This is a genomic window from Labilibaculum manganireducens (genome assembly GCF_002843385.1).
Classification (GTDB): Bacteria; Bacteroidota; Bacteroidia; order Bacteroidales; family Marinifilaceae; genus Labilibaculum; species Labilibaculum manganireducens.
The window spans coordinates 1-57,671 of record NZ_MVDE01000028.1; the positions used below are offsets into that span (position 1 = coordinate 1).

A 57,671-nucleotide genomic window follows, 5' to 3' on the forward strand; every position below is an offset into this window, starting at 1 on the left:
AGTCATACTTAATAATTGCTTCGAAAACAAACATTAAGATACTGATTCTTAAGGGATTATCCAAACTTAAACACTGCTTATTCTTCTCATTTTCAACATTATAAGTCAAAACTTAACGAACTATTGTCTTAACCTTACTCGTTTAAAACACTTCACTTTCGTGAGAGAATGACTGTTTGTCTTAAATTACGCTACCACACGATTAAATACCGGGTTTGGTATCAGAAACAAAAACCTTGTTTATTACACTGATAATTCTTTGCTGTATTTGAATATCACTTGCTTCATTTGCTCATATTGCTCTTCCATGCTTGTTAATAATTTGTACTGAGCATGAGTTCTGATCAAATTGTGCTGCGGTGATTTTATTTTATAATAGTTATCTCCATCAATATAATCCATTAAGAATCGAAGAACCTGTTCGAATGTGATATATTTGGCAGAAAAAGCAAGGTATTCCAATTCCGAAGCTGTTAAAAACGAAACTGTTTCTTCCAGATATCCTTTGGTATATGCCTTGAATATATCCATATCCATACTCACCTGATCCAAATTCTCATCATCTTCCAGGCCAGTATTGGTATAGGATCTCATAGCATCACCGTAATCATTCAGCACGGTGCTGTTCAATACGGTATCCAAATCGATCACACACAAATCATTTCCTTCTTTATCAAAAAGTATGTTGTTGATTTTAGTGTCGTTATGAGTTACTCGTGTAGGAATGGTTCCGTTCTCAACCAAAGTCCAGAATTCAAGCATTTCCTTACGGCGATCCTCAACCCAGGCAATCTCTTCAGTCAATCCAGCCTTACGGCCTGCAGGATCTTTACTCAATACTTCATCCCATTGCTTAAAACGGAATCTGATGTTATGAAAGCCTGGAAGAATATCCACTAATGGTTCTTTCATATCCGATAACATCGATTGAAACTTACCGATTCCCTTTCCTCCTGCATAAGCCAATTCCGGACTGTCCGCAGCTTCATAGGTCAGGTTGTCTTTAATAAAAAGACACATTGTCCAAAAGTCGCCCTCTTCATCTTTGTAAAACAAATCACCATTCTTTGCAGGTGTAATTGTCATTGCTTCGCGCATGATATCACCGCCTGCCGCAGCTATTTTCTGCTTAAGGTGAGTTGTCACTTTTAAGATATTCCCCATCATTCCGGGAACATCCTTAAAGATGTTCTTATTCTTGCGTTGAAATAAATAGTTTGGATCTTCTTCAGCAAGGGTCGTTACAATAAATGTATCGTTAATAAACCCTTCCCCAAGAGGTTTAATATCTGCTATTTTCCCTTCGACAGAGAATTTCGAAGCTATTTCTTTTAAATTATTTGTCATATTTCATCTTTGAATGAGGGCACGGCAAATGATTACTCATGCCCAAATTGGATTCATTATTTTGTTCTTATTTTATGTCCTTTTAAACCGTAATAAAGAATATAAAGAAAACAAGGAACACAAACCCAGTAGGCATTTTGTGCTCCGGCAAAATCCTTCATAAAACCGTAGATTGTTGGAATTAAAGCGCCGCCAACAATTGCGATAACCATTAAGGATGAACCTGCTTTAGTGAATTTTCCCAAATCAGTCATTGCAAGCGGCCACAAAGCAGGCCACATTAAAGAACATCCCAAGGCCATAAATGAGATAAAGTAAATCGATAAATCCTGAGGTGAAAGCACAACCATTAAGGATCCAAACAAGGCTGTTACCGCGCAAATTCGAAGAGCTGTAGCCTGATTAAGATATTTAGGAATTAAAGCGGCTCCGCAGATGTATCCAATAACCATACCTATCGGCGCAATCCATGCATAATATTCCGCATTGGCTAAGCCCAGAGCAGTTGCATAATCAACCAAGGTTCCTAACGAAACGGTTTCAACTCCAACATATAGGAAAAGGGCAAGCACGCCTAACAAAAGATGCGGAAACTGCCAAACTGATGTTTTATTTGCTGCATAAGGACAATCGTCTGCTGAATCTTCATCTTCTCCTACTGCTTTTACTTCAGGCAGTTTAGCCAATAGTGCCAATACTCCCAGAAGAACAAAAACACCAATAATAATGTAAAAAGGGATGTTTATGTCGGTTAGTGATACACTGTCCACTTCTTTTCCAATAATCAAAGCCAAAAATAACGGCGCAATCGGCCAGGCCAGTTTATTGGCAATCCCCATGTAACTCATCCGCTTTGCGGCACTTTCGATAGGTCCCAATATGGTAATGTACGGATTCACAGAAGCCTGCAGGAAAGTATTTCCCATACCGCTAATGAAGGAAGCCAGCAAAAACAGAGGCAGACTTTCCATTCTTGCAGAAGGAATAAATAAATAAAAACCAACTGCAAACATGATAAAAGATAATGCCATTGTTTTTTTGTAGCCAATTTTACCAATCACCAATGATGCTGGATATCCAAAAATCAGAAAGGCTGAGAAAGTAGCTGCAATCACTAAGTATGATTCGGCAGAAGAAATATCCAAAGCTTTATTTAAAAGCGGAATAATATAACTGTTTATCCCCAGTGCAAATCCAATTGCAAAAAACATGACTCCAACTATAATAAGAGGAACTACGTACCTATTTACCTTAGTATCCACTACTTGTGCGCTTACCATAATTTAAAATTTATAAGATTACTATTTCTGTATTATATTCTAATGTCTAAAATAATCGCTTCCTCAAATTGTGTTTTTCATCAACTGCTTTACACAATCCACTAAATTACCGGCATATTTCTCAGTAGTTGCTTCGGCGTAAATTCGAATAATGGGCTCCGTATTTGATTTTCTGAGGTGTACCCATCCTTCAGGAAAACTAATCTTCAACCCGTCAATGGTATTGCAGGGATAATCGATAAATTTCCTGCGAACCTGATCCAGGATTGCATCCAAATTGGAAACACCCTCCAACTCTATTTTCTCTTTTATAATTTTATAGTCGGGATAACTTGCCCGCAGTTCTGAGCAGGTTAATTTTGATTTAGCCAGATAGGTAAGAAATAATGCCACTCCAACAAGGGCATCTCTTCCATTGTGCAGTTCAGGATAAATCACACCTCCGTTGCCCTCACCACCTATTACTGCCGAATGATTCTTCATTTCGCGCACCACATTCACCTCACCTACTGCTGATTCATAGAACTCAACGCCATGCTTTTTGGCAATTTCGCGAAGTGCCATGGTTGATGATAAATTGGCAACTAAACTGCCTTTTGTATTCTGAAGTACATAATCAGCCACAGACACCAAAGTGTATTCTTCTCCAAATGCCTGCCCGTTTTCACAAACCAAAGCCAAACGATCAACATCCGGATCTACAACAATACCAAGGTCTAACTTTTCATTCTTAACACATTCCGATATTTCCACAATATTTTCAGGGAGAGGTTCCGGATTATGGGCAAAATTACCATCCGGACAGCAATTGATTTCCTTCACCTTTTTCACACCTAAAGCTTTCAGTAATTGAGGAATTGCAATTCCCCCCACCGAATTTACAGCATCAACTGCAATGGAAAAATCAGCTTCTTCAATCAGTTTTTTATCCACCAAAGGCAGATTAAGAATATGCTGAATATGAGTTTCCAAGTAATCATCTTTCTTAGAGTACTTTCCTAAATCATCAACATCATTGTAACTGAAATCCTGTGCTTCAACAAGGCGAAGCAAATCCTTTCCATCCTGATCAGAAATAAATTCGCCTTTTGCATTTAATAATTTAAGTGCATTCCAATTTTTAGGATTGTGACTTGCTGTAATAATAATACCTCCGCCGGCTTTTAAATCTGTAACAGCCATTTCTACTGATGGTGTTGTTGCCAATCCAAGATCAACTACTTCGACACCTACTGAAAGCAATGCCCCAACCACTAATTGGTTTACCATCTCCCCGCTGATTCTGGCATCACGGCCAACAATCACTTTTTTAGCTGCACCACTGTTTTGCAGCCACATGCCAAAAGCTCCTGATATGCTGACGATATCCATTGGTGTTAAGCATTGCCCTGGTCTTCCTCCAATAGTACCTCTAATACCTGATATTGATTTTATTAAAGTCATTTTTCTCTCCTATAAAATTATGCCCACAACTTTGAAGGATATATTCCCTTCTCTATCAATTTTCCAATCGCTTTAACCGCTTTTTCTTTATCTTCCCGGTAAGTCACTCCAAACCACTGAGCATCCGACTTCAATACTTTAACCTGTGTTTTTCCATCTTTAATGATATTGGCAACTACAGAAGGAATAAAAAATTCAGATTTCAACTGATCCCCTTCTTCCTTCAGAAAAAGGGTAAACTGAGCTTCCAGATAATCGAATAGTTTAGGAGTAAAACCCCAAAAATTCATCGACACAGTCGTTTGCGGAACCAGCTGAACCCACTCTTCATTCTCCTTGTATGCGATTCCATTTTCCAACTTCTCAATATGAGTCCGTTCAACAACGGTAGTCAGGTGATCATTCTCATTTGTTCCGCAAACTCCTCTTGATACCGAACCGTTTTCTGAAATGGTATTGCCTAACTGATAACCAACCATGCAGTTTTCTTCATCAGTAATAGAGTTGCTTAAATAATCAGCAATCGTTGTAAAAGCCTCAACTCCATAGTAATCGTCTGCATTAATTACTGCAAAAGGTTCATTAATACAGTCTTTAGCCATTAAAATTGCATGACCTGTTCCCCAAGGTTTTTCACGTTCCAAATTATATACTGATCCCTCAGGAACCTTTCCTATTTCCTGATTTACGTAATCAACTTCAATCTTACCAGCTAATTTTGCATTAAAAAGTTCTTTAAACTCTTCCTCAAAACTCTCTCTAATCACAAAAACAATCTTGCCAAAACCGGCCTCAATTGCATCATGTATCGAATAATCAATAATGGTTTCATTCGTTGGTCCAATCGGATCGATCTGCTTCAATCCCCCATACCGACTTCCCATTCCTGCGGCTAATACCAATAACGTAGGTTGCATATCTTATCTAAATATCAATGTTCAAATCAATTTTTACCCTTCAATTTTATCCTTACCAATATTTCTGTAAAGATTTTCTCAAAAAAAAGCAACCACCTGCCGTGCATCACTACTACTACAATGTTCCAATGGTTTTTAGAAAAGGCAGATGGTCACAATTCTTTATAAAAATTGCTCCCTGTCAAGAACACTACTTCTACACAAATCTTCAACGCAAGTTGAAAACAACAGGGAGACAATTTTCTTCTTAACTAATCACTAACTGTTACTTAAATATTTTTTTCATAACGTTTGCCATGGTTCCCATAAGAGCGGCATCATCCAGCAAATCAGAATTTACCAGCTCAGTCTCCGAACTAATTTTATCCATAGCATATTTATTCATCCACATGCTTACCGGACTGATTATATATTTTCCTGCCTGAGCCAATCTTCCTCCAATAATTATCATTTCAGGATTCAGTAAGTGAATCAAAGTCACCAAACCTTTCCCCAGATATTCACACATCTTGTTCAATTGGTCAATCGCAAACTGATCACCAGCTAAAATTGCATCCACAACAGCTCTTAAATCAATCTTTTTCCCCTCATCCTGATATTTGGCTAAAAAGCTTTCCTGACCTTTCTCAATTCCTTCTTTTATCTGCCGCACCAAAATCTTTCCGGATGTTAAAGTTTCCAAACAGCCAATTTTCCCGCAATTACAAAGTGTCCCCTCCGGATCGATTAAAATATGACCAAACTCACCGGCAAATCCATTTTTACCACTATGCAATTCACCATTCAAAATCATTCCTAAACCAATACCATTACTTAAATTCAAGCACAACACATTTTTTTTATCTTTGGCCTTTCCAAAAGCTTTCTCACCTAATGCCATGGTACGGGCATCATTGTCCAATAAAATTGGAAATCCCAGTTTCCGGTTCAGGTAAGCCCTTAAACCTTCTTCCGCAAACGACAAATGCGTATGGGTCAATCCATTTTCAGCATCAACCAAACCAGGAATTGAAATTCCTGCAGCCAACACCTTTTCCCTCCCAATATTTATATTATCAAGAGCAACATTAATTTTTCCGATCAATGCCTGACAATACTCACTGCTGTTTTCCAACTCAAATTCTTTAAACTCCTCGCGGTATATCAACTGATTGTTCAAGTCGAAAACAGCTAAATTGAGTGTATGCAGATTAATATCAACACCAACTACATATTGATATTCAGGATTCATACAATATAAATTTGGACGTCTTCCTCCAATTGATTCTCCAATTCCATTTTCAAGAATCACCCCAAAACCCAAAAGATCTTCAACAAGCGAAGCAACCAAAGGCTGACTCATTTTTGCCGTTTTCACAATTTCTGCAATTGAAGCAACTCCATTATAATACAAATGGGATATTATTCTACGATACTGATCCTGCTTCCTCTTTTTAGCATTAACAGTACCTTCAAGTGTCTTTTCGTATAGAAATTCTAATTCCAATTTAATCTCGTTTTTAATCATTTTTTTGAAAGGATAAATATATATAGTTTTCGCAAAGAATCATCATCTTTTAAAATATTTTTTAAAAGATGATGATTCTTTAAAATGAAGTTATTAATAAAACACTAGTAAATACCAGGCCTTACTAAGACCCAAAGCGGACAAAAAAATAATTAGCCCTTTATTAAAAGAACCGTTATATCCCGGTACTAATTTTACTGTATTCTTAAAAATCCTTAATTCACAATCACTTTTCCCGATTCTCTTTTCGGCTTTACTAAAAAATACTACCTTTAGTGCTCTTGAATAATTAACACTAAAATTTAACGGAGGAATATACTAATGAGCAAAGAAATTTTAAGCCTCGAACCTAAGGCTATTTGGGAAAACTTTTATTCATTAACACAAATACCACGCCCATCGAAGCACGAAAATGCAATTCAGGATTTCATGATGAAATTCGGACAGGATTTGGGACTGGAAACCATTAAAGATGCTGTTGGGAACATCATCATTAAAAAACCGGCGACCCCAGGTTTCGAAAACCGTAAAGGAATTGTACTGCAGGGTCATCTGGATATGGTGCCTCAGAAAAATGCTGACACCGTTCACGATTTTGAAAAAGATCCTATCGAAACACTTATTGACGGCGATTGGGTAACTGCAAAAGGAACAACTCTAGGTGCTGATAACGGAATGGGAGTTGCTGCAGCAATGGCTGTTCTTCAGGCTGCAGATATTGAGCATGGTCCTGTTGAGGCTTTATTTACTGCTGACGAAGAAACAGGAATGACCGGTGCTTTTGGTCTTCAAAACGACGTTTTAGATGGTGATATCCTTCTAAATATGGATTCGGAAGATGAAGGCGAACTGTATGTTGGTTGTGCTGGTGGTATCGATGCCAATATTACTTTCAAATACAAAGAAGACAAACTTGAAAAAGGATATGTTGGCTACAAGCTATACATGAAAGGCTTAAAAGGCGGTCATTCAGGAATGGAAATCATTTTGGGCCGTGGAAACTCAAACAAATTGTTATTCCGCTTCTTAAAAGTGGCAACTAAAAAATACAAACTAAGAATGTCTTCTGTTGACGGTGGATCTTTGCGTAATGCGATTCCCCGTGAGTCGTTTGCAATTGTTGCTGTTCCTGAAAGATATACTGAGAAATTCCTTGCCGGAGTTGCTGAATACGAAGCAATCTACAAAGCGGAACTTTCTGCCGTAGAGCCTGATTTAGCATTTTTTGCTGAGCCAACCGATGCTCCAAAGCACGTGTTCAAAAACAAGAGCCAGAAAAATTTAATCAACGCTATCTACGCTTGTCCTAACGGTGTTATCCGCATGAGCGATGCCATGCCGGGATTGGTTGAAACATCAACTAACCTTGCACGTGTGGTAAGTGAAGATGGTGTTGTTACCATTCAGGCCTTATTGCGTTCATCAGTAAACTCAGCAAAAGACGATTTGGGACAAGCAATTGTTTCCACTTTTGTATTGGCTGGCGGGAAAGTAAAATTGGAAGGTGAATATCCTGGATGGAAACCAAACATGGATTCTCCAATCTTGAAAACCATGCAGGAAGTGTACAATAAAAAATACGGAAAAATTCCTGAAATCAAAGCGATTCACGCTGGTTTGGAATGTGGTTTATTAGGAGCTGTTTATCCTCATTGGGATATGATTTCTTTCGGACCAACGATCCGTTTCCCTCACTCTCCGGATGAGAAAGTTAAAATTGATACCGTTACTAAATTCTGGGATTTCTTGGTGGAAACTTTGAAAAACATTCCAGTTAAATAATATTATCAAATACTGATATCGAAGGAACGTACGATTGTGCGTTCCTTTTTTATGGCATAAGAATTTAACCACAAACTAAACTCGAAGGATACCCACTAAGCCACACAAAGAAAAAAGAGTTGAATCTTTCCTCTTGCTGGGAAAGTTACCGACAGGCGAAAGGGTGTATCACAAAAAACCCCATCGCTTTCTTTTAAACTTTCCGATATCTTCCTAAAATCAGAAAAATCACCAAATAGAAAATTACACCAATCATTATTGCAAACACCAACGAACCCAAGGCAAATTGCAGGTAATTTTCACCCAAATTCCTTACATCCATCAAATCGGGCACTTCCTTCTGGAATTCACCATGCAAAACAAGCGCTCCGGTCTGATAACCCGCAATTACAATTAAAGGAATTAAGGGAGGTATACTACTGATATTCACGGTTATCAAAGCCAGCACTTTGTTTAATTTCAGAAACAAAGCTAAGCTTATTGCAAGTACTGTTTGAAAACCCCAAGCTGGTGAAAATGCAAGAAATACACCTAATGCCAAAGACAAAGCAATAACAGAATTGGAATTGTCGGTACAGGTAACTTCCGTAACAATAACTTTTTTAAGTTTGTCAAGTTTAAATCTTTGCATCACTTCCTAATAATTCATCACCTTCATCAGCAAACAAATCGCACTGATAATTGTTTACTAATCACCGTTCTCTGACAACTGTTTACTGTTCATTGTTTCAATCCATTTCCCTTCAGTTGTCATGAAACGCCTCATTAAATTAGCAGTCATACACGAATGAACCGGCAAAATTCCAATTAAATCTCCAATTACGAATTCATCGAATAACTCGTCGCTGCAGCGGATAATTCCATGTTCCTGAGACAGGCTTGCTAAATACCCTCCGCCTATAATTTCACTCCATCCATTTTTGGTAATGCGAACAATACTGCCAAAAAGTTTCGTTCCCTCGTCATCTGCTTCCAAATATTCTTTGGGAAAATGCACTCCACCACCATGAATTACCAATTCGTTGCGATCAATATTTCTGGCAATAACAGGACAGGCCATCGCCACAGCTATTTGATCCTCATCGCACGATCCCAACACGTATTGCATAATATCGTAAAAGACAAAATTCCCCGGACGAATTTCATCAATCCCATAAAATTCATCGCTAATACTGCAGGCTGGTGTATCCCCTAAGGATACTTCAAGACCAGGAATTTCTTTTCGAAAAACATCCTTTAATTCATTTAAATCCAGTAGTGTTTTACTATGGTTCTTGTGTATTTCCTTTTGATCTGAAGCCTGATAATTATGCCCTGTATGAGCCAAAAAACCCTTGCAGTTTAATTTATCGGATTCATTCATTAAATTTACCAATAAGCGAATAGAACCAGTTGCTTCAGCAGGCATACCTGAGCGCTGAGAACCTGTATCAACTTTAATAAATACACCAACAGCATGTTTTAATTCTGATTGCAAAAACGCAATTGTTTCCTGCGATTCAACAACTAAATTCAGCTGAATTTTTGAAGCTAATTCGTTAATCAAATCAATTTCACGCACATTTACAGCAATAGCAACAGTAATATCTTTCCATCCGTTATTGGCAAAATATTCCGCCATTTGCATGGATGAAACAGCAATTGAATCTACTCCTCTTTCTTTGAACCACTCACCAATCTCAGCCGATTGATGTGTTTTAAAATGAGGACGCAAACGCGTATTGGAACGCTTTGCCTTGGCCTGCATTGTTTCAATATTGGCAATGCATTTTGCTTTGTCAAGCAAAAGAGTAGGACGAATTATTTTGGAATCTAAATTTTGCATCGAAATTAATTTTAAATGGTACTCAATCAAAAAAACAGTGCTATTCTCTTATTTTTGATCGTAAATCCATTAAAATATGATCTCTCACACTTAGTATATTTTCTGAAAAACCAACTTTATAAATGTGCGGACTAATAAACCGCTTGTGTTCATCAGGCAACTGTGCAAATCGCTTCCTTACATATGCATTTATTTCGACCGGAGATTGATTTTCAATTAATATTTCCCCGTTTTCCATCACTTTACTCATAAGCTCTTCGCTCGAAAAGCCCGTTACATAGGTGTGTTTATGGCTGTGAAAAGGGTGAAACAAGCGATTCGTCGATTCTTCATTCTCTAATAAAATACCATCCCGAAAAAACATTCCATCCTCATCAAAGTAACGAATCACCTTTTTCTTTCCTGGCATGGTGATTTTTTCAATATTCTCAGATATTTTCAATCTTGGGATTCCATTGTTCTGAACCAATTTATAAACTCCATCTAAAGCTCCGGCATCTTTTCCTGTAACCAATTCAGTGCCAATTCCATAACCATCAATTTGTGCGCCCTGATCGTTCAAACTTTTAATTACATACTCATTTAGCTGGTTTGATGCGATGATTTTCACATATTCCAAACCAGCCTCATTCAACATTTTTCGGGCCTTTTTACTTAAATAGGCCAAATCGCCGCTATCCAAACGAATGCCGATCATTTTGTATCCTTTTGCTTCTAATTCCTTTGCAACAATTATTGCATTAGGAATACCCGATTTAAGTGTATTGTAAGTATCAACCAGTAAAACAGTACTATCCGGATTGATTTCAGCATAACGCCGAAATGCTTCCACTTCGTAATCAAAACTCTGAATCCAGGCATGAGCCTGTGTTCCCGTAAGCGGAATATCGTAATTAAATGCACTGTAAACATTCGATGTTGCATTTGCTCCTCCTATCACAGCGGCACGGCTGGCATGTATTCCACCCAAGCCCTGAGCCCTTCGCAATCCAAAATCAGCAAAATCCTTATCACCAATTACATCTCTTATCCGACAAGCTTTTGTGGCAATTAACGACTGAAAATTCAAATAATTCAGAAGTAAGGTCTCAATTAACTGAGCTTCGATTATATTTCCTTCGACCCTTACCAAAGGTTCATTTGGGAACACAATTTCCCCTTCTTTCATACTGTAAACAGTGGCAGTAAATTTAAAATCCTTTAAATACTCCAGAAACTCATCTTTCAATCCTGTTTTCTTCAGAAATTCAATATTTTCTTTACTGTAACTAAAGTTTTTTAATATTTGAAGCAGGTCTTGCAATCCTGCAAAAATAAGGTAACCACCTTCGTACGGATTAGTTCTGTAATAGTAGTCAAAAACGGTTTGTTCATTTTCCTTACCACTTAAAAAATATCCCTGAGCCATGGTCAGCTCATAATAATCGGTATACAAGCCTGTATTTTCTGTTAATGTGTCCATTGGATTAACTTAAATAAAAATCTTGCTAAAGATAAGTAATATATGATACTATGCCCAGAAATCTGGAATCGATATGTTTAGATAAAACATGATATCTGCTTTTTGTTTCTTTAAGGATTAATCTTACTTTAGCACCCCTTAAACAATTACTCAACTCTAACAGATAAAATAAAAGAATATGACTGAAGCACTAAGACTGACTCTTCGAGATTCGAAAGCAGCACGATGGGGAGCATTGGGAATAATTTCCATCACAATGTTTGCAGGTTATTTTTTAACCGATGTAATGTCTCCTTTAAAACCAATGCTGGAATCCGAATTTGCATGGTCAAGTACAAACTATGGAATATTCACCAGTGCATATGGCTGGTTAAATGTATTTTTGGGAATGCTTATTTTCGGGGGTATCATCCTTGATAAAATGGGGGTTCGCTTTACCGGAATTATGTCATCCGGGATTATGGTTTTAGGAGCTGGTATTAAGTATTGGGCTATCACTAATCCAACCTTAGTTACTGACACAACTTTTGGTATTCACACTCATGTGTTTATGGCTGCTGTAGGATTTGCCATTTTCGGTGTTGGTGTAGAAATTGCAGGAATTACTGTTTCTAAAATCATTGTAAAATGGTTCAAGGGAAACGAAATGGCTCTGGCTATGGGAATGCAAATGGCTGTTGCCCGATTGGGAACCATGCTGGCAATTGCAGCTCCTGTTCCATTGGCTACGTATTTTTCAAGTGTACACACCCAAGTTGTAAACGGTGAACTAGTTGAAAAAATGGGACCAAGCGTATCTGCACCTATTGCTTTTGCATTTGTATTGCTTGTTATTGGTTTCATCACTTTCTTTATCTATGTATCAATGGATAAAAAACTGGATGCATCACTTGCTGAGTCGAACGGAACTGATAGTGAAGAGCCATTTAAATTCAGCGATATAGGTCGTATTGTGACCAACAAAGGTTTTTGGTTAATTGCTGTATTGTGTGTATTGTTCTACTCTTCGGTTTTTCCATTCATCAAATATGCATCCGATTTAATGGTGAACAAGTATGGTTTAGACCAAAATCTTGCAGGTATTATACCAAGTTTACTGCCATTGGGAACACTATTTCTAACCCCTCTGTTTGGTGGCGTTTACGATAAAAAAGGCAAAGGAGCTACTATGATGATCATTGGAGCCGTCTTAATATTATTAGTACATGCTGTATTCTCATTACCAATATTAAATTACTGGTTTGTTGCAGTTGTTTTGGTAATTATTTTAGGAATTGCATTGTCTTTAGTCCCTTCTGCTATGTGGCCTTCTGTTCCAAAAATCATTCCTGAAAATCAATTGGGAACCGCTTTTTCATTAATCTTTTGGATTCAAAACTGGGGATTAATGGGGATTCCATTGTTAATTGGATATGTATTGGATCAATCGAATCCTGAAGTTGCATTAGCAAAAGCTAACGGCACAGCAGTACCATTATACGATTACACAAACCCAATGCTTATTTTTGCAGGACTAGGTTTTCTGGCAATCATTGTTGGTATGTTATTAAAAATGGAAGATAAGAAAAAAGGTTATGGCTTAGAATTACCAAATATTCAAAAATAGCCTAAATAGTAAATATCATATAAAAAAAGCTGTCCTTCGGGACGGCTTTTTTCATATAAGTCCCAATACAGTTTCTGATTTGTTTTTTTATTCATTTATCTTAATTTAGTAACCTCTTAAACCTGAGTTTAATTTAAAAAATACAACGAAAATGACAGAAACATTAAAAAGAACGTTGCGCGACTCGTCTGCAATGCGTTGGGCAATGTTAATCCTCCTTTCGGGACTAACTTTTAGTACCTACTGGTTTCAGGATTTCTTTTCCGGCTTAAAAGGGCTGATGGAATCGGAAATGGGATTTTCCAGTGAAGAATTTGGTCGGATTCTTGCTCTAACCACCATTGCCAATATGTTTGGTATGATTATCATTGGAGGTATCATGCTCGACAAATGGGGAATACGGGTTGCAGGTATTGTATTCGGTGGTCTTGCAGTTCTGGGAGGATCCATTTCCGCATTAGCTGCTTCCGGTTTTTTTGGAACTGAACACGGCACCATGTTAAACATGATTATTGTAGGCCGGGTTCTATTTGGATCCGGACTTGAAGTTGTTTGTGTTGTAGCAACCAGAACCATTGTAAAATGGTTTAAAGGTTACGATCTTGCCTTGGCGATGGCAATCAATATGGGATTTGGCCGATTGGGCAGTGCGATGGGTACAGCTCTTTCTTTAGATATTGGAGGTGGACATGTTTCTCCTGCTGTTACTTTTGCAGCCTCACTTATTGGCTTAGCCCTTATCATGTTCCTGATTTATACCGTATTTGACATTAAGTTGGATAAACAAGAAAAAGCGAATAGTGATAAAAGTGGCGAAGTTTGTGATCCTGAAGAAGACTTTAAATTCTCTGATTTAGTTGCATTAATCAAGAACAAATCGTTTTTATACATTGCTCTTCTTTGTGTAACCTTTTATGCTGCCATTTTCCCATTTATGCAATATGCTCCTGATTTATTGATAAACAAATTCGGTTTCTCAGAAATATTACCTCAAGCGGGAGAAGTAATTTTATGGGGAAGCAAAGCAATTGGAGCTTCAAGCGTATATCTTATTTTCTTTTTGTTTGCAATTCTTTTTGCTGTTGTACCTAATAACTTTGAAAATAAACAAACCAGATTTTTATTTAAAACGGGAGCGCTGATTGCTTTCTGTGTTTATCTGTTTGTGATGAAAGATATTTTAGCAATTTGGTTAGGAAATGGTGCTAAAACAGCGAGTTTAATCCCTCTTGGTACAATTATATTCACTCCTATTTTTGGTAATTATGTAGATAAAAAAGGAAAAGCAGCATCCTTAATGATTCTTGGATCATTACTTCTGATTTTTGCTCATATCTCTCTATCGATATTAGATAATGTATATATAGCTTATTTTGGATTATTAAGTTTAGGTGTAGCATTCTCTTTAGTACCAGCAGCCATGTGGCCTTCGGTTGCTAAAATTGTTGCAGAAAACAGATTAGGAACTGCTTACGCTACCATGTTTACCCTTCAAAACTGGGGTTTGGCATTATTCTTTTGGGGAATTGGAGCACTGCTTGATTTTGTAAATCAAGGAATACCTGAAGGACAACCTAAAGATTATACAATCCCGATTTTGGTATTGGTAGGCTGTGGTGTAATTTCCATTTTCTTATCATTCTTACTGAAAAAGGCTGACAGAAAACAAAACTATGGTTTGGAATTACCCAGCTAAACTGGTGATTTTATAAAACCACTTATATATTAAAAGCCGTCCTTTGGACGGCTTTTTTAGTATCCTCTCAGGCGACCTATCTAATCGGGACAGGCTAATCCAGTAATCATGATAACGACTTTTTTTTAATGTGATTTTCCGTATGGTTTACACAAGTGACAAATAAGGGCATTAGCGGTTTGAAAACTTAAAATAGGATTCTGTCAGAGCTGTAACCTAACCCCTCGTTTGTTTCTATAGCGGACACACACCTTTACACTTTTGTGATTTATTAATGAGTACGCAACTTTTCCAAGTAAAGAAAGGATGCCCAAATTTGAGCATCCTTTGTTACCCCTTATATTTTGGAGCCTTTAGAATTGTTGTCTAGAATTACCACATTGCATCCAACAATTACCAACTAAAAATGTCCGGGAGTTTCCCCTATAGATATTCCCGAACTTCTGTTAGACAATTATTGGTATCATTGCCTAACAATAAAATCTTGACCCGATTACAAACGCGCTAACTGTTTATTACCTGGAAAAATTATATTTAATCAAAAGTTAAATTTATTTTTTTCCCATTTTCTAAAATGTTACGAAACAACAAATACGCAACATGATGGTTTTGCTACCTAATTGAAGTCATAAGGGTAAATAATATGCCGTAACTAATTGAATGTTACGGCATATTAAAGAAAACCAATTAATTATGCTATTAAAACCAAAATCCCGGGACACCACTCCCAATATTTGGGAAATCATTTAACAAATGATTTCGAATATACAATTACAATCTGCAGGCCAAAATACATATAATTCTGTTTTTCAAATAATTACACGCAATGTAAAGATATTTACATCTTTAAAAGTGTACGTATACATCACACACGATGTACGTTTTCGAACAGGCCCAACAACTACTTATTTAAAAGTTTGATTTCCAGAGCTCGTTTTTCCATGAACCCATATTTCACCGCTCTTGAGATACAGGTTATCATCTCCTTTACGGTTACCCGCCCTAAGCGATCCTGAGGATGCTGAAAGATCAAAACTCAATTGCTCAAAATCATTTAACAAGTTCATGCTAACATCTCCCGAGGTGGCTTTAAAATAGGATTCTCCCAACAAAACCAATCCTTGTCCTCTCAAATTACCAGAACTACTGGTTAAATTTAGAATTGTTTTTGAATTAAGAATCCCAACATTTCCCGAAGAAGAAATACTTTTAATTTGCCCTTCCACTTTATCAAACTCCTGATTTCCGGACGAGGTTCGGGAAGAAATATCTCCAATCACATTTACCATTTCTATATCGCCTGAGGTTGCATTACATTTTACATTTCCGGCCACTTTATTATATTCATGATTCCCCGAACTTGATTGCGAGTTTAGGTTCCCTTTGATTTCGTACAAACTAATCTCTCCTGAACTTGTTATCACCTCAAGATCAGAGATTATATTTTTCACATTCACATCGCCCGAAGAAGCGTGTATTTTGGTGTAATCCGAAGAAATATTCTCACAATAAACATCTCCCGAAGAATTTTTCACATCAATCTCCATTTGTGTTGGGACTAAAAATTTTAATGATGCATCAATATTCCCCCAAGATGTTCTTGGTGATTCTACCCATACTCTCAAAGTGCTCCCTTCCAACCTGTGATTGATTTTATAAGAACTCCCATTTCTGGATACTCCTTTAATAGTCCCCTCAAATTTTACATCCTCACGATTTTCACCCAACAAGGTAACATCACAAAATCTTCCTTCTACAACTATTTTTTTCACACCATCATAATTTGCCTTTTCATCGGCAAATACCGTTTGAGAAAAGGAATTAAGAGAAAACAGGAACAAGACCAGAAGTAATAGATTCCTTTTAATTAAATTTTGAGTTTTCATTTTATACGGGTTTTAAAAATTGAATTAGTAAATTAATAATCAAGAGCAGATTCTCAATCTATTCCTCATGTATTATGAGACGCTCAACCTGCGATAAAAGTTACAAAAAGGAAAGAAATTTGATTTGATCACAATTTAGAATCTTTATAAATAATTTATTATCTTTGCGCCATTAAAATCAAATAATATATGGAATCAATAACAGAACAAAAAAATAAACTTTCAACCACCATAGTAATTGAGAACAAAGCAATTGCTCCCGGAGTATTTGTTTTAAAATATAAAAAAGTAAAGAGTTTTACTGCCGGACAGTACATTGGATTAACCACGGATTTAAGTGTAACACCACGATTGTACACCATAGCCAGTGGTGAAAACGACGCTGAAGTTCAGGTGTTATACAATTTGAAGGATGATGGCTGGTTAACCCCCAGACTTAGTGAAATTAAACCTGGATCAGAACTTTATGTGACAAATCCTGACGGAGATTTTATTGATGATGAATCGCCGGCTTGGTGGATTGCATCGGGAACAGGAATTGCACCTTATGCAGCCATGTTTCGCTCAGGTTTACTCAAGAACAAAACCCTTATTCATGGAGGCAGATATGATCATTCTTTCTATTTTGAAAAAGAATTTATTCCTGTTTTAAAAGAGAATTACATTCGTTGCTGCTCACAAGATAAGGGGGAGGGTTTGTATCATGGAAGATTAACACGATATTTGCAGGATGTAAAGGAACTACCGGAAAATTGCCGCTTCTTTTTATGCGGCAGTCCTGAAATGGTAGTTGAAGTTCGCGACCTTTTGATTAAACGTGGAGTTGAATACGAAAGAATTGTAGCTGAAATTTACTTTTAATGCATTTAATTTACATGAAAGCAGACTGAATAAAAATCGTTGCTTTCGTGTAATTATAAAATAGAATAATGGCCAAAGATACCCTTTTAGGAAAAACACTTGAAGAACTGATTCAAATTGTTACTGAATTAAAGCTTCCCAAATTTACAGCTAAGCAAATTGCCGACTGGTTGTATAAAAAAGACATTATCAGTATTGAAGAAATGTCTAACCTTTCGTTGAAGGCAAGAACTGCTTTGCTGGAGAATTACGATCTTGGTATTACTGCATCAACCAAAGTACAGGTTTCGGTTGATGGCACAAAAAAATACCTTTACCCAACTGCTCATGCTCACAAATTTATAGAAACCGCTTACATTCCGGATCAGAAACGAAATACACTTTGCGTTTCTTCTCAGGTTGGCTGTAAAATGGGTTGTTTGTTTTGCATGACCGGCAAACAAGGATTTCAGGGACAATTATCAAGCGGCGAAATTATCAATCAAATAAGGAGTTTGCCCGAAAGAGAAAATTTAAGCAATATTGTTTACATGGGAATGGGAGAACCTTTGGATAATGTTCCTGAACTGATGAAATCCCTGGAGATTCTAACCTCGGATTATGGAATGGCTATGAGCCCAAGAAGGATCACCGTGTCTACAATTGGAATAATTCCTGGGATGATTGAATTTCTTAACCACAGCGAATGTCATTTGGCTGTTAGTCTGCATACTCCTTTCGAAGATGAAAGAAAAAAATTGATGCCGGTTCAAAATGTATATCCAATAAAAGATGTATTGAAAATAATTCGTGATTTTGATTTTGGTCTTCAGCGCAGAATTTCTTTCGAATACATCATGTTTAAAGGAATTAACGATACGCCCCGTCATGTAAAAGAGCTTTGCCGGATTTTGGATGGAATTAAATGCAGAATCAATTTGATTCGTTTTCACCCAATTCCAGATACTCCACTTGACGGATCTGATGATGCAACGATGGAAGATTTTAAAGAGCAGCTAACGAAAAAAGGAATTACAACAACGATCAGAAGATCGAGAGGACTTGATATTTTTGCGGCCTGCGGTTTACTTTCTACAAAAGAACTGGTGAAAAGACAAGAAGAAGATTTCTAAAAAAAAATCCTGCTTAAATAAAGCAGGATTTTTTTTATCTATATTTTTATCTGTCACTTGATGTTCTAACAATCAAATCGGCATGAACAACAACCTCTTTTATCGCTTTGGCATCAGGAGTTTTTTCCATTTGTTCGAACAGTAATCTTGCAGCTTCCCGACCAACCTCTTTTGGATTTTGATCCATCGTAGAAACTGAAGGTTCCATATAACGCGATCTGCGGCTATTTGAGAATCCAACAACAGCAAGATCTTTAGGAATTTTAAGTCCTAATTCCTTAGCTGCTGCAATGGCACCAATTGCCATATCATCATTGATAGCAAAAATAGCATCCGGACGATTGGCCCTTGCCAATAAATCCAATGCCAGGCTTTTCGCATCTTCCACAGTAAAATCACATCGGGAAATTAATGTTTCATCCAGAGGAATATTTTTGTCTTCCAAGGCTTTTTTATAGCCTCTTAGTCTGTTTGTTCCGAATAGCATAAACTCAGGTCCGGTCATGAACGCAACTCTTTTGGCACCACCATTAATCAAGTGAGTTACTGCCGTATGAGCAGCTGCAGCATCATCAGCAACAACTTTAGAAACCTCTAATTCTTTAGATGTTCTATCGAAAAGTACCATTGGCACTCCCATATCCTGTATTTTATGAATATGATCGTATGTAGTTGTTGCACGGGTAAGTGATAGAATAATTCCATCCATTCTCATGTTCAGGAAGCCATTTACATTTTTCTCTTCCTTTTCGATTCTTTCATTTGAAGAACTAACAAACACCTGATAGTTGTGCTCATCAGCAATCTGCTCAATTCCTTTTACAACAGTAGCATAAAAAGAACTAACAATTTGCGGAACAACAACACCAATAGTATTCGACTTTTGTGTTTTTAAAGCAACAGCTAACGGATTTGGCTGGTACTTTAATTCCTTTGCCAATTTCTGAACTGCTTCTCTGGTTGTTAAGCTAATTTCGGGATTGTTTTTAAGAGCACGGGAGACAGTAGAAACTGAAATACTTAGTTTTTCAGCTATGTCTTTAATGGTTACAGGTCTGTTTGCCATAGTAATAATTTTAGAATCTTACATTCGATTGTCTGAAATTGTAATAAAAATACTGATTTATATCACTTTTCCCGACAAGAAACAAAGATAATATAATTTAGACAGCTTCCATCCTGTGAAATCTACTTTTTAGTGGTTGATTACACCCATTTTCAACATCACGGGTCAGCTTAAGCCATTCTTAACATTTAATTAATGCATTGGTACTTCAAAAATCAAAAATTCTGAATTAACAATACCCATAATCTCCAATGAATTAACACCATTCACACCTATACCATCCCGCGGCCGAAGAATTTCTCCATCAACTGTCAGCTCTCCGTTAAGAACAAAAACATAAACTCCGTTTGCGTTACCGTTTATTGTATATTCGAGTGTATTTCCACTAGTTACTTTTGCCCGGAATACATATGCATTCTGATTAATTTTTAAAGCATTATGTTGTGATGATTTTGGAGCAACAAGCAGTTGCAATTCACCATTCTCATTTACATCCGGAAATGATCGTTGATCGTAACCTGGTTCCAGCCCTTCTTTTTCAGGAATGATCCAAACCTGAAGAAAATGTACATCTTCCGTTTCTGAGGCATTGTATTCAGAATGCATAATACCTTTTCCTGCTGTCATTACCTGAACATCATTCACTTTAATTAATTCGGAATGTCCTGCACTGTCTTTATGCTTTAATGCCCCTTTTAATGGAATTGAAATGATTTCCATATTTTGATGCGAGTGAGTTCCAAAACCCATTCCTGCTTTAACAACATCATCATTAATCACTCTTAACGCTCCAAAATGGATTCGTTCCGGACAGTAGTAATCAGCAAAACTAAAACTGTGCTTGCTATCCAACCAATCCAATTGACTACTTCCTCTTGTTCCTGCTTCGTGAAATACCTTATCCATATTTACCTCCTGTTATAAATCTTTACTACAAAGTTAATACAGAGGTGCTTGTTGGTAAATGGACAGAATTGCGTTTGGTTTGTACTATTTGTTGAAGCGAAAGCTAATATCAGCCTGCGTGAAGGATTGGAGTGTATACCCCACAGCGAAGAATGAGCGAGGAGTAGTAACGGAAAGCCTGACCCGGAGGGACACGCCCAAAACATGAAAAAAGGGCGAAAAATGAATTCCGCCCTGACTTTTATAACAAACAGTTCGTTAAGGTTTTGTAAATATTTGATTTTTAGTGTGTTTTACGAACAAAGCATTACCGGTTAAAATATTAAAAATAAGCATCTTGTAAATCAACCTAGTTACTAAAATCTAACGGACTATTAATTACAATACTTTCGATTTTATCACCATGAGTTTTTCGCGGGTCATTTCGTGCATGGAATACGGAATGCCTCCCATGCCGATTCCTGATGCATCGCGCCCGCCAAAAGGCATCCAATCGACACGAAAAGCGGTGTGATCGTTTACCATTACGGCCGATGCATTCAATTGATTGACGGCATCAAGAGCCACATCTAAATTAGAGGTAAAAATGGCTGACTGAAAGGCCAAAGGCAATGAATTTGCTCGATTAACGGCATCCTGCAACTTGGAATAAGCATAGACACAAACCACCGGACCAAACACCTCGTGCTGAGAAACTTTCGATTCAGAATCAGGATTCAGAAGAACTGTTGGCTGATAACAGGTATCAGAAATCCGTTTCCCGCCACACATTATTTTCGCTCCTTCGTTAACCGCTTCGTTTACCCACTGCTCTACCCGATCTACCTCGTAAGTCTGAATTAACGGTCCTACTTCTGTTTTAGGATCCATAGGATCTCCAACATGCAAAGCATTGGCTTTTGCGACCAGTTGAGCAGTAAATTCTTCGATGATATTTTCGTGGACATATACCCGCTGAACGGATACACATACCTGACCGGCATGATAAAATCCTCCTTTTGCCAATGCGGGAACGGTTTGCGAAAGATCAGCATCTGCCCCGACAATTACAGGCGCAGAACCTCCGTGCTCCAATGCACATCGGGTTCCCGGCGACAGCTTAGACCGCAGATTCCATCCCACCTCGGCCGAACCTATGAATGAAAGATAGTTGATCCGTGAATCTTTCACCATGTTTTCGGCATTTTGGCGGCTGCAAATAACCACCTCTGCCCAATCCTCTGGCAATCCCGCTTCTTTCATAATTTTTACCAACCCGATTGCCGACAGCGGTGTTGATGTTGCCGGCTTGATGATAACGGGTGTGCCAACGGCAAAAGCCGGAATAATTTGATGCACTGCCAAATTTAGCGGATGATTAAAAGCGCTTATGCTGAGAACCACGCCAATTGGTTCGCGCAGGGTAAATGCCCATCGGTTTACGGAGGCGGCTGTGGTTCCCATTGGGATTTGCTCTCCTTTTAACTGACCAATGTGTTCAATGGCCAATTGTACGCCGTTAATTGCACGAAGCACTTCCACTTTACTGTCCTGATAAGGTTTTCCTCCTTCGGAAGCTGTAGTTTTTGTCAATTCTTCGACCCGCGTCTGCATAATGGCTTTTGTTTTTTCCAATATGGCAATGCGTTCGAAGGGTTTCAGCCAGCGGGACCGGTCCTGAAACAAGGCATAGGCTTTGGCCAACTTTTCTTCCACCTGATGCTCATCGAGCAAAGGAATTTCCTGAATTAAACTGCCATCGAACGGGGAATTTACTTTTATTGTGTTCATTGTATCAACTTATTTATTTTGATACTACAAAATACAGGTTTTCGAGTAAAGATCTTCGTTCAAAACCATTTGATTTTAATCAATAATTGAACGGACTATATTTAAAGAGTTGATATCTGCACACTATAATTCATTAATCTTCAATAAACTATATCGAAACAAACAGAAAATCCGGTAAATTGTTCTTTCCTATTCTCCGAAAGAAGCTCCAAACATGTACATTTGCAACTCGAAAAATTTCACCTGTACAAAGCCTCATCATGGAAAACTTAAATAAAAATCTTAAACATTTACGCCTGCGCAAAAGATTGTCTCAAGGCAGATTATCGAACCGAATTGGCATAGGAGCCTCATCAATCAGTGCGTACGAGAAAAAAAGAAGTGTCCCCAAAATTACCACATTGATGAAATATTCGAAATTCTTCAAACGTAATTTAGATGAATTGGTTAACGAGGATATCAGCAAATTGGATCAGGAAAAAACACAGGACACCAAAGGAGACAAACTTCGGGTTTTGCCCATTTTAGTGGATGCACAAAATGAAGAAATGATCAGTCTGGTTCCAGTAAAAGCCGCTGCAGGTTACCTTAACGGATATTCTGATGCTGAATTTATCAGCGAATTGCCCAATTTCAGAATGCCATTTGCCGAGCTATCGGAAAACAAAACCTACCGGGCTTTTCAGATTGAAGGAGACAGCATGCTGCCAATTCCTTCCGGCACATACATAATTTGTGAATACGTTCAGGATTGGGAACTAATAAAAGAGAACAGCTGCTGTATTGTATTGACTAAGGACGATGGAATAGTATATAAACGAGTAAAAAAAGATTTTAAAAACAATCAATTGCTGCTCAATTCTGACAACCCGGAATATTTATCTTTTGAGGTAAGCCTGAATCAAGTATTGGAGGTATGGAAATCCTTGGGATTTGTAAGCTTTACATTGCCTGAACCGGCTGGAAACAATAAAAAATAAAAGACGATAAAAATCTTCAAATTTAAATCCTGACAGCGAATTGCTTCATCCTTTTTTTTCCTACTTTTAGCTCTGTAAAATCATTCTAAATAAATTAGTTTAATCCAACAAAAATAATGAGTCTAAAGGGGATTTCAAGCAATTACAAAGGTGTTTTGTACGCCATGGTTACAGCACTTTTATGGGGGTTTCTCCCAATTTTCTTAAAAGTCAGCCTGAAAGATCTGGATCCCGTTTCTATAGTCTGGTTTCGTTTTACGTTTGCCTTTTCTATTCTGTTTCTCTACTATTTAATAACCGACAAAAAGCAATTAAATATTATAAAACGACCTCCTTTTATCCTGATAATTGCCGCACTTGCTTTGGGTGTAAATTATCTGGGTTTTATGCAGGGAATAAATTATACCAGCCCGAGTAATGCGCAAATTACGATGCAAACAGCTCCTATTTTGTTAGCCATGGTCGGAGTTTTCTTTTTTAAAGAGAAATTAAACAGCAAACAATTACTTGGATTTGGAATTGCAGGATTGGGTTTATTTCTTTTTTACAGAAATCAGCTGCAAGCCTTTATACAAGATACCGAAGCATTCAACACGGGGTTTTTCTGGATCGAATTAGGAGCGGTAATGTGGGTTTTGTATGCTTCACTGCAAAAAAAACTGGTGCAAAAACATCCGGCTCAATTGTTAAACATGGTTCTTTACGGAGTACCGGCTATTCTCTACGCTCCTTTTGTTGATTTTACAGCCTTCTCAAATCTTGATTTTTCCTCGTGGGTGATCGTGATTTTTCTGGGCATGAATACTCTCGTGGCCTATGGTTGTCTGGCATTGGCTTTCAAGTACACCGAAGCCTATAAAGTAAGTATAATTGTTACTGTGAATCCAATTATCACACTAACATCCATGGCCGTTTTATCCTCGATGAATGTAGCGTGGATAAAAACAGACAGTTTAAGTATTTACTCAATGCTTGGTGCGGTATTAGTGATTGGCGGCGCAATTACGGCAGTTCTTTTCTCAAGGAAAAACAAAATTTAACAGATAAGCAAATACATCGTTTTCAACAAAATACCAATTGCTAAAAACGATGTATTCAATCATGTCTTAAATAATATCGCGTTTGGTATTTATACCAAATTAACATCAAAACATGCCTCATAAAATGTTTCTTTTCAGCTATATCTTCGTTAAAAAAGATGCATCGTAACATGGCTATGCTTTACTTTTTTGCCTCGATACAGCTAAAAATTAATTCATTTTATTTAAAGTCTGTTTTGAAATTAAATTGGTATTAAACTCACCCAAATCCGCGAAAGCTTGATATAGATTGTAACAGGATATTATTGGAACGAATCAGGAAAATTACAAACCTGTTTTACTGCTCCATCTTTTTCACGAATCCATGTATCAAATGTTCGTTTACCTTCTTTCAGTACAATAACCCGGCCCCCCTGCTTTAAGTCACCATAGGTATTCTCCGCACCTGAAGCACGACCGTATGCAAGAGCAATATTGTAATATGATGCCACATAATCGTTCACGTGATCGTGCCCAACAAAAGTCCCCATAACATCGCCTTGCTCTACCATTGCACCAAACATGCCACTATTAATTTTCGAGCAGCACTCTACCTCTTTTCTTGTTCCAAATGCTTTACTGTTACACCAGGCATCAGTATACTCCGGCAAGGGGATATGGAAAAATGCTAAAGCAGGAATCGTATCCTTATTTTCATCAATGAACTTCTGGCTTTGCTCTTTGTACCAAACCACCTGTTCGGTTGAAAACCAACCATAACCATCCACTCTTGGTTTTATTGTGCTGTAATCCTGAGAATCTAAAAAATAAAGTATCGCCTTGCTGTCAGAGTTGGTACTGCTTTTTACTTCACACAAAAAATTTGTACCCTTTAAGTTATCTGTAGATTGGTTAATGCAAAAATCAAGACCATTCAGAATAGACGCAACATTATTTCTAGGCATTTTATTCTCTGAATCATGATTTCCAAGTGTTACAGCCCAATGCAGCTTGTGCTTTTTAAAGAATTCAGCAAATATTTCATAACAAGGTTTAGGATTGTCACTATCTGTTACTACATCGCCGGTAAACACAACCAAATCAGGGTTTTCTTCCTGAACCAAAGTGGTGAGCAAATCCATAACGTGCTGCTGATTGTTTTTACCTGCAGTGACATGCGTATCTGTCAATTGCAGGATTTTAAATTCCCCATTCGGGTTAAACTTAAACTCAACAGATTGAGAAAAAGACACTTGAGCGATTAAAAAACAGAATAATATCAGACTTATTTTTTTCATTACTTACTATATTTTTAAACTTAATAAAAGCATTTCCCCACTCCTGATCCTTACAGATGAGAAGCGAGGAAAAATTAATTACAAATGAAACTACCCTATTTCAAATACCAGGGAGTTTCGCGGATATCATCCTTACCTGAAAATTGGCGGGTTACGGCTTCGGTTACATTTGTTTTGTTGTAATCATATTCCGTTTGAGGATACATCCAACGGTTAGGTATTGTTACCCCCGGTGCTGTTTCAAAAGTTGGATAACCTGTTCGGAGCTGCTCAAAAAACGGAGTTTTACCAGCCTGAAAATAAGTTTGAAGATACTTTTGTGTGATAACATACGAGATCTTCATATCTACCGATGGAGCCTGATCCAAATCAACAAAAGAATTTAACAGGTATTGATCACATGCTTCGGCACTTAAATACGAACTATAACCTTTTGTTGATGCCTGACCCGCAAAAAATGAAAAAGATGCTTTAATTCCTTTGTTGTACTCAGCCACAGCATCGCCGCTAATCCAACCTCTTAAAATTGCTTCAGCAATAATAAACTGTTGTTCAGGATATCCTAATAACATCATTGATTCGCATACCGGATCGTCGTAATAACGGGAATTGGGCTTGGAAATATTTCCGGCCACTGCTTTTGCGTTTACAAGACTATATTGTACTGTTGGATTTCCTCCTTCGTAAGATGTAAAATCGTTAACAGCTTTACCTGCCTTAAGAGCATTTGGTGTTTGGGTACAATACACAAACAAACGGGGATCTTCCCGGTCAATTAATTTTTGAACAAAGGTTGAATCCATATACAATCCCGATCCAAAGCTACTTGAATTAAAATTCAGGTATCTGCTTCCCGATTGATCCAAAAAGTTTATCTGTGTGCTTTCACTTACATCATTCATTAAAGCTTTACCGGAATAAATACCTGCAAAACGCGATGCAACAGATTCTCCTCCAATAGTTGATTTGTGAGATAAGGTAAGCAAGACCTTTAAACGAAAGGCATTTACTAGTTTTTGCCATTTTGGCAACGAACCATCATTCAGAATATCTCCGGTAATAATCTCAGTATTTCCTTCCAACAAAGTATCAGCTTCTTTCAAGAGATTTAAAATTCCAACAAAAACATCTTCCTGCGTATCGTATTTTGCAGTATATATTTCGTTGGTCTCCCCTTGCAAAGCCTCAGAAAAAGGGATATCTCCATACTTAATGGTTAAGTTATAGAAATACCATGCCTTAAAAAATTTTGCAAGAGCCAAGTTAGCATCGGAGCTTACACGTACGGATTCCTCTTCCAGTTTCTGTATATTTCTCAAATTATCAAAAGAACCAAAATCTCCTCTTGTCCAGTTGTAAAACTGTTCAGAGCTTTCTCCATCAGTAGCTACAAGCATTCGCGATTCGTATTGAAAATTATCAAATTCGCTAAATACATCCCAACATGCTGTAGTTAGCAAAAGCTGAGGTGAGGTTTGGGTTGGTTTATTTGGATCCTTATTAAGCTCCTCAAAATCAGTACATGAAACAGCTGCTGCAGCTAACAATATACAAGTACATATTCTAACAATCATTTTCATTTTTATTATCTTTTTGGACACTTTGGATGTTTATTAAAAAGTGAATTTTGTTGTTACACCAATGTAACGTGCTGATGGATCCTGCAAATCGTCGTCGTTCCCTGTTTTAAAATCAGGATCTACAAGCGGAATATTTTTCAGAACCGCCACATTATTTGCAAACAGGGTAATGGCAGCCCCATTCAGCAGCCTCACCTTATTGTTATTATCAAAATTATAAGTAAGAGCGACCTTGCGAAGTTTCACATAGGAACGATCAAAAACATTGGCAAATTTCTTGTTTTCATCTTCGGTTACATTTGCACGGTATGGATAATTCTGACTCCAGGTTTGCCAGCTGACTGCAGTCGTGTTTTCTACGATATCTCCATTAGCAAGAACATTAACACCTTTAGGAACATACACTGCTTTTCCGGCTGCATACTCAGCATCTCTGCCGGTTGTAGATTCGGGATGGCGTCCTCCCCACCATAATTTCTGAATGGTTTTGGATGACATCACACCACCAATTACTCCATCGAAATCGACATTAAGAGTGAATTTTTTGTAGTTAAATGTATTCTGAAATCCGAAGCGGGCATTAGGATCTGAATGCCCCAAATATCCTTTTTCACTGTCTTTTATAGTCAATCCGGTGTTGGGATCAATAATCAACCGCCCGTCATCAGTTTTTTGCCATTGTGTTCCCCACATATCATCGGCTCTGTCGCCAACCCGCAGATCGTTATATTTTTCTTCTCCTCCGTAAATTTTTGTGAGCGTCTTTTTATTAAAGCTCCAATTGGTTCTTACATTCCATTTAAAAGCCTTGTTAATTAATTTAGCCGAAAGCGCAAGCTCCAAACCTTTTGTTTCATACTCGTTTCCATTTACATAACGACTGGAAAATCCGGAAGCTTTGGATAAAGGCAGTTGTATAATCTGATTTTCATCAATCACCTTGTAATAAGTTCCTTCAAGACCCAAACGATTTTTGAAAAATGAAGTTGACAAGCCAAACTCTGTTGAAGTTGATTTTTCAGGTTTTATATTTGAATTCACAATTCCTGCCGGATAGCTAATTTTTGGACTCATCCCAAATGTCCCGTTATTGGAATAGGTTGACTCTATCTGATAAGGATCCAAATCACTGGATACCTGTGCCCATGAACCATACACTTTAAGATAATCGACCTGTTTTGGCATAGTAATATAATCGGAAACCATAGTACTCAAAGCAACTGATGGATAAAAATAAGAGTTGTTTTGAGTAGGCATGGTTGACGACTTATCGTTACGACCTGTTAGTGTTAAAAACCATGATTTAAAAACATCCAGAGTTGCCGTAGCATACACACTCGATGTCGCTTTTTCCTCTAAATAGTTAGTAGCCATAACGGGCCCCTGAGAATTCCCCATATTGTAAATTCCCGGTACAATTAATCCATCGGTAGCCGCATATTCCTGCTGATATTTTCTGTAAAAATAAGAAGCTCCTCCATTCACTGTTAAATTAAGATCATCGGAGATATTGGCTGTATAAGTAAGCAATACATCGGTATCGAAATTAGTCTGCTCGCTATTCCAGGTCTTGTAATCACCCTCACGGGAATCGCCGTAATTCATATACGATTTAGGACTTTGCATGTTCTCAAACAAATCCTTCATTCGAACAGCACCCCGCCCTTGTATTGAAAGATTTGGAAGAACATCCCAACGCAGTTTCACCTGACCCGATATCACATTTCTGTCGTGAGCCTGCTTTAATTCGCTGGACGCAAAATAAGGATTGTTGTACCACGCATAATTGTAATTTGCCTGCTGATATCCTTCTTGTCCGGGTATCCAAAAGTGATTTTTTAAAGCCTCACCATCCACATCGTCACTCATCCAGACTAAAACTGTGTACATGTGATTTTTAGGTCCATATCCGTAACGGGGATAATTGGGAGAATAAACCTTAGAGTAAGACAAACCACCTTCGAGGGTAAGATCTTCAGTCAATTTATAACTTCCATTAAAATTTAAACCGCCGCTGTTAACACGGGAACTGGGAACTTGACCTTTCTGATAAGCATACTTACCGGTCATCATAAATTGTCCACGGTCTGTTTTCATACTGATTGACATATCGGTATTCGAAATAATTCCGGTACTCAAAAAGTTCTTTAAATTGTTGTGCTGAATCCATGGAGTTGGGACTCTCTCATAACGTGACCGATCGTCGTATTTGGTATTTTTAACCCCGCCATACCATTCAATTGTTTCTCCGGTTACTTTATCGCGTATCGGACTGTTCCATTGAGCAATCATTTTTCCCGGTTCAAATTTAGGTCCCCAGGTCATGTCTCCATCAGAGATACCACCATCAGCTCCATCCCAAAATTCATATTGTCCGTTAGAGCCACTGCCGTACTCATGCTGCGGATCAGGAAAAGCAGCATATCCTGCTGACACCATCAAGGTTGTTGAAACTGTTGTTTGCAATTCTTTTGATGTCCCTTTTTTAGAAGTCAAAAGTATAGCTCCATTTTTTCCTCTGCTTCCGTAAAGAGCAGAAGCCGAAGTTCCTTTCAATACGTTTATGCTTTCAATATTTTCAGTGGGAATGTCAAAAAAATCTGTCTCAACCGGAATTCCATCCAATACAATCAGAGGTTTTTTACCCCGAAGCTGAAAATCAGGAGATTGAAAAATACCTGTTGGATTGGTTACCGTTAATCCTGCAACCTGCCCGGTTAAAGCACCTCCCAAATTCAAACTTTTCGCCTGAACAATTACATCATCAACAATTTTTTCTGTAGCGTATCCAATTTTTTTCTTTTGCTGTTTAATACCTATTGCTGTAGCTACAACCTCATTCAGTTGCTGCACATCTTCGCCAAGCACTACATTAATCAGCGTACGTCCTTTAACAGGCTCTTCTTTCGAAGCAAATCCCATAAACGAAAATACCAGAACATCATCAGATTTTGCTTCGATACTGTAATTACCATCAAGAGAAGTAACCGTTCCCTTTACTGTCCCTTTCAGCACAACATTAACGCCCGGCAACGAATTGCCTTGCTGATCGTTAACCCGACCCGACAATTTTATCTGAGCATTTACGATCAGTACATTCGTAAAAATCAGAAGTAGTAAAGTAATTTTTTTCATTTCGATTAAATGTCAAATTAGATATTGATTAATACAATTTTATTATAAAGAGCAATCTCTTCATTTTTGCTTTTCTGTTTCTTTAGTTGTTTCTCAAACCATTCGCTATCTTCGCTTATAGCCGCGATGCCAATTTTCAGTATCTGCTTTATTTGCTGACTTGCACCCGACATAGAGCAAGTCTCCTTTTTTAATTCTTTTCTCAGGTAATTTTCAATTCCCTTTATACTTTTATAAATGCGGGGTTTTCTGATCCTCAAAACCACATTTGGGTCTCCCGCTACCGGCTGTTCCTCATACATGTAAACACTCTCGAACAGTGCATAATACTGAGCAATTTCTGTCCCCCAGGTACTTTCCACAGATGCCCTTACCGGCAAGGAAAGTTTTTCCTCATCAGGACTGTAGTAAGTAAATGTTAATTGTTCGTCGGGTGTTGATTCTGAAAAATCATTCCCGTTTTTATTTGATGCCGGCCATACCGTCACATCATCAGAATTTAAACTGGCAACTTCCTGTGCCCGTAATCCTGACAAGACTAACACTAAGGCTAAAATTAAGGTGGTTCTAATTTTCATATCGTCATATGTATTTGTGAATATTCAAGCTTTTTATCTGGCTCAAAGTACAGGAACACATGCTGCCTAATGATAAGCTTAGGGTAAACTTTATTTTAAATATTGAAATGTATCTGTATGAAAAACAACATGGAAACAGAAAATCAGATTCGCAGGAAATAATCAAAATAAAACAAACATAAACTACTCACCAATTGACAATTAAAAGATGATACTGTGTTTTAACGGGAGGGAAACATCCTAACTTTCATCACAAACCCATCAGTCGGCAAAACAACTAAAGGTTAATTTAAAATGAACTGAAATTCTTTTGAAACTTTACTGAAACAATGGCAGGAAAACAAGCAGTCTATTTCGACGGAAATCATTCAGTTATTTGCAGGTAGAGATCAATTCACTCTTAAATGAATAAAACAGATAGTATGCTGTGCATAGTGCTGTGTTCGCAATTGGTGATACAATTGCAGCAGTTTTCTTCTTGAGAAAGAACAAAAAAGCTCTGAGTCAAAGCAATCTGCCAATTAATAATCCGAAATAAGAACTCAGATTAGAGTTAAACTAAGTTAATACGTAGTTTCTCTCGTGTTAATCTGATTTACACTATGTTTATAATGTATTTCATTTCGTATACTATGATTTATTCATCTTATTTTATTAATTTCCTACAATACATCCATAATTAAGACTCATACATTATTAATTTCCAATCTGATTTTATAAATTTATCAATGGTATTTACTATAAAAGATACTGTTATCAATAAATTAGCACCAGAAATACATAAAATAGCCATAAAAACATTTAATTTTTCAAAATAATTAAGAGTATTATCATTCATTATGAAATATTTACTCCGCAATAAGTTGTAAATACCAATAAAATATCAGGTTTAATTCCGGTACTATATTGACATTCTATATTTCTTATTGTAACTTTCGTCTTTTATAAATATAACTGCATCAATATCCTATGGCATTGCCACCAAAAACAGCATAAAACAAGATGACTAAAAAGAAATATGAAATGCCCGTAAACCTTAACGATTATATCGTTAATCGAATGAAAGAGAAATACATTAGCAATACAGAGTTGGCCCGCCAGTTGCAAATGAATCATTCGTCGGTGCTTTTTATGCTCAAAAATCCAGGCATGCAAATACGGCGCTTATGGACTATTTGCGAGGCTCTCGATTTAAATGTATTCCGCTATTTAGCCAACGAAATTGGAATCGAAAATCCTGTTGACTCGGGTAATATATTGCGCGACGCTGAAATTGAGAATTTGAAAAAGGAGATTGAAGATTTAAAAAAAGAGCGTGATTTACTAAAGGAGGTGATTGGATTGCAAGGAAGGTGATTGTTGTTTAAACAGCCCTTTTGGGGCGTAATACCGGTTTTAATTTGCAGTATCCATCTCTAAGCTTTGCTTTTAACGGCTGACAAATTTGATATCGGCATTAGACCGTTTTTTTTCGCCGTCCGTGGTTCACTCATTATTCAAATATGGCTTGACACAAATACCCCAATTCAATTAATCTGTGTATGCGGTTCAATGTGGATGGTTGAAACGTAACCATATTTTTCGAGAATGGCTTCTTCCAGTACTGTTGCAATATCGTGAGCCTGTTTTATTGGCATATCCTGCGGAAGCAATATGTGAAAGGTTAATTCTGTATGATCCCCATAAACATGAAGATGAAAATGATGAGGTTCCAAATTACCCGGACTAACTTCTTCAATGGTCATTTTTAGTTCCTGAATGATTGTATCGGAGGGACTCTCTCCCAATAAGGAGTGAATGGAATCACTAATAATTTCATACGCGGCATGACCAATTAGTATGGCAACTATCATTCCCAAAGCTCCGTCGATCCACCAAAAATAAGGACCTAAAAATATTCCAACCAAAATAACCAAAGAAGATATTGCATCACTTCTATGATGCCATGCATCAGCTTTTAACACTTTGGAATTGGTTTTCTTTGCTCCGAAATAGGCAAATTGAGCCAACAATTCCTTTGTTACAACCGACACAATCATTACAACAACAGCAATGCTTCCGAATTCCGATGACTCCCGGCTTTGCAGGGTATGATAGGATTCAATGATAAAATCGAACGCCACCAGGAGAAGTAAGATTCCAATAATAAAGGCACTTATTAAATCAGCTCGTCCGTGCCCAAAAGGATGATCCTCATCCGCAGGCTTCTTCGAAATTTTAGCACCAACAATTACAATTACAGAACTTAAGCTGTCCGACAAGGTATGCCATGCATCTGCAATAATTGCAATGGAACCTGTCGCCAAACCAGCCCAGTATTTTAATCCAAAAAGCAATATATTCCCAATTATTGAAAGCCAGCCTTCTACCGAGGCCCAATTCGATTTGTCTAATTTAAACTTGGAATTTTTCAATGTAAACGAACTTTAGCAACAAGTTATTAACCTGAGTTTGCTGCAATTATTGTATATAATTAAACTAATTCTTCATTAACCGAAAGAAGTTTTGAAGATGCTAATTTGGTTTTATTTTTCTTATCGATGTAAAAATCAATTCTTCCCAAAGCAATTCCTGCCCATCCAACCTGATTAACAAGAACCTCTTCGCCATCCAAATTCAGAACCCGTTCCGGAGTTTCCAATAAGGTATGTGTATGTCCTCCTACAATTAAATCAACACCTCTGGTACGCTTCGCTAAATCGAGATCACAATCACTCCCAAAATCATTTCTCAATCCTAAATGCGAAAGACAAATAACCAAATCGCATGCATTTTCATCCTTTAAGATACCCACCATTTTCTCAGTAACATCAACAGGATCAACATAGGAAACAGAACCTCTGTTTTTAGGCTCAACATAACCGTCTAAATCTACTCCCAATCCAAAAACACCAATCTTCAAACCTCCTTTATCGAATATTTTATACTCAGGTATCTTTCCTTCCAATTCTGTTTCTGAAAAATCATAATTAGCATTCAGCAGTGGAAAATTAAGGTGTTTCAACTGACCGGCAATTCCTTCAATACCATTGTCAAACTCATGGTTCCCAAGTGTTCCGGCATCATAACGCATTTTCGACATTAATTTAAATTCGGCTTCCCCTTTAAAGAAATTAAAATAAGGTGTGCCTTGAAATACATCTCCTGCATCCAGCAACAAAACCAATTCCTCTTCCTTTCTGATTTTTTGAACCAAAGCGTGAATTCTTGCAAAACCTCCCAAACCACCAAATTCAGGGTCGCCCTTTGGAAAAGGTTCAATACGGCTGTGCAAATCGTTGGTATGAAGAACCGTGATTTTCTGTAATTCTTTTTTAGCAGCAGAAGCACTTTTGGGAAGAATACCTGTTCCCAAAAACAATCCCGCCACACCTATATTTTTCAAAAAATCCCTTCTATTCCACATGGTAAATCCTCCCGTCCAGTTCTGCCGAAATATGTTTTCCATTTTGATAATCCCGGCTAATGTATTTGATCATTTCCGATCTTAATTTAAGGTGCAAATGTCTGAACGTTTCCCTTGTCTCAAATGCAGACAGTCCGCCACCACCATTCACCAAATAATCTATTGATAAAATGTGATATGTTTTTTCCAAATCAACCGGCGCTCCATTAACAAGAACATCAACCGCCTGCTTATCCTTAATTCCCATTTTTACACCGCTAATACCTTCGCCTCCAAACCCGGCAACCTGATTCAAAAGTTTCATTAAATCGTCCCCTTTCATTCCAACAATCACCAATTTATTTTTAAAAGGCAGCATTTCAAAAATTCGCCCCGTTGTTATTTCCCCTTTAGGCATTCCTGTTCGAATTCCCCCCTGATTCATAATCGCCAAATCAACAGAGTGGGATAATTGATTTTCAACACAGAATTCTTTCCCAATGGCAAGCATTGCATCGGCAATATAATCAGACAATTTACTCTCTGGTTTGCCGGCAATCATTTCTTCATCACAAACAGAAATAACTGTATTCATCTCTCCGTCGAGCTGAGATTTATAGCTTTCGATAACATGCACAAAAGCAGTATCCCTCTGCGAATAAGAATCCATCACCGAATCAATCGTGTAATTCTGTTGATGATCAGGCTTATTTATCTTACTGCTTACAGAACAACCCGAAAAAATCAGCAGTAAGAATAGTATCCTAATTGAGTTATTAAAATATAATTTCATATGATTATAATTGTATGTTTTTGCCATATAGCCTGTCCCGAACTTGTTTCGGGAGAACTTACCATGCTGAAATAATCATCTCCCTGTGTGTCAAAATCGCTTTGGCATGGACGTTTCATGTGAAAATAGATAAAAGAGAGATTAAACACACCCTTGTCCTTTTTTAAGGGAATGTAAAATTATAAAAATAGCTTGATTTCTATATTATATAAATCTGAATTAATCAAAAATCCAAGGTTAATTGCTGAGGTTCAGAAAAATTGATTTGATTGGAAACAGTTAAACCCAGCAATCGAATGCTTTCTTTCAGTTCAATTTGGTTTAACAATTCATTTGCCAGATTAAGAATTTGATCCAACCGATTCAATTCCTGCAGAATGGTTTTACTTCTTGTTACCTGTTCAAAGCTGCTGTATTTCACTTTTAAACTTAAAGTCCTTCCTCTAAAACCACTCTTTTTTAATCGGCGCAGTAAATCTTCTGCAGTTGCAATCATGTCTTTTCTGATCAAATCTTTATTCGATAAATCCGTATAAAATGTATGCTCAGTACTCACCGATTTACGAACCCGGTTGGGATTCACCGGACGGTTATCAATCCCTTGTGCTATCTGAAAGTAGTAAACTCCGGCTTTTCCAAACGTACGGGTTAATTCGGCCAGACTTCTCTCCTTTAAATCTTTGCCCCTGAATATACCCAACTGATGCATTTTATCAGCAGTAACCTTTCCAACTCCAAAAAATTTATCAATTGATAATTGCTCAATAAACTGCTCAACATCTTTGGGAGGAATAACAAATAAACCGTCTGGTTTTTGATAATCGGAAGCAATTTTAGCCAAAAACTTATTTACTGATATTCCTGCAGAAGCAGTTAAACCGGTCACCTCCTTAATTCTTTCCTTAATCTCTTTGGCAATCAAACTTGCAGAAGGCAGATTTTTCTTGTTGTGAGTAACATCTAAAAAAGCTTCATCAATAGAAAGAGGCTCTACCAAATCGGTGAATTCATGAAAAATACTCATAATTTGCTTCGAAACTTCTTTGTATCGGTCATGCCTGCCCTTTACAAAAATCAAATTAGGGCATCTCCTTTTCGCGATAGAAGAAGGCATTGCAGAACGCACACCGAATTTTCTCGCTTCGTAACTGGCTGCAGCAACAACTCCCCTGTCTCCGGATCCACCAACCGCAATTGGTTTGTTTCGAAGTTCGGGATTATCCTTCTGCTCTACCGAGGCAAAAAAAGCATCCATATCAACGTGAATTATTTTGCGATATTCCTCTTCCATTTTCAATTCAAATATCCAGAAACAATTTAAAAAATAATCGTTTCAATTTTTGTAATTTTACACGCCCTAAAAAAGCGAATCGATTCATATTCCCTATTCAACACTTTGCGAAAATAGGGAATAAATACAACCAAACCCGTTCCTGTAAGAACCAAAATAAGTAAAGTGAATCAAATTAAAGATCTTACCAGAGGAAAAATTTTTCCTCAAATTATAAAACTGGCTATCCCAATAATTGCCACCTCATTTGTGCAAATGGCATACAACATGACGGATATGGCGTGGTTGGGGCAAGTTGGAAGCGAAACTGTAAGTGCTGTTGGGATAGCTCTTTATCTGGTTTGGTTTGGTTCTTCACTCCTCTTTATCACCAAAATTGGTGCTGAAGTTGGAATTTCACAATCAATTGGAAGTAAAAATCTTGAACGGGCACAATCCTTTGCAAAAAACGCGTTCAGCTTATCTTTTATTATCTCCATTGCATTTGCTTTATCAGTATGGATATTTGCCGACTCTATTGTAGGTCTTTTTAATATTAAAAGTGAATTTGTAAACGGAACGGCCTTAAAATACCTTCGGATAATTGCCGTTGGAATGCCATTTACCTATTCCAACATCACTATGGCGGGTATTTATAATGGTGTTGGCAATACAAAAACCTCATTTTGGATCAATGCCTCCGGCTTGATTATAAATATGATACTCGATCCAATTCTTATTTTTGGTTGGGGAAGTATTCCAGGTATGGGTGCCGAAGGTGCAGGAATCGCGACCGTAATTTCTCAGCTAAGTGTTTTTCTACTATTTATATACTACTTGTATATCAAGGAAAATCCATTACAAATCAAAAACTATTTAGGGAAAATTCAAAAAGAATTCTTCCTCCCAATCCTAAAGATCGGAGGTCCTGTTGCCCTCCAATCAGCTTGTTTTGCCTTTATCGCTATGATTTTAGCAAGGGTGATTAACAATATTTCTCATGGAAATCCCATTCCTTTTTCAGTTCAATCGATAGGATCACAAATAGAAGCACTATCCTGGATGACCGCCTCGGGTTTCTCAACTGCATTGGGCACATTCACAGGTCAGAATTATGGAGCAAATAAATGGAGACGCATTCAAAAAGGTTTCTTCATCACATTAGGAATAGCAGGTTTTATAGGATTCATTAGTACTTTGCTCTTCCTTTTTGCAGGCGATCATATTTTCGGATTGTTTATAAATAACAGTGAAAATAATGTGGTGCATATGGGCATGGTTTACCTATTTATTCTTGGTATCTCACAGATATTTATGTGTGTTGAAATTACAGCAACAGGAGCCTTTAACGGAATTGGACGGGCAGTTCCACCTGCAATAATTGGAATTATTGGGAACCTGATGCGAATTCCCTTTGCCTATATATTGAGCTACACTTTAGTTGATTATCTACCTGAATTTCAGAACTGGATATCTTCTGAGTCTGTTTCGGCGACAGGTGTTTGGTGGGGATTAACCATTAGCAGCATATTAAAAGGAAGTATTTTATTTTTGTGGTTCCTTTTTTTACTGAACAAACATCCCGAAAACAAGTCTCCAATTCCTTTAAAACGCTTATGGATAAGAATAATTCCTAGCAGATTACGCCAGTCCTCTACAATCCTTAATCCAATCGAGAATGAAGAATTTAAAAAGAGAGCTTAAAATAACTGAAGATGGTTCTCATACCCTCTTTGTTCCTGAATTAAATGAGCATTACCATTCTACTCATGGCGCTATTCAGGAAGCGATGCATGTGTATTTAAATGCAGGATTCAATTTTTGCACGCAGGATCCAATTCACATTTTAGAAATTGGTTTTGGTACAGGACTAAACTGCTTCCTCACTCTTATTGAAGCCGAAAAACAAAACAGAACCGTTATTTATCATTCAATAGAATTGTATCCGATAAAAAAAGAACACATTCAAAGCCTGAATTACACCGATCAAATAGAAGGATCAGACAGAGACGTTTTTTTAAAGCTGCATCAGACAGCATGGAATCAGGAAGTTGAAATCACAAAAGCATTTACACTAAACAAACTGCAGGGCGATCTCAGAAAAATCATTTTCCCTGCTGCGTATGATCTTATCTATTTTGATGCCTTTGCTCCTGATATTCAGCCCGATTTATGGACTCAGGATATTTTTGAAAAGCTGCACAATCACCTGAAAGAAGATGCAGTTTTAACAACCTACTCTACAAAAGGAATCATAAAACAAGCTCTGAGAGGTGCAGGATTTGAGGTAAAACGTCTGCCTGGCCCACCCGGTAAACGACAAATGCTGCGGGCAAAGAAGTTATGCATCAACACAAAACCAAATAATTGAATGAAGATCTTTTTTTATTGGAAGTTAAATGCAAAAAAAGGTTAATTACAAGTTGATTTTCGATATTCTGAGAGAAAAGTTTTACCTTAGACGATTCTTATGATCTTGCTGATCATAAATAAAATTGAATTATTATAATTAAATATACAATACCCGAATGAAGTACACAGAAGAACAAGATAAGGTAAGTTATTGCCTTGGATTAAGCATCGCAAGTAATTTAATAACTTCAGGAGTTAAAACAATTAGTGTTGAGCCATTTATGGAAGCTTTGGATGCTGCATTTAATGGAAAAATGCCGGAACTATCTCCGGAAGAGGCCAATGGAATTCTTCAGGAATTTTTTGGTAAACTGCAGGAAGAACAAGCTGGAAAAGCGGTTGAAGCAGGAACAAAATTTTTAGAAGAGAACTCTAAAAAAGAAGGTGTTGTAAGCCTTGAAAGCGGACTTCAATACGAAATTATCACAGAAGGAAAAGGAGACACTCCAAAAGGAACTGACAGTGTTAAATGTCACTACCATGGAACTTTAATTGACGGAACAGTTTTCGATAGCTCTGTAAAAAGAGGTGAACCTGCTGTATTTCCGGTAAATGGAGTTATTAGAGGTTGGGTCGAAGCTCTTCAACTAATGCCTTTAGGTTCAAAATGGAAACTATATGTTCCTTCGGACTTAGCTTATGGTGCACAGGGTGCTGGAAACCTTATCGGCCCACACACAACTTTAATTTTCGAAGTTGAATTACTTGAAATCGTATAATTATATTAATAACCATAACAATCCAAAAAAAATGAAACTAAAAGTATTATCTATTGTACTAGGTCTTGGACTAATAACATTGGCTTCTTGTAATCAAAAAAGAAATAAAAGTGTTGCTCTAAACAACGAACTTGACTCTGTTAGTTATAGTTTAGGTGCTAGTTTTGGTACTAACCTTGAGCGTAACGGACTTACTAATTTGAACGAAGAAGTTCTTTTGGCTGCATTGTATGCTTCTCTTGACAAAGATTCATTGGTAATTGATCCTCAAAAAGGAAATGCAGTTATCAACAACTACATCAAAGGTCTTCAGGAAAAAATTGGTGCTGAAAACTTAGCTAAAGGTCAAAAATTCTTAGAAGAAAACAAATCAAAAGAAGGTGTTGTTGTTACTGCAAGTGGTTTACAATACCGTATTATTAACGAAGGAGACGGTCCTAAACCTCTTGCTACTGATAAAGTTTCAGTTCACTACAAAGGAACGACTATTGACGGTAATGAATTTGACTCTTCTTATAAAAGAAACGAACCAGCTACATTTGCTGCTAACCGTGTAATTAAAGGATGGACTGAAGCATTACAATTAATGCCTGTAGGTTCTAAATGGGAATTATTTATTCCTTCGAACCTTGCTTACGGTCCACGTGCAATGGGAGCTGATATCAAAGCAAACGAAACTTTAATTTTCGAAGTTGAATTGTTGGATATCGTAAAAGACGAAGAAAAAAAATAATTGATTACTCCTTTTAATCAGGACAATTAATTTAGAAACAATCACCCCTTTTGGAGTTTTCCAGAAGGGGTTCTTTTTTCTTTTTTGACAAAGAATCTTTTTTTAGATTTGCATTCTTTTGCAACTGCAATTGCATTGTTGTAAATTTAAAATCTTGTTTTTAGAAGAATGGATTAATTTTATATAAATGCACTTATAACCAGTGTCTTAACAAAGCACATCCTTCTATTTTATAAAAACCGGACTTTTGCAAATGGAAACAATTACTTCTCAATATTCTCGTGCAGGAGAATTAATGAGTCGGAATTCTCCTTTTGATACTAAAATTGAAATAATTTAAAACAAATAAAAATGATGCACGCAGAAATTCATACCGAAAAGGGAATTATGAAAGTGGAATTCTTTGAGAATGATGCTCCGAAAACTGTTGAGAACTTTGTTAATCTATCAGAATCTGGATTTTACGATGGACTGACTTTTCACCGGGTTATTCCAAATTTTGTGATTCAAGGTGGTTGTCCGGATGGCACAGGTGCCGGCGGGCCAGGTTACTCAATCAATTGTGAATTGAATGGTGAAAATCAATATCACGACAGAGGCGTTTTATCGATGGCTCATGCCGGAAGAAATACTGGTGGATCGCAATTTTTCATTTGCCATAGCCGCGAAAACACTTCCCACTTAGATCGCCAGCATACTTGTTTTGGCAAAGTGGTTGAAGGCTTAGAGGTGATTGATGCAATTCGTGCAGGAGACAGCATTGATAAAATTGTAATCGTAAAAGAATAATACAAAATATACAGAACATTATGAATTTTGAAATTAATGGTAAAATGATCGTGAAAGAGGAAACTCAATCAATCAGCGATCGTTTCAAAAAAAGAGAATTTGTTATTGAAGTTGAAAATGAAAGAAATTCTGAGTGGAATGATTTTATTAAATTTCAACTAACACAGGATCGCTGCGATTTATTGGAAACAATTTCTTTGTACGAAGAAATTAAAGTTTCTTTTAATGTTCGTGGCCGTAAATGGGAAAAAGATGGAAAAGTAAACTACTTTTCGAATCTTGAAGCCTGGAGAATTGAAAAAGTACAAGCTGGTTCTCCGGTTCCTGAAATGCCTGAATTTAGAGCAGAGGACGTTCCTCCTGCACCGGAAGAAGATGATCTTCCTTTTTAGAAAATACAAAAACCGCACTAAAAAGTGCGGTTTTTTCAATTAAAAAAATCAAATATTACTGAAGTGCCGATACAATACCGACTGTGTTTGCTCTCCTATTAATGATGCAATAATTTATTAACAATTCTATCGAAAGCCACTAATCCTCCAAAAGAAACAGCAACAATGTAAACCATTACCGGAAGTTTAATTAAACTCTCAAATACCTTAATTAAGGTCTGATTTATTGGTTGTAATAATACAGCATCAATTTGATGTAAAAATGGATTTTCAGCAGAACTAATTAAAGTTCTCACATCAGTCCCCAAAAGAATAAGTACAACAAGTAAAATAAGTCCGCTTATCCAAATCCATTGATTTCTCGAAATCGGTTTCTTCATTTCAATTGGTTTTGCAAGCCAATCCTGCATTACCATATCCATAACCCTATTCGTAAATTGAGCAGAAGGATCCTCCAACTCAACATCCTTCATCAGTTCTTTGATAAAATCATCTTTATAGATATCTTCTTTTTTGCTCATTGTAGTCTAATTTTATATTCTTTCGAATATCTATAATATCGTTTTTAATTCACCATGCAAAGCCAACTCCAGCAGATTATAAAGCTTTTTTCTTGCACGATGCAATTTCACCTTAACATTGGAAGCACTTAAACCGGTAATAGAGCAAACCTCATCTACCGAATTTTCTTCCAGGTAAAACAGAGTAATCAGACACCTTTCATCAGCAGGCAACCTGTTTAATGCTTCGGAAAGATATTTTTTCCTTTCTATATTTCTTACTTCCTGCAAGGCTGATTGAGTCGATTTAACATTTACCGAACTTGTAAAATCATCATCAATAGAACTTACATCTAATTTTTTCTTTCTTAATCGCGATATTGCTGTATTATAAATAATTCGATATATCCAGGTTGAAAATTTTGCATCTCCTTTATAGCTATCCAAGGCCTGATATGCTTTCAAAAACGCATCTTGAGCAATTTCTTCGGCATCTTCACGATTTCCCATCAATTGTAAGGCAACATTAAATGTCATCTTCCTGTATTTATTTACAAGAAAAGCATATGCCCCGGGATCTCCTTCTCTAATTCTGGCTATATAATAGCTATCCTTTTGAAACTTCATATACAGATTGTGCTTTCAATTTAGAAAAACAAGGTCATCAACTAAAAAGACATCGTTTCGCTTCATAATGTTGCGTTGATTCACTTCTTTTTTCCCTTTTTATTGAACCATCTACAACTTAGACGCAAAGAATCTAAAATCGGTTACAGCTTATTCTATAAATTCAATATTTTTTTTTGCAATTCATTAATAGCAAGTTAATACAATGATTTTTAATGAAATAATTGTAAGCGTTAAAAATATCTTAAAAGATTTGTAACCTGTTTGAAAGAGGTGGCGTCATAAAGTTGAATGCAAAAATCAAGCTTTAATTTTCGTTCATAATCAATATAATAATAGTTTAATCTTAAAAACTTTAATCATGGATATAACTGCAGTAATAGCAATCATTTCGTCATTCGGAATCGTTCCTTTGATCATATTTTTAGTTCATCGTCACAAAGAAAGAAAGGCATTAATTGAAAAAGGCATGGATATGAGCCTTTTAGTCGGAGACAAAAAGTGCAGTACTTTAGAAAGTTTAAAATATGGAGTTCTTCTAATTGGTCTCGCAATTGGAATTCTAATAGGAAACATTTTAGATGCTTACACTGGTTTAAATGAAGAAGTATCTTACTTTTCTATGATCTTCTTATTTGGTGGACTTGCTCTGTTAGTATTCTACGGACTAGCGAAAAAACAAGAGGCTGAGAAATAAACCAAGCCTTTTACAAAAAATGCGCTCCAAACCGGAACGCATTTTTTTTTATTTTCTTATTATGAGGTCTTAACATCATTTATTTTCCGATATGAAACAGGATCACCTTTTCAACAGCTTTCTCACAAACCGGGCAAAAATGCTTCATTTTATTCGATTTCATTTTACAATCCTGCATGGGAGAATAAATCCCTTTGTCCATATAACCTCCACCTTCAAACACGCCTAAATTATCAATAAAATCTTTCGTTCTCGGTGTAGGAACCGGAATCGAATCATCGAGCATATTTTTCCATTTCGACTCAAAATTAACCAGAGTGGTAATATTTGGCTCCCAAGGTTCAATTTCCAGATTATAAAAATCTTCGTATGCCACTTCCGAGGAATAATATTCATCTCCCAAACCGGCAAACCCATGACCAAATTCATGACTCGACACCTCGTAGGACAATGCATTATCGGCCGAGCAACTTGAATAATAATTGTAGAATCCACCTCCACCGTACTTATCAGTATTAATCAGCACAAATATCTGATCGTAAGGAACATTTGCAGAAATATCATGTATGGATTTAATATCAAAAGTTGTTAGGTAACGATCGACATCGAAAGTATAAAAAGTAGTATTTACAGCAGTGTTTTTATAGATATTTTCGCCCGGAATATCAGTTCCTGAATCTTCGGAAACGGCTTCTAAAGCATATATATTAAATCGGTCTGCATATCTGTTAAATGGAGGTACATCAAGCAAATAACCTGCTACACGTTTGGCATCCGCCCTAAATTTTTCCATTTCATCAGCAGTATACCCTTCCGCTATAAAAGCAATATCTACACTTTCCGCAGGATCTCCATCTCCCATAATCTTTGTAAATGAAACACTCCCGGGCTTTTCTTTACCAATAAAATAATTAGTCGGGTCAATCTTATATTCCCATATTTTCTCCATACTGCCATCCCAGTTTCTGGATTCCAACACAAATAGTGCTGTTTTTTTAGGATAAGGCATTACGTTTACCTGATAAAATGCTCTTTTTAATTCTTTTGCTTCGGCTGTTGATTGCCATTCCTGAAACAAAGAGTTAAAACCCTTTGAATAAATTAATTCTCCGGACTCCACATCAAAAAGTTTAAAACGGAATGTTCCATATCCAAACTGATCAATTAAATTGATTTTACTTCCTCCCCAATTAGGCTCTTCTTTTAATTCTTTCAGAAAAATAGTTTGAGAATTGGCATCACCACCCATCATATAATCAATCCTCAGAGTCTTACTTTCAAAATATTTATCAAAATTATTTTGTCCGTAACAAACCGAAGAGATTGCAATTAGTACAAATACCAGTAAAGATTTTGTCGTCATAATAGTTGTTTTTGCATTTAGAGCCTAAATTTACAAATTATAATGAATACACTTTTCTTTTCCTGCAAGGAATAGATATCTTAGATTTTTAATTTATAACTTTTTACTTCATGAAAGAACTTTTGGGCGTTCAATTAAAAAATTGGTTGATCAACGAAGGAATAACCGAATATTGGGCAATAATACTACAATCAGTCATCGCAATCATTATTGTTATTTTCATTGCATGGATATGTGATGTTATTGCAAAAAAAGTCTTAATCACAATCATCACCAAATTGGTTCGAAAAACGAAAACAAATTGGGATGATATTCTTTTGGAACGAAAAGTATTCAATAAAATAGCACATTTTGCTCCCGCCGCAATCATATATTTTAGTGCAGGAATGCTTGATCATCAAGGCTTAAATAATTTCATCCAAAATAGTTCATATGTGTATATGGTGATATTGGCAATCATGCTGATTGACACATTTTTGAATGCTGGAAATGATATTTACAATACACTCCCCATTAGTAAAACCAGACCAATTAAAGGTTTCCTGCAGATTGTGAAAATCTTCTTTTACTCAATGGGAATTATTTCCATTGTAGCTCTGTTTATTCATAAAGATCCACTAACAATTCTTGCTGGAATGGGAGCTTTTGCTGCTGTTATTCTATTAATATTTAAAGATACAATACTCGGATTTGTTGCTTCTATTCAACTATCTGCCAACAAGATGGTAAATATAGGTGATTGGATATCAATGCCATCAAAAGGAGCCGACGGAACTGTTATAGATATCAGTTTAAACACTGTTAAAGTTCAAAACTGGGACAAGACCATTAGTACCATTCCAACATACGCTTTGGTTTCTGAATCGTTCAACAATTGGAAAGGAATGGAAGAATCAGGTGGCCGAAGAATAAAACGCCATCTAAATCTGGATGTAAAATCGATTCATTTTTTAAGTGAAGAAGAAATCGAAAAATTTGAAAAAATTCGTTTGCTAAAGGATTATCTGATTGAAAAAAAGAATGAAATCCGGGCAAACAATCCAGAAGGTGAAATTCCTGTGAATCAAAGAAGACTGACCAATGTTGGTACCTTCCGAAAATATATTGAAGCTTATCTTCAGGAACACCCCAAAATTCATAATGATATGACATTCCTTGTGCGCCAGTTACAAGTATCAGAAAAAGGATTACCCTTAGAAATATACGTATTCTCAAACGACCAGGAATGGGCAAATTACGAGGCCATTCAAGCTGATATTTTCGATCATATATTAGCAATTGTTCCGGAATTTAATTTAAGAGTATTCCAAAATCCAACTGGAGATGATTTTCAAAAATTAGCAAATTAAGAATGAAAACAACATTACCAAAATTGAATTTCTTTGAATCATTAGGTTGGTTTGGGAATATTATTTTAAGCATTGGCGTAATACCTCAGGTAGTACAAACCTACAAAACACATGATGTTTCAAGTTTTAACTGGCCTTTTTTACTCATGTGGGCTTTTGGAGTGTTCTTTACTTTTATTTATATTGTAAACGGAGATTTAAAATCCAATAAGCGTCAATACCCACTGTGGCTTAATTATTTAGTAAATATATTTGCTACCTTTTACCTGTGTTACGCTAAACTGATATTCAGTTAATAAAAATTACATCAGACATCAACCTAATCACTTAAAAAAGATGAAAAAACTACTTACTCTTTTTCTTTTACTCTCAAGCTTTTACGGTTTTTCTCAAACAAGAATTGGAGGGGTTGAACTACCAAACGAACTGATTATTAAGGAGCACTCATTGCAATTAAAAGGTGCAGGAACTCGTGTTAAACTTTGGATGGACATGTACGCAATGGGTCTGTATCTTTCAAAAGATATGAATGATGCTGAAAAAATTATCACCGCAGATGAGAGTATGGGAATCCGCTTGGAAATTATATCCGGATTAATTACATCAGAAAAAATGGAAAAAGCCACCAGAGATGGCTTTAAGAATGCTACAAATGGTGAAATGGAAAATATTAAACAGGAAATTGATGATTTTATCTCTGTTTTTCTGGGAGGTATTGAGAAAAAAGACGTTTTTGAATTTATATACTCGCCTGCAGACGGAACTTTAGTATATAAAAACGGTAAATTAAAACAATCTATTAGAGGGTTGTCATTCAAACAAGCCCTATTTGGCATATGGCTTTGTAACAAACCAGCAGATAAAAACCTAAAAGAAAAATTAGTAAACTAGTCAATCCCTTTGCATTACACATATTCAAACTATTTTAGTTAGGTATTACCTATTTCTTTTATGATTGGTGAAATTGCAATAGAACACCTAAATTTCGTTTAAAAAACACCAAATTTAAAATAAATATCTACCTTAGCTACGTATACCTAACTGTAAGTTGACCTTTCAACTTATCAATAAACACAAATCTTTCGGACACCAAAAAATTGTCTCTTAAGAAAATTTTGTGCACCTAAAAATAAGTGCACATTTAATTATTTGAAACAAAAACAATAACAATGAGTACCAAAAGATTTTCGAAAATTGTTGGGTCAGGTAGTTATATCCCGACAGTTCAAATTAAAAATGAGCATTTTTTAAATCATGAATTTTTCGAACCAAACGGACAGAAAATTGAAACATCTCCCGAAATAATAATAGAAAAGTTTAAAGATATTACCGGTATCACGGAGAGAAAATATGCCTCTGATGATCAACAAAACTCTGATCTTGCTTATTTAGCAGCAAAAGATGCTTTAGAATCATCTAAAATAGATAAAGAAAGTTTAGACTATATAATCGTTGCCCACAATTTTGGAGATGTTAAACCAAACTCTACGCTGACAAATCAGTTGCCTTGTTTAGCTGCAAAAGTGAAAAATCTTCTTCAAATTGAGAATCCTAAAACGATAGCTTACGATATTTTATTTGGATGTCCGGGTTGGATTCAAGGTATGATTCAAGCTGATTATTATATCAAATCGGGCGATGCGCAACGGGTAATGGTTATTGGATCAGAAACTTTGTCAAGAGTTTGTGATCCGCACGACAGAGATAGCATGATTTATTCTGATGGCGCCGGTGCTGCAATACTGGAAGCATGTGAAGCGGAAGAAGCATCGGGAATATTATCTCATGCCGTGAGAACCGATACGATTAATGAGGCTTTCTTTTTGCGTGCTGACATTTCGGACAATGCCGATTTTGAAGGAAACAGCAATAGTCTTTTCATTAAAATGTACGGACGTAAAATTTACGAGTATGCCATCACAAATGTTCCGGGCGTAGTAAAGGAAAGTATTGATAAGGCCGGTTTGGGAATTAAGGATATTAAAAGAATTCTTATTCATCAGGCCAACGAAAAAATGGATGAAGCCATTGCTAAAAGACTCTTCCGTTTGTATCAGGAAAAAAATATTCCAAAGGATATAATGCCAATGATTATTAAAGAAATGGGAAACAATTCAGTCGCAACTGTACCAATTCTTTACGATCAAATTGCCAAAGATAAATTAGACGATCATAAATTAAATGAAGGTGATTACGTTGTTTTTGCTTCTGTTGGTGCTGGTATGAATATTAATGCTTTTGTGTATAAGGTTTAATTGCATGCTAAAGTGATGCGTAAAAAAACAAGTCTTTTTTCAAAAGAATCTTCGAAAAGGTTTGCAATCCAAAATTAATTTTAGCAAATTAGCGGAGCTGAATCTGAAACACACAGGGAGACAGAGGAGATAGACAATATTCAGAAGTCAGAATCAAACTGCATTCTAACCCTAAGATTACTATAGATAATTACCCGATCAAATTCGTTTGATTCGGGTAATTCTTTTTTAAAACAGACTGACTATTCGAGGTCAGAATTTATTTTCCTCAATAAAACTTTATTAAAAAACGATTTAAATCTTCTCTTGATTATTATTGTTAACCAATAACAAAAAACGCAGAAATTAAATTTCTGCGTTCAAATCTATGTTCTTTTAGAAGACTAACTTCTTTGTCTCACTGCCTCGTATACCATTAAGGATGCTGCAACAGATACATTCAATGATTGGATTGATCCGGTAATTGGAATTTTAACCTGCTCGTCAGCCAAGCGAAGCAAAGCATCCTCAATACCAACATCTTCCGATCCCATAACAATAGCTGTTGCTAATGTAAAATCACCTTCAGTATAAACTTTTTCAGCCTTTTCGGTTGCTGCGATAATTCGAATTCCTTCTTTCTTCAGATAACGGGCAAGAGTCTTTAAATTTTGAACCCTGCAAACAGGTATGTTATACAAAGCTCCGGCGGATGTTTTTATAGAATCAGGAGTAATCTTTGCTGAATTCTTAAAAGGAATTACAATGGCATGTACACCAGCACATTCAGCAGAACGGGCAATCGCACCAAAGTTCCGCACATCTGTAATTTCATCTAAAAGCAATAAAAGAGGTGTTTTACCCTGAGCAAAAAGTTCAGGTACAATTTCTTCTATTTCCTGATAAGGAATTGGAACAATTAAAGCAATAACTCCCTGATTGTTATGCTGATCCAAAGAATTCAACTTCTCAACAGGAACAAATTGATATTCAACTCCCTTTTCGCGGATTAAATCGAATAATTCTTGAAACAAAGGACCTGCTAATCCCGTTTTGATCAATACCTTTTCAATTTCCTTTTCACTTTTTATTGCTTCCATTGTTGCTCTGATTCCGAACAACATCTCTTGTCTTTGTTTAGCCATCGATTAATTTGCTTATTGGTGTTTTACATTCATTAATAATTGTGGCTTCGCCTTATATGTCAGATATCGCCACAACCATTCAAATGGTCCCATTTTATAATATTTCAACCAAATAATGGAAGAAATCAATTGAAAAGTCCAGATTAACAAAACCCAAATCAGTAATTCTATTCTTGAGTAACGTGCAAACATTCCAAAACCATAACTATAAAAAATAATGGAACAAATTATGGATTGACAAAGGTAGTTCGTAAAAGCCATTCGACCAACTGCTTCAAAACCTTTTGTTAAAAAACGCAAAATTTTCAATTGATAAATCAGAATGATCAAACCAATATAGCCCAATGAGGAAAATAAACTGCCAAAATAATTGAACTGATAGCCGTATTTAAAGAAATGAATTACCTCCCATTTAGTTTCAACAATGCGATGAAATCCTTCATTGGCAAAAAAAGTACCTATGCCAATTCCCAGAATAGCCATCAGTAAATAAAATAGTTTCGATTTTTTCGCGGCCAAAACTCCATTGTTCAGCAATACCATTCCCAGCAGCATTACTCCGGTTGTTCTCCATAAAGACAGCATAAAAAATGAGCCTACCTGATAATTCATATTCAACTGAGCTCTTTTCACGAAAATATCAAACCAACTTCCTATTCGATACAAATCTATTTCAGCTGCCAACAGGTTTGGTGCAGGGCTAAAATCTGCCATAGCCTCTTTAGCCATTTCGGGTGACATACTTTCAATGGAGCTCCCTACCAAGTAAAAAAATCCCATAGGGATTAGATATAGTAGTGCGCACAGAATGATTTTCCAACTATCTTTCAACTTTCGAAGCAGAACTGCGATCAAACCCACAATGGCATAAGCAACCAAAATATCTCCAAACCAAATTAAATAAGCATGCAGCATTCCAAACAGCAGCAACCACATCATGCGTCGAATGTGAAATTTTGAACCATCAAATCCCTTGTCATTTAGCCGGTTAATAAACAGCAGAATACCTGCACCAAATAAAATGGAGAAGATGGTCATAAACTTCAATTCACCAAATACATTCACGAAATAATAGAATATATAATCGGATGCAGACAACTCTCCCATTACTGATGGGTTGGAAAAAGAGGCATTGGGAAGCCCAAACAACTGAATATTTATCAACAAAATTCCTAAAAGAGCAAATCCCCGAAGGATATCGAGAGATTGAATTCTTTCATTGCGTAAGGTTGGCTTTGCAGAAAGTGAGGTCATCATTTTTGTTCCAAGATAGTAATTATCTAAAAATCAACACTTCGAACTTTAAAATTTACTATTCCCCTTTTTCAGCAATTAGCTGCTCTAATTCTTCATTTAAATTCTCCCAATCAGACATTTCTTTTTCAAGATCTTTCTTGGCTTTTTCATATTTCGAAAAAAGAGACTGATCCTGCATATTTTCAGGATTTGCAAGTAACTCTTCCATCTGTGCTATTTGCTCTTCAAATCGTGCTATATTATCTTCTGAATTTGAAACAGCTCTTTCCATTTTAGAGATCTTCTTATTCATCTCTTTCCGCTCCAAATAATTCAACTTATTATCAGAAGGCGCAACATCTGCCTGAACTACAGAAACAGCTTTCTTCACTTCCAATTCCTTTAAGGAATCCATCTTCTTGGTCTGCAGAAAATCATAAATTCCACCCAAATGTTCCTTTATCTTTTTATTGGTAAACTCGTACACTTTTGATGACAAACCATTTAAAAATTCACGATCGTGAGAAACTACGATTACCGTACCATCAAATTGATTCAATGCTTCTTTCAAAACATCTTTCGATCTCATATCCAAATGGTTGGTAGGCTCATCGAGTACAAGGAGGTTCACTGGTTCCAAAAGCAAGCGAATCATCGCCAAACGGGAACGCTCTCCTCCCGATAAAACCTTCACTTTTTTATCAATGTCCTCGCCCCGAAACATGAAAGCACCCAAAATATCACGAATCTTAGTACGGACATCTCCAACAGCAACATCATCAATCGTTTCGAATACCGATTTGTTTTCGTTCAGCATCTGAGCCTGATTTTGAGCAAAATAACCAATCTTCACATTGTGTCCCAACTTACATGTTCCCGTATGCTCGAGTTCGCCCATCAAGACTTTTACCAGTGTTGATTTCCCTTCTCCATTCTTACCCACAAAAGCAAGTTTCTCTCCTCTTTCAATTACAAATTCAAGCTCATTTAAAACCAAATGATCACCATATGCCTTGCTCAAATTTTTCACCTCACAAACCAAATCGCCCGATCGTGGTGCCGGCGGAAATTTCAGGCTTAGTTTCGAACTATCCTCCTCATCAATTTCGATACGGTCAATTTTATCCAATTGCTTGATACGGGACTGAACCTGAACCGATTTTGTTGCCTTATATCGAAAACGCTCAATAAAGTCTTCAGTATCTTTTATTTGTTTTTGCTGATTAATGTAGGCTTTCATTTGCTGTTCGCGACGCTCTGCGTGCAGAACAACATATTGTGAATAGGGAACTTTGTAATCGTATATTTTACCAACAGAAATTTCAACTGTTCTATTGGTAATATTATCCAAAAATGCCCGGTCATGAGACACCAATACTACGGCTCCCGGATAAGTTTTCAAAAAATCCTCCAGCCACTGAATTGATTCAATATCCAAATGATTCGTTGGCTCATCGAGAAGGAAAACATGTGGACGACGCAACAAGATTTTGGCCAATTCTACGCGCATTCTCCATCCTCCGCTAAATTCTGTAGTCTGTCGAATAAAATCACTTCTTAAAAATCCCAATCCAAGTAAAGTACGTTCAGCTTCGGCCTCGATATTTTCACCACCCATCATATGGTAGCGGTCGTTTTTATCAGTAAGCCGCTCTATCAGCTTCATGTACTCTTCCGATTCGTAATCGGTTCGTTCGGCAATTTCCGAATTAATTGCTGCAATTTCCTTTTCTAAACCTAACACCTCTTCAAAAGCAGATAAGGCCTCTTCCATCACAGTATTACCGTCGATATGATTTACCTGCTGAGGTAAGTATCCTATTTTAATCTCATTTGGTAATGATACAGTTCCTGTTGTAGGTGCCTGAAAACCGGCAAATATTTTTAGCAAAGTTGATTTTCCTGCACCATTCTTCCCAACCAATCCAATTCGGTCACGAGTATTTACAATAAAACTTACTTGCTTAAAAAGGGTAAAGCCACCAAATTCAACCGTAAGATTGTTAATAGAGATCATACTAATTCATGTTTTTCTGTTAAAGCGACAAAGATAACAACAGTTCTCAGTTATCTGTAATCATTGATCAGTAAATACAAGCATCCTAATTATCACAAATCACGGTCAGCTTATCTTCCTGCAAAATTTTTGCTTTTTTTATTAATTCTGATTGAATGATATTTTCTTTCACTTCGAGCATCACAATGGTTTCAGCCTCGGCAAAAGAGATATCATAAATCCGGTTTACTTTCTGATATTCCTTCGGATATTTTGAAATCAACTGATCGTACAATTGATCCAAATAAATTTTCGATGGGTTGTGAAATTCCAGCTTCAACTCAAAACGTCGAACCAAGGCCTCATCAATTAGGTCAATTTGGTTGGTCGCCGCAATTAGAATCGAGTTTTTTGGTAACGAATCAATCTGTTGAATCATACTATTCACCACCCGTTTCATCTCACTGCTATCGGTATTGTCATAGTTTCTTTCTTTACCCAAAGAATCGAACTCATCGAAAAACAAAACAGCTTCCTGAGTTTCTGCCATTTTAAATGCTGCTGCAATATTTCTTGAAGTCTCTCCTAATTTAGACGAGACAATATTACCCAAATTAATCGTTTTCAACTTTTTGCCCAACTTATTGGCAATTGCCCTGGCTGTCATGGTTTTTCCACAACCTGATTTCCCAAAAAGCAAGAGTTTATTCACTACCGGCAAACCAAATCTATTCAGTATTTCAAGGTGCTCGTACTCTCTTAAAAACTGTTCCACTTGAACCGACAACTCCTTATCAAAAACTATATCCTCAAAATCGACCCGTCCCATATTGGGAACAAATAAATGATTCATACTTCGCTTATATGTTTGTGTTTAAATATTTTGCAAACCTAACATTTAATCTTCAATCCGGAAAAAATCATTTGGTAGTTTTATAAAAAGAATTACATTTGCAAACCCATAAAAAAACCAACCTATGAATATGCAAATCAATTAATTAACAAAATAAAAAAAAGTGGGGAATTCTTATTACAACTATGTAGAGGAACACAAGCTTCTTATAGAATGCTTTTGCGGAGAGACGAAGATTGAAGATGTATTTGAATTAAAAAATAAAATTGAAGCTAATTTAAGCCAAGTGCCTAAATTTAGCGTTTTGGTTGACATTCAAGAAAATACCGATAAGCCTTTTCATAAAATGAATGATGCTTTTATCGAATTCTATTCGAAGTCTGAATTAACTTTAAAAATTAACCGTATTGCTGTTGTTACAGACACGCCAAGTCAGGTTGTAAACACCATACTTTTCATCGATGGCTTAAAAGAAGTATTCGATATACCAATAAGAGTATTTAGTTCCCTCGAACCAGCTATTAACTGGCTGCATTCAGATGTTAGTATTGACAAAATAAAATTGATGCTTGAAGGCTTTAAAAACACAACTGTGTTAAAATAAAAAAGAGGGTGTCCAAAAAGTTCATTTTTATTGTCATTCTGAGCTTGTCGAAGAATCTTTCACTCTGAAAAACAGATGTTTCGACTTCAACATGACAGTCCAATACAAGACATTACTTTTTGGACATCCTCTTACTGTTTCCAGATTTAATACCAAATTAACATCAAAACATGCCTTATTAAATGTTTCTTTCAGCCATATCTTCGTTAAAAAAGATGCATCGTAACATGGTTATGCTTTACTTTTTAGAATAATCTTTATAAATCGCTTTTTTAAATTCCGCCCAATGAGCTTCAGTCATTCTATCGGGCGTAAATAAACAAATTCCTTTTGCTCCGTTAACCATCGACTCGCGTATTGCTTCGCCCAATTCCTCCGGCAGTAAACCATGATTTTCAGGGTCTGCTTCTTTCGACTTAGAATCAGGCTTTGGACAAATGAATAAACCGCTGTAAACAGGTTTTTCTCCCTTTACACTTTCAGATGATTCTTTACACATCTTACCAACCCATTCTGTACCCTCTAAATAAAAATCGTTATAATTCATTGGGTAAAAAGCATCTAAATTCCATTTATCCCACTCCTGACGAACCATTTTCACTGCGTGAGAATGCGGACCGGGAAATACTGCCGCTGTAATTTCTTTTCCTTGCGCATGTACATCCTCAACCAAACGGTTTACTAATTTCGTGATTAAATCCTGACGGAATTGTTTCCATTCCTGAATATCTCTTGCTTCGGTCTGATTGGTAATTTCAATACCCGTTTTAGCTTTGAAATCGGCTTTGCACTTGTCGCAGTAACAATAGTCATACTCAGGATATTCCTTATCCATTACCAAACCGTACTTCTTCCAAAGTCCTTTCGCCAAAATTACATCCGGGAAACGGATATAGTCCAAATGAATTCCATCAACTTCCGGTAAGGCGGCGATTTTGGTATATAATGCAGACAAATATTGATAGACCTCTTCCCTGTTCGGACACAAAAATGTGTAATGATCTACATAAGCAGGTTTCTCGTAAGCTGATTCCCCGTTTCCATTAACGGCATACAATTCCGCAGGAATGTTTTCATCACGTCCTTGTACCATAGTTGGTATCCATGTATGAAATTCGAGGCCTGCCTCTTTGGCAATTTTACCAACACGTTGATAAACCGAAGGATCATGACCTCCGTTGTACATCAAACCATCAATTCCTTTTTCTTTTAAATCAGTAAAGTTTGCTTTTAACTCAATATCTGTGGCCTCACCGGGACCACCCACCCATGCAAAACATGGAACTTTTGTTGTTGGTTTCGTTCCACACGAAATCAATACAAACAATGCAAAAACAGCAAGTAACTTGTTCATAGTACTTTTATAAAAATTGAAATGTGGCTTTGGAATACGAAGTAAAGATATAAAATTAAGTAGAAACAGCGATTCTCTTTTTGCTCTTAGGCTTTAGTTTAGGGCATTTCTGATAATAATGAGAATGTGTTTCGACTTTTTGACCTTTCAACCTTTCGACCTTTCGACTTTTATCTATCTTTGTGCCCATATTTAAAAACAATTGAATCGTGGGAAGAAATAGAAAGCAAAAACCACTTCTGGAAAAACTAGTAATAGAGAAGTTAGCCGCCGAAGGCAAGGCAATTGGTAAAGTTGATGACAAAATTGTATTTGTTACCGGTGTAATACCTGGCGATATTGTTGATGTGCAGGTCAACAAGAAACGCAAAAGTTTTATGGAAGGCTATCCTGTTGCTTTTCACCAACATTCTCCAATGAAAATAGATGCATTTTGTGAGCATTTTGGAGTTTGTGGTGGCTGCAAATGGCAAAATCTACCCTACGAAGAACAACTAAAATTTAAACAACAGGAAGTTATTGACAATTTGGAACGGATTGGCAAAGTAGAACTGAATGGTATAAATGATATTCTGGCATCAGAAAAAACTGAATTTTACCGCAACAAACTGGAATTTACGTTTTCGAACAAGCGTTATCTTACCAACGAGGAAATTGCACTTAGCGATGATATAAAAAGAACTCCTGCGCTTGGTTTTCACGTGCCAAAATTATTCGACAAGGTGGTTGATATCAACAAATGTCATCTGCAGCCTGAACCATCAAATGCGGTTCGTTTGGCCATAAAAGAATATGCTTTCGCTAATGATTTATCCTTTTTTGATATCAGAAATCAGGAAGGTTTTCTAAGAACACTGGTAATTAGAACCTCTTCAACAGGTGATGTAATGATTATTGTTGTTTTTTACCATGAAGATGTTGAAAAACGGGAAGGATTACTAAAGCACCTTGCAGAAAAATTCCCGGAAATCACCTCGTTAATGTATGTGATTAACGAAAAGGCCAACGACTCAATTACCGATCAGGAAGCCATCCTGTACAAAGGAGAAGACCATATTTTTGAGCAAATGGAAGATCTGCGTTTTAAAATTGGTCCAAAATCGTTCTACCAAACCAATTCGGAGCAAGCCTACAATTTGTATTGCAAAACACGCGAATTTGCCGAATTAACAGGTGACGAAGTAGTTTACGATTTGTATACCGGAACCGGAACCATTGCTAATTTTATTGCCAAACAGGCAAAAAAAGTAATTGGTATTGAATACGTTCCCGAAGCCATTGCCGATGCTAAGGTGAATTCTGAAATTAACGGAATCAGCAATACTGAATTTTTCGCCGGCGATATGAAAAATGTTCTCACCAAAGAATTTATAGAGCTTCACGGTCAGCCGGATACAATTATTGTTGATCCGCCAAGAGCAGGAATGCACGCCGATGTAGTGGAAACAATTCTGCACGCAGCTCCCAAACGCATTGTTTATGTAAGCTGTAATTCGGCCACTCAGGCACGCGATTTAGCCCTAATGGACGAAGCCTACAAAGTAACCAAAGTACAGGCTGTTGATATGTTCCCACACACACATCATGTGGAGAATATTGTGCAGCTGGAGAGAAGGTAATCATTCAAAACAAACAGAAAATCCCTCTTAAATTGCTTTAAGAGGGATTTTTATTTAGAATTAATTCCCAACACAACATTTAAATATGCTATGACAGTTCATTGAACAGCTATCTTGAAAAAAAACGATCGCAAACCATAGCCTTCACATTTTATGCTTACCGCAAAAAGTTGCGAACGTTACCGCAATTTTTTGCGAACAGCATCGCAACTTTTTGCGGTAAGCATCCTTCAAACGCTGCCTCACTATGCGGTATTCTCTCCTTCGTTATAAAACAAAATTTCCCTGCTTAGTAACCAAAATCCGGCTATTAACTGTTTCACTGCCAAAAAAAAGCCTGAAGAAACATTCGTTGTTCTTCAGGCTTTATTCACTATACTTTCATCAACTTCCACTTCCCTTGTTTAAACCAAAAAAGGGCAATTAATGTAAGCGTCATTTCTGCTATTATTATCGAATAAAATACTCCCTTTTGATCCCAACCCAATTGAATGGCCAGAAAATAAGCAAGTGGAATTTCAATAATCCAGAAACTAATCAGATTG

The 57,671-nt window shown here is 36.7% G+C and carries 51 protein-coding genes (1 of these 51 running past the window's edge); 21 read left to right on the forward strand and 30 right to left on the reverse strand.

The genetic code is table 11. The annotated features are described in order from the left end of the window. Window positions 1–243 precede the first annotated feature (243 nt). The 5 genes from BZG01_RS15635 to BZG01_RS15655 all read right to left on the reverse strand — a co-directional run bounded on the left by BZG01_RS15635 (window position 244) and on the right by BZG01_RS15655 (window position 6,494). The gene (locus BZG01_RS15635; RefSeq protein ID WP_101310778.1) at window positions 244–1,347 is read right to left on the reverse strand and encodes a phosphotransferase enzyme family protein; all 1,104 of its coding nucleotides are present in this window, start codon (window positions 1,345–1,347) and stop codon (window positions 244–246) included. 56 nt (window positions 1,348–1,403) lie between these two features. Further along, entirely contained in the window at window positions 1,404–2,627 is a 1,224-nt protein-coding gene (gene gluP, locus BZG01_RS15640; RefSeq protein ID WP_218973135.1) for a glucose/galactose MFS transporter, read from the reverse strand. 63 nt (window positions 2,628–2,690) lie between these two features. Next, complete coding sequence (glmM, locus tag BZG01_RS15645) at window positions 2,691–4,070, reverse strand: phosphoglucosamine mutase (protein ID WP_101310780.1); 1,380 nt, start codon at window positions 4,068–4,070, stop codon at window positions 2,691–2,693. Between the two features lie 17 nt (window positions 4,071–4,087). Then, window positions 4,088–4,987, reverse strand: coding sequence for a nucleotidyltransferase family protein (locus tag BZG01_RS15650; RefSeq protein WP_101310781.1), 900 nt, complete (start codon window positions 4,985–4,987; stop codon window positions 4,088–4,090). A 265-nt stretch (window positions 4,988–5,252) separates the two neighbouring features. Further along, window positions 5,253–6,494 (reverse strand): ROK family protein, encoded by a 1,242-nt coding sequence (locus BZG01_RS15655; RefSeq protein ID WP_101310782.1) that lies wholly within the window; start codon window positions 6,492–6,494, stop codon window positions 5,253–5,255. A 321-nt stretch (window positions 6,495–6,815) separates the two neighbouring features. Here BZG01_RS15655 and BZG01_RS15660 point away from each other — a divergent pair, with 321 nt between their 5' ends. Beyond that, window positions 6,816–8,276 (forward strand): aminoacyl-histidine dipeptidase, encoded by a 1,461-nt coding sequence (locus BZG01_RS15660; protein WP_101310783.1) that lies wholly within the window; start codon window positions 6,816–6,818, stop codon window positions 8,274–8,276. A 193-nt stretch (window positions 8,277–8,469) separates the two neighbouring features. Here BZG01_RS15660 and BZG01_RS15665 read toward each other — a convergent pair whose 3' ends face one another. From BZG01_RS15665 to BZG01_RS15675, 3 genes are read right to left on the reverse strand one after another with little or no spacing between them, the layout of a single operon-like run. Further along, window positions 8,470–8,907 carry a DUF2062 domain-containing protein gene (locus tag BZG01_RS15665; protein WP_101310784.1) on the reverse strand — a complete coding sequence of 146 codons (438 nt, stop codon included), beginning with the start codon at window positions 8,905–8,907 and terminating at the stop codon, window positions 8,470–8,472. 57 nt (window positions 8,908–8,964) lie between these two features. Then, window positions 8,965–10,101, reverse strand: coding sequence for an alanine racemase (locus BZG01_RS15670; protein ID WP_101310785.1), 1,137 nt, complete (start codon window positions 10,099–10,101; stop codon window positions 8,965–8,967). A 40-nt stretch (window positions 10,102–10,141) separates the two neighbouring features. Beyond that, the gene (locus BZG01_RS15675) at window positions 10,142–11,563 is read right to left on the reverse strand and encodes a nicotinate phosphoribosyltransferase (protein WP_101310786.1); all 1,422 of its coding nucleotides are present in this window, start codon (window positions 11,561–11,563) and stop codon (window positions 10,142–10,144) included. A 178-nt stretch (window positions 11,564–11,741) separates the two neighbouring features. On the opposite strand from BZG01_RS15675, the gene BZG01_RS15680 reads away from it, so the two are divergent. Together BZG01_RS15680 and BZG01_RS15685 are read left to right on the forward strand one after the other, a co-directional pair. After that, on the forward strand, window positions 11,742–13,169 hold the full coding sequence (locus tag BZG01_RS15680) for an MFS transporter (RefSeq protein ID WP_101310787.1): 1,428 nt from the start codon (window positions 11,742–11,744) through the stop codon (window positions 13,167–13,169). A 151-nt stretch (window positions 13,170–13,320) separates the two neighbouring features. Beyond that, window positions 13,321–14,865: an MFS transporter gene (locus BZG01_RS15685; RefSeq protein WP_101310788.1), complete on the forward strand. Its 1,545-nt coding sequence runs from the start codon at window positions 13,321–13,323 to the stop codon at window positions 14,863–14,865. 905 nt (window positions 14,866–15,770) lie between these two features. On the opposite strand, the gene BZG01_RS15690 is transcribed toward BZG01_RS15685, so the two are convergent. Next, entirely contained in the window at window positions 15,771–16,751 is a 981-nt protein-coding gene (locus tag BZG01_RS15690) for a DUF4097 family beta strand repeat-containing protein (protein WP_101310789.1), read from the reverse strand. Window positions 16,752–16,940: 189 nt separating this feature from the next. Here BZG01_RS15690 and BZG01_RS15695 point away from each other — a divergent pair, with 189 nt between their 5' ends. After that, window positions 16,941–17,612: a ferredoxin--NADP reductase gene (locus BZG01_RS15695; protein ID WP_101310790.1), complete on the forward strand. Its 672-nt coding sequence runs from the start codon at window positions 16,941–16,943 to the stop codon at window positions 17,610–17,612. Window positions 17,613–17,680: 68 nt separating this feature from the next. Continuing rightward, window positions 17,681–18,724: a dual-specificity RNA methyltransferase RlmN gene (rlmN, locus tag BZG01_RS15700; protein ID WP_101310791.1), complete on the forward strand. Its 1,044-nt coding sequence runs from the start codon at window positions 17,681–17,683 to the stop codon at window positions 18,722–18,724. 46 nt (window positions 18,725–18,770) lie between these two features. Here rlmN and BZG01_RS15705 read toward each other — a convergent pair whose 3' ends face one another. The 3 genes from BZG01_RS15705 to BZG01_RS15715 all read right to left on the reverse strand — a co-directional run bounded on the left by BZG01_RS15705 (window position 18,771) and on the right by BZG01_RS15715 (window position 22,466). Beyond that, entirely contained in the window at window positions 18,771–19,790 is a 1,020-nt protein-coding gene (locus BZG01_RS15705; protein ID WP_101310792.1) for a LacI family DNA-binding transcriptional regulator, read from the reverse strand. Between the two features lie 192 nt (window positions 19,791–19,982). Next, entirely contained in the window at window positions 19,983–20,696 is a 714-nt protein-coding gene (locus tag BZG01_RS15710; protein WP_101310793.1) for a pirin family protein, read from the reverse strand. A gap of 378 nt (window positions 20,697–21,074) precedes the next feature. Next, the gene (locus tag BZG01_RS15715) at window positions 21,075–22,466 is read right to left on the reverse strand and encodes an aldehyde dehydrogenase family protein (protein ID WP_101310794.1); all 1,392 of its coding nucleotides are present in this window, start codon (window positions 22,464–22,466) and stop codon (window positions 21,075–21,077) included. Between the two features lie 260 nt (window positions 22,467–22,726). Between BZG01_RS15715 and BZG01_RS15720 the strand changes: the two genes are divergently transcribed. Further along, entirely contained in the window at window positions 22,727–23,446 is a 720-nt protein-coding gene (locus BZG01_RS15720; protein ID WP_101310795.1) for an XRE family transcriptional regulator, read from the forward strand. A 116-nt stretch (window positions 23,447–23,562) separates the two neighbouring features. Continuing rightward, window positions 23,563–24,486, forward strand: coding sequence for a DMT family transporter (locus BZG01_RS15725; protein ID WP_101310796.1), 924 nt, complete (start codon window positions 23,563–23,565; stop codon window positions 24,484–24,486). A gap of 302 nt (window positions 24,487–24,788) precedes the next feature. Here the strand turns inward: BZG01_RS15725 and BZG01_RS15730 are convergent, their stop codons facing one another. From BZG01_RS15730 to BZG01_RS15745, 4 genes are all read right to left on the reverse strand, one after another. Continuing rightward, window positions 24,789–25,763, reverse strand: a complete 975-nt coding sequence (locus BZG01_RS15730) for a metallophosphoesterase family protein (RefSeq protein WP_101310797.1) — start codon at window positions 25,761–25,763, stop codon at window positions 24,789–24,791. A 95-nt stretch (window positions 25,764–25,858) separates the two neighbouring features. Beyond that, complete coding sequence (locus BZG01_RS15735) at window positions 25,859–27,343, reverse strand: SusD/RagB family nutrient-binding outer membrane lipoprotein (RefSeq protein WP_101310798.1); 1,485 nt, start codon at window positions 27,341–27,343, stop codon at window positions 25,859–25,861. Window positions 27,344–27,376: 33 nt separating this feature from the next. Next, window positions 27,377–30,478, reverse strand: a complete 3,102-nt coding sequence (locus tag BZG01_RS15740; protein WP_101310799.1) for a SusC/RagA family TonB-linked outer membrane protein — start codon at window positions 30,476–30,478, stop codon at window positions 27,377–27,379. A gap of 17 nt (window positions 30,479–30,495) precedes the next feature. Continuing rightward, complete coding sequence (locus BZG01_RS15745) at window positions 30,496–31,056, reverse strand: hypothetical protein (RefSeq protein ID WP_101310800.1); 561 nt, start codon at window positions 31,054–31,056, stop codon at window positions 30,496–30,498. A 1,002-nt stretch (window positions 31,057–32,058) separates the two neighbouring features. On the opposite strand from BZG01_RS15745, the gene BZG01_RS15750 reads away from it, so the two are divergent. Continuing rightward, window positions 32,059–32,412, forward strand: a complete 354-nt coding sequence (locus BZG01_RS15750; protein ID WP_101310801.1) for a helix-turn-helix domain-containing protein — start codon at window positions 32,059–32,061, stop codon at window positions 32,410–32,412. Between the two features lie 170 nt (window positions 32,413–32,582). On the opposite strand, the gene BZG01_RS15755 is transcribed toward BZG01_RS15750, so the two are convergent. From BZG01_RS15755 to dinB, 5 genes are all read right to left on the reverse strand, one after another. Next, window positions 32,583–33,470, reverse strand: a complete 888-nt coding sequence (locus BZG01_RS15755) for a cation diffusion facilitator family transporter (protein ID WP_101310802.1) — start codon at window positions 33,468–33,470, stop codon at window positions 32,583–32,585. 59 nt (window positions 33,471–33,529) lie between these two features. Further along, window positions 33,530–34,504, reverse strand: a complete 975-nt coding sequence (locus BZG01_RS15760) for a bifunctional metallophosphatase/5'-nucleotidase (protein ID WP_218973136.1) — start codon at window positions 34,502–34,504, stop codon at window positions 33,530–33,532. Beyond that, window positions 34,452–35,234, reverse strand: coding sequence for a 5'-nucleotidase C-terminal domain-containing protein (locus BZG01_RS15765; protein WP_180327348.1), 783 nt, complete (start codon window positions 35,232–35,234; stop codon window positions 34,452–34,454). Before BZG01_RS15765 ends, BZG01_RS15760 begins: the two co-directional genes overlap by 53 nt. Then, on the reverse strand, window positions 35,231–35,353 hold the full coding sequence (locus BZG01_RS22015) for a hypothetical protein (RefSeq protein WP_281256446.1): 123 nt from the start codon (window positions 35,351–35,353) through the stop codon (window positions 35,231–35,233). Before BZG01_RS22015 ends, BZG01_RS15765 begins: the two co-directional genes overlap by 4 nt. Before the next feature lie 104 nt (window positions 35,354–35,457). Then, the gene (gene dinB, locus BZG01_RS15770; protein ID WP_101310805.1) at window positions 35,458–36,525 is read right to left on the reverse strand and encodes a DNA polymerase IV; all 1,068 of its coding nucleotides are present in this window, start codon (window positions 36,523–36,525) and stop codon (window positions 35,458–35,460) included. 165 nt (window positions 36,526–36,690) lie between these two features. On the opposite strand from dinB, the gene BZG01_RS15775 reads away from it, so the two are divergent. From BZG01_RS15775 to BZG01_RS15800, 6 genes are all read left to right on the forward strand, one after another. Then, on the forward strand, window positions 36,691–38,208 hold the full coding sequence (locus BZG01_RS15775) for an MATE family efflux transporter (protein ID WP_101310806.1): 1,518 nt from the start codon (window positions 36,691–36,693) through the stop codon (window positions 38,206–38,208). Continuing rightward, window positions 38,183–38,875, forward strand: coding sequence for a tRNA (5-methylaminomethyl-2-thiouridine)(34)-methyltransferase MnmC2 (mnmC2, locus tag BZG01_RS15780; RefSeq protein WP_180327349.1), 693 nt, complete (start codon window positions 38,183–38,185; stop codon window positions 38,873–38,875). The genes BZG01_RS15775 and mnmC2 overlap by 26 nt, the downstream gene beginning before the upstream one ends. A gap of 157 nt (window positions 38,876–39,032) precedes the next feature. Then, a complete protein-coding gene (gene bamJ, locus BZG01_RS15785; protein WP_101310808.1) occupies window positions 39,033–39,635 on the forward strand; it encodes a BamJ family beta-barrel-assembly machinery protein in 603 nt (200 codons plus the stop codon). A 31-nt stretch (window positions 39,636–39,666) separates the two neighbouring features. After that, window positions 39,667–40,368 carry a BamJ family beta-barrel-assembly machinery protein gene (gene bamJ, locus BZG01_RS15790; RefSeq protein WP_101310830.1) on the forward strand — a complete coding sequence of 234 codons (702 nt, stop codon included), beginning with the start codon at window positions 39,667–39,669 and terminating at the stop codon, window positions 40,366–40,368. Between the two features lie 351 nt (window positions 40,369–40,719). After that, entirely contained in the window at window positions 40,720–41,157 is a 438-nt protein-coding gene (locus BZG01_RS15795; RefSeq protein WP_101310809.1) for a peptidylprolyl isomerase, read from the forward strand. Between the two features lie 20 nt (window positions 41,158–41,177). Further along, a complete protein-coding gene (locus tag BZG01_RS15800; protein WP_101310810.1) occupies window positions 41,178–41,549 on the forward strand; it encodes a DUF3127 domain-containing protein in 372 nt (123 codons plus the stop codon). Window positions 41,550–41,647: 98 nt separating this feature from the next. Here BZG01_RS15800 and BZG01_RS15805 read toward each other — a convergent pair whose 3' ends face one another. Together BZG01_RS15805 and BZG01_RS15810 are read right to left on the reverse strand one after the other, a co-directional pair. Continuing rightward, window positions 41,648–42,070 (reverse strand): hypothetical protein, encoded by a 423-nt coding sequence (locus BZG01_RS15805; RefSeq protein ID WP_101310811.1) that lies wholly within the window; start codon window positions 42,068–42,070, stop codon window positions 41,648–41,650. A 30-nt stretch (window positions 42,071–42,100) separates the two neighbouring features. Further along, window positions 42,101–42,676 (reverse strand): RNA polymerase sigma factor, encoded by a 576-nt coding sequence (locus BZG01_RS15810; RefSeq protein WP_101310812.1) that lies wholly within the window; start codon window positions 42,674–42,676, stop codon window positions 42,101–42,103. A gap of 361 nt (window positions 42,677–43,037) precedes the next feature. Here BZG01_RS15810 and BZG01_RS15815 point away from each other — a divergent pair, with 361 nt between their 5' ends. After that, on the forward strand, window positions 43,038–43,373 hold the full coding sequence (locus tag BZG01_RS15815; RefSeq protein WP_101310813.1) for a DUF6249 domain-containing protein: 336 nt from the start codon (window positions 43,038–43,040) through the stop codon (window positions 43,371–43,373). Window positions 43,374–43,452: 79 nt separating this feature from the next. Here BZG01_RS15815 and BZG01_RS15820 read toward each other — a convergent pair whose 3' ends face one another. Then, window positions 43,453–44,736 carry a M64 family metallopeptidase gene (locus BZG01_RS15820; protein WP_101310814.1) on the reverse strand — a complete coding sequence of 428 codons (1,284 nt, stop codon included), beginning with the start codon at window positions 44,734–44,736 and terminating at the stop codon, window positions 43,453–43,455. A 110-nt stretch (window positions 44,737–44,846) separates the two neighbouring features. On the opposite strand from BZG01_RS15820, the gene BZG01_RS15825 reads away from it, so the two are divergent. The 4 genes from BZG01_RS15825 to BZG01_RS15840 all read left to right on the forward strand — a co-directional run bounded on the left by BZG01_RS15825 (window position 44,847) and on the right by BZG01_RS15840 (window position 48,340). Beyond that, window positions 44,847–46,085, forward strand: coding sequence for a mechanosensitive ion channel family protein (locus BZG01_RS15825; RefSeq protein WP_101310815.1), 1,239 nt, complete (start codon window positions 44,847–44,849; stop codon window positions 46,083–46,085). A 2-nt stretch (window positions 46,086–46,087) separates the two neighbouring features. Beyond that, window positions 46,088–46,381, forward strand: coding sequence for a PQ-loop repeat-containing protein (locus tag BZG01_RS15830; RefSeq protein WP_101310816.1), 294 nt, complete (start codon window positions 46,088–46,090; stop codon window positions 46,379–46,381). 40 nt (window positions 46,382–46,421) lie between these two features. Beyond that, window positions 46,422–46,976, forward strand: coding sequence for a chalcone isomerase family protein (locus tag BZG01_RS15835; RefSeq protein WP_101310817.1), 555 nt, complete (start codon window positions 46,422–46,424; stop codon window positions 46,974–46,976). A gap of 278 nt (window positions 46,977–47,254) precedes the next feature. Then, window positions 47,255–48,340, forward strand: coding sequence for a 3-oxoacyl-ACP synthase III family protein (locus BZG01_RS15840; RefSeq protein ID WP_101310818.1), 1,086 nt, complete (start codon window positions 47,255–47,257; stop codon window positions 48,338–48,340). A 383-nt stretch (window positions 48,341–48,723) separates the two neighbouring features. On the opposite strand, the gene rlmB is transcribed toward BZG01_RS15840, so the two are convergent. The 4 genes from rlmB to BZG01_RS15860 all read right to left on the reverse strand — a co-directional run bounded on the left by rlmB (window position 48,724) and on the right by BZG01_RS15860 (window position 53,549). After that, window positions 48,724–49,464: a 23S rRNA (guanosine(2251)-2'-O)-methyltransferase RlmB gene (gene rlmB / locus BZG01_RS15845; RefSeq protein WP_101310819.1), complete on the reverse strand. Its 741-nt coding sequence runs from the start codon at window positions 49,462–49,464 to the stop codon at window positions 48,724–48,726. Between the two features lie 12 nt (window positions 49,465–49,476). Then, window positions 49,477–50,718, reverse strand: a complete 1,242-nt coding sequence (locus tag BZG01_RS15850) for a DUF418 domain-containing protein (RefSeq protein WP_218973137.1) — start codon at window positions 50,716–50,718, stop codon at window positions 49,477–49,479. A 58-nt stretch (window positions 50,719–50,776) separates the two neighbouring features. Then, entirely contained in the window at window positions 50,777–52,717 is a 1,941-nt protein-coding gene (locus tag BZG01_RS15855) for an ABC-F family ATP-binding cassette domain-containing protein (RefSeq protein ID WP_101310821.1), read from the reverse strand. Window positions 52,718–52,802: 85 nt separating this feature from the next. Beyond that, entirely contained in the window at window positions 52,803–53,549 is a 747-nt protein-coding gene (locus tag BZG01_RS15860) for an AAA family ATPase (RefSeq protein WP_101310822.1), read from the reverse strand. Window positions 53,550–53,712: 163 nt separating this feature from the next. Here BZG01_RS15860 and BZG01_RS15865 point away from each other — a divergent pair, with 163 nt between their 5' ends. After that, complete coding sequence (locus tag BZG01_RS15865; RefSeq protein WP_101310823.1) at window positions 53,713–54,153, forward strand: SpoIIAA family protein; 441 nt, start codon at window positions 53,713–53,715, stop codon at window positions 54,151–54,153. Between the two features lie 238 nt (window positions 54,154–54,391). Here the strand turns inward: BZG01_RS15865 and BZG01_RS15870 are convergent, their stop codons facing one another. After that, window positions 54,392–55,507: a glycoside hydrolase family protein gene (locus BZG01_RS15870; RefSeq protein ID WP_101310824.1), complete on the reverse strand. Its 1,116-nt coding sequence runs from the start codon at window positions 55,505–55,507 to the stop codon at window positions 54,392–54,394. Between the two features lie 209 nt (window positions 55,508–55,716). Here BZG01_RS15870 and rlmD point away from each other — a divergent pair, with 209 nt between their 5' ends. Then, a complete protein-coding gene (gene rlmD, locus BZG01_RS15875; RefSeq protein ID WP_101310825.1) occupies window positions 55,717–57,126 on the forward strand; it encodes a 23S rRNA (uracil(1939)-C(5))-methyltransferase RlmD in 1,410 nt (469 codons plus the stop codon). 373 nt (window positions 57,127–57,499) lie between these two features. Here the strand turns inward: rlmD and BZG01_RS15880 are convergent, their stop codons facing one another. Next, window positions 57,500–57,671, reverse strand: the final stretch of a protein-coding gene (locus BZG01_RS15880; protein ID WP_101310826.1) for an MATE family efflux transporter. Its footprint extends 1,265 nt past the window's final position; 172 of the gene's 1,437 nt are visible here — the last part of the coding sequence; its start codon lies beyond the right edge, outside the window — the gene reads right to left on this strand; its stop codon occupies window positions 57,500–57,502.

What these genes read in the sequence shown, in the direction of transcription:
- BZG01_RS15635 (WP_101310778.1), bottom strand. Translation starts at nt 1,347, where the DNA reads ATGACAAATAATTTAAAAGAAATAGCTTCGAAATTCTCTGTCGAAGGG.
- gluP (WP_218973135.1), bottom strand. Translation starts at nt 2,627, where the DNA reads ATGGTAAGCGCACAAGTAGTGGATACTAAGGTAAATAGGTACGTAGTT.
- glmM (WP_101310780.1), bottom strand. Translation starts at nt 4,070, where the DNA reads ATGACTTTAATAAAATCAATATCAGGTATTAGAGGTACTATTGGAGGA.
- BZG01_RS15650 (WP_101310781.1), bottom strand. Translation starts at nt 4,987, where the DNA reads ATGCAACCTACGTTATTGGTATTAGCCGCAGGAATGGGAAGTCGGTAT.
- BZG01_RS15655 (WP_101310782.1), bottom strand. Translation starts at nt 6,494, where the DNA reads ATGATTAAAAACGAGATTAAATTGGAATTAGAATTTCTATACGAAAAG.
- BZG01_RS15660 (WP_101310783.1), top strand. Translation starts at nt 6,816, where the DNA reads ATGAGCAAAGAAATTTTAAGCCTCGAACCTAAGGCTATTTGGGAAAAC.
- BZG01_RS15665 (WP_101310784.1), bottom strand. Translation starts at nt 8,907, where the DNA reads ATGCAAAGATTTAAACTTGACAAACTTAAAAAAGTTATTGTTACGGAA.
- BZG01_RS15670 (WP_101310785.1), bottom strand. Translation starts at nt 10,101, where the DNA reads ATGCAAAATTTAGATTCCAAAATAATTCGTCCTACTCTTTTGCTTGAC.
- BZG01_RS15675 (WP_101310786.1), bottom strand. Translation starts at nt 11,563, where the DNA reads ATGGACACATTAACAGAAAATACAGGCTTGTATACCGATTATTATGAG.
- BZG01_RS15680 (WP_101310787.1), top strand. Translation starts at nt 11,742, where the DNA reads ATGACTGAAGCACTAAGACTGACTCTTCGAGATTCGAAAGCAGCACGA.
- BZG01_RS15685 (WP_101310788.1), top strand. Translation starts at nt 13,321, where the DNA reads ATGACAGAAACATTAAAAAGAACGTTGCGCGACTCGTCTGCAATGCGT.
- BZG01_RS15690 (WP_101310789.1), bottom strand. Translation starts at nt 16,751, where the DNA reads ATGAAAACTCAAAATTTAATTAAAAGGAATCTATTACTTCTGGTCTTG.
- BZG01_RS15695 (WP_101310790.1), top strand. Translation starts at nt 16,941, where the DNA reads ATGGAATCAATAACAGAACAAAAAAATAAACTTTCAACCACCATAGTA.
- rlmN (WP_101310791.1), top strand. Translation starts at nt 17,681, where the DNA reads ATGGCCAAAGATACCCTTTTAGGAAAAACACTTGAAGAACTGATTCAA.
- BZG01_RS15705 (WP_101310792.1), bottom strand. Translation starts at nt 19,790, where the DNA reads ATGGCAAACAGACCTGTAACCATTAAAGACATAGCTGAAAAACTAAGT.
- BZG01_RS15710 (WP_101310793.1), bottom strand. Translation starts at nt 20,696, where the DNA reads ATGGATAAGGTATTTCACGAAGCAGGAACAAGAGGAAGTAGTCAATTG.
- BZG01_RS15715 (WP_101310794.1), bottom strand. Translation starts at nt 22,466, where the DNA reads ATGAACACAATAAAAGTAAATTCCCCGTTCGATGGCAGTTTAATTCAG.
- BZG01_RS15720 (WP_101310795.1), top strand. Translation starts at nt 22,727, where the DNA reads ATGGAAAACTTAAATAAAAATCTTAAACATTTACGCCTGCGCAAAAGA.
- BZG01_RS15725 (WP_101310796.1), top strand. Translation starts at nt 23,563, where the DNA reads ATGAGTCTAAAGGGGATTTCAAGCAATTACAAAGGTGTTTTGTACGCC.
- BZG01_RS15730 (WP_101310797.1), bottom strand. Translation starts at nt 25,763, where the DNA reads ATGAAAAAAATAAGTCTGATATTATTCTGTTTTTTAATCGCTCAAGTG.
- BZG01_RS15735 (WP_101310798.1), bottom strand. Translation starts at nt 27,343, where the DNA reads ATGAAAATGATTGTTAGAATATGTACTTGTATATTGTTAGCTGCAGCA.
- BZG01_RS15740 (WP_101310799.1), bottom strand. Translation starts at nt 30,478, where the DNA reads ATGAAAAAAATTACTTTACTACTTCTGATTTTTACGAATGTACTGATC.
- BZG01_RS15745 (WP_101310800.1), bottom strand. Translation starts at nt 31,056, where the DNA reads ATGAAAATTAGAACCACCTTAATTTTAGCCTTAGTGTTAGTCTTGTCA.
- BZG01_RS15750 (WP_101310801.1), top strand. Translation starts at nt 32,059, where the DNA reads ATGACTAAAAAGAAATATGAAATGCCCGTAAACCTTAACGATTATATC.
- BZG01_RS15760 (WP_218973136.1), bottom strand. Translation starts at nt 34,504, where the DNA reads ATGGAAAACATATTTCGGCAGAACTGGACGGGAGGATTTACCATGTGG.
- BZG01_RS15765 (WP_180327348.1), bottom strand. Translation starts at nt 35,234, where the DNA reads ATGAAATTATATTTTAATAACTCAATTAGGATACTATTCTTACTGCTG.
- BZG01_RS22015 (WP_281256446.1), bottom strand. Translation starts at nt 35,353, where the DNA reads ATGAAACGTCCATGCCAAAGCGATTTTGACACACAGGGAGATGATTAT.
- dinB (WP_101310805.1), bottom strand. Translation starts at nt 36,525, where the DNA reads ATGGAAGAGGAATATCGCAAAATAATTCACGTTGATATGGATGCTTTT.
- mnmC2 (WP_180327349.1), top strand. Translation starts at nt 38,183, where the DNA reads ATGAAGAATTTAAAAAGAGAGCTTAAAATAACTGAAGATGGTTCTCAT.
- bamJ (WP_101310808.1), top strand. Translation starts at nt 39,033, where the DNA reads ATGAAGTACACAGAAGAACAAGATAAGGTAAGTTATTGCCTTGGATTA.
- bamJ (WP_101310830.1), top strand. Translation starts at nt 39,667, where the DNA reads ATGAAACTAAAAGTATTATCTATTGTACTAGGTCTTGGACTAATAACA.
- BZG01_RS15795 (WP_101310809.1), top strand. Translation starts at nt 40,720, where the DNA reads ATGATGCACGCAGAAATTCATACCGAAAAGGGAATTATGAAAGTGGAA.
- BZG01_RS15800 (WP_101310810.1), top strand. Translation starts at nt 41,178, where the DNA reads ATGAATTTTGAAATTAATGGTAAAATGATCGTGAAAGAGGAAACTCAA.
- BZG01_RS15805 (WP_101310811.1), bottom strand. Translation starts at nt 42,070, where the DNA reads ATGAGCAAAAAAGAAGATATCTATAAAGATGATTTTATCAAAGAACTG.
- BZG01_RS15810 (WP_101310812.1), bottom strand. Translation starts at nt 42,676, where the DNA reads ATGAAGTTTCAAAAGGATAGCTATTATATAGCCAGAATTAGAGAAGGA.
- BZG01_RS15815 (WP_101310813.1), top strand. Translation starts at nt 43,038, where the DNA reads ATGGATATAACTGCAGTAATAGCAATCATTTCGTCATTCGGAATCGTT.
- BZG01_RS15820 (WP_101310814.1), bottom strand. Translation starts at nt 44,736, where the DNA reads ATGACGACAAAATCTTTACTGGTATTTGTACTAATTGCAATCTCTTCG.
- BZG01_RS15825 (WP_101310815.1), top strand. Translation starts at nt 44,847, where the DNA reads ATGAAAGAACTTTTGGGCGTTCAATTAAAAAATTGGTTGATCAACGAA.
- BZG01_RS15830 (WP_101310816.1), top strand. Translation starts at nt 46,088, where the DNA reads ATGAAAACAACATTACCAAAATTGAATTTCTTTGAATCATTAGGTTGG.
- BZG01_RS15835 (WP_101310817.1), top strand. Translation starts at nt 46,422, where the DNA reads ATGAAAAAACTACTTACTCTTTTTCTTTTACTCTCAAGCTTTTACGGT.
- BZG01_RS15840 (WP_101310818.1), top strand. Translation starts at nt 47,255, where the DNA reads ATGAGTACCAAAAGATTTTCGAAAATTGTTGGGTCAGGTAGTTATATC.
- rlmB (WP_101310819.1), bottom strand. Translation starts at nt 49,464, where the DNA reads ATGGCTAAACAAAGACAAGAGATGTTGTTCGGAATCAGAGCAACAATG.
- BZG01_RS15850 (WP_218973137.1), bottom strand. Translation starts at nt 50,718, where the DNA reads ATGACCTCACTTTCTGCAAAGCCAACCTTACGCAATGAAAGAATTCAA.
- BZG01_RS15855 (WP_101310821.1), bottom strand. Translation starts at nt 52,717, where the DNA reads ATGATCTCTATTAACAATCTTACGGTTGAATTTGGTGGCTTTACCCTT.
- BZG01_RS15860 (WP_101310822.1), bottom strand. Translation starts at nt 53,549, where the DNA reads ATGAATCATTTATTTGTTCCCAATATGGGACGGGTCGATTTTGAGGAT.
- BZG01_RS15870 (WP_101310824.1), bottom strand. Translation starts at nt 55,507, where the DNA reads ATGAACAAGTTACTTGCTGTTTTTGCATTGTTTGTATTGATTTCGTGT.